Source organism: Synechococcus sp. PROS-7-1 (genome assembly GCF_014279795.1).
In the GTDB taxonomy this organism is placed as follows: domain Bacteria; phylum Cyanobacteriota; class Cyanobacteriia; order PCC-6307; family Cyanobiaceae; genus Synechococcus_C.
In genome coordinates this window covers 1375847-1430746 of the sequence record NZ_CP047945.1, presented here as the reverse complement: position 1 = coordinate 1430746, position 54900 = coordinate 1375847, and the positions used below count along the sequence as shown (strand labels likewise).

The following is a 54900-nucleotide window of genomic DNA, read 5'->3' as shown; positions in this document are numbered from 1 at the left end:
GCATCCCTTAAATAGGCGGATGGTTCCTGCGATGATCGATACGAACGCCAGCACCAGCAGCAGGGCGATCAGAATGATGGCCGCAAGCCCCAGCGCTGCTTCAACAAGCTGACTCAGACCCCGGATAAGGTCGGCGATCGCTTCGCTCACGACCACCATGGCGTCGAGTTTCTGGGGAAGCCAGCTCAGGAAGGTGAATGCACCCGCACCAAAGCCGAGCAGCAGAACGGACTCGAAGAGTTGCCTGCCGACGGACATCGGTCGGGAGGAGCGCCCTTTACTGAACACTTTTCTCGGTGATTTCCCCTTGCGCAGGGGGCGGATCTTGGGTGGGTTCATGACATTGCCTGGTGTCCGGCACCTCGCATCCAGCGCTCAAATTCTGTGAGCACGAGTTCGTTGGGACAGTCGATCAAGGTGAGATCGCCAACAGTGCAATCCCCATAACCACTGTGGTGAAGAGTGATGTGATATCCAGAACCACTGAGACCGCAAACTTCCGGATCGCTCCGGACGACGACATCAAGCGAAGCTCCAATGCGTGCAACCCGACGACGGAGATCTGACCAGCTTGATGCCATTCCCGCATTCATCCGATCTGATCATTCTGAGGATCTCTCTGCTCAGGTCAACGCTCTCAATCAGCTTGTGAAGGATTGCTAATCGGTGGCTCTGCTCGCCCCTCCTGCTTTTCGAGCTGGGGATTGGTCTGCGGGGTTTCGGGTGTGGGGATCGGCACAAGCAGACCGACCAGCCCAAGAATCAAAAACGTACCGGTGCCCAGTGCTGGTGCCGCCAAGCGTTGAAGCAAAGGTGTTCGCTCTTCCAGATCCCGTTTCGGCAGGGGAGCATGGGTGATCCGAGGCCACTGGATGCGAACCCTTTCGTCGTGACGCAGGGCATCGAGGCAGCGCACCAGGTCTGCAAGATCCGCATCATCAAGTTGAAGGGTCAGAGGAGGAACTCCACTGCGGCTGCTGATTAGTTCCAGTTGATGTCCTTGCTCGAGAGGGAGGATTCGCACGGGCCCCCCATCCTGGCCTTGAACTCTGGATACCCCCGACAGTTGAAGACGGGCATAGGGAATGACCGCAGCCATGAGGGCTTCCAGGTGCTCCCGTTTCCCTTCCATTTCAGGGCCGCCAATCATGGTGAGTCTCCAACTGGAGAGAATGCCGATCGCATTGCTGCCATGGTCGGCAGAAAAGTCTGGAAGACCTTCAACCTCCAAGCGTGCAGCGGTTTGGTCGTATCGGAAGGACTGTTTCAGCATCACCATCAGGGGGTCGGATCGAGAAGGCTGGCGCGGAGCCGATCGACTCCACCTGGACCGGCAGCCAGGGCCAGTGTGAGCACGAGTTGGCGCTGAAGGGGCATGGCCTGTTGACCATCAAGAAGGCGCTGAATGGCTCCCCTGCGGAGGTTCATGCGCTCTTCGATGAGGTCTCCAAGGCGCTGATCCAGGAGAGCCCAACGTTGTTCTGTGAGGTTTGCAGGTTCCCTGCTTGACAGCAATTGATGCAGCAGTGGGTAGAGACGATCCGCCATGGCGCAGAGAATGCGGATCAGGGCTTCAGTTTCAACCGCTGCAAGCGATCCACGGCGGGTTGATCGCCTCAGTGGGTTGTGGCACCGGCGCTTCCAGAGTTCGACACGATTGGGAAAGACCGTTTCAAACCCCAGTTGTCGGGTCGCCCAGAGCATGGCCTCCCCACCATTGAGATCCAATGACTCCACAGTCAGCAACAGAAGATCCAGGCGTTCGAGCGCCCGTCGGCCGAGAACGGCTTCGGGTTGAGACGGATCGGATACCGCCGGAACTGAAACATCGGTCATGGCTGCGATGATGCCAGGGTTCAGGCCTTTCCGTCACCACCTCGTGGATCTTCGTCAGTACGTTCGAGATATTCCCGACTTTCCCAAGCCCGGAATCCTGTTCCGTGACATCACCCCCTTACTCAGGGAACCCAGCGGTTGGGATGAGGTGATTCGGCGCCTGGTCGCTGTGTGTGATCGATGGCAACCGGATCTGATCGTGGGCATCGAATCCAGGGGGTTCATTGTTGGAACGGCGCTGGCAACCCAGCTGAAGAAGGGCTTTGTCCCCGTTCGCAAGCCAGGCAAATTGCCTGGTGAGGTGATCGGAATCGATTACACCCTGGAGTACGGCAGTGATCGTCTCGAGATTCACGCTGATGCTTTGTCTGATCATCCGAGAGTGATGCTTGTGGATGACCTGCTGGCCACTGGTGGTACTGCCTCGGCATCGGCTGAATTGGTCACCAAGGCTGGAGGAGTGCTTGTGGGATGCGGATTCGTGATCGAACTTGCGGATCTGGCTGGGCGCAGAAAACTTCCAGCTGGTGTACCAGTCGAATCACTGATTATTTACGACTGATCTCTCACTCCTGCTGGTTCTGCCAGTCGAGAACGTCTTGGTATTGGCTGAGATTCAGAAGACCGAAGCTCCAAAGCACGACAGGGAGCGGAGCCTGTTCCAAAGCGGCTTGTCGCAAACCCAGATTGATCGCGTTGTCACTGAGTCCCATTTTCTGCTGAAGAAAACTGAGCAGAGCGGGATTCGGCTGGGGTTGTGGATCGCTGCTTGTCACCATCGTGGGCAATCCTTTGACCACACTGTGGCAAGCGCGAGAGCAAGGTGCCAGGACCGTCGGTCATGGCCGAAAGACTGACGCGACGAACCCATCGGGCCTGCGCCAGAAGCTTGATGATTAGAAACCGTATCGGAAGAATGAGTGGTTGCCGATTGGAGAACAATCGGATCAGAAGGTCAGTGGAGAGCAGAACACTGATCAGATCGGAAAGCCGTCGCCAGGTGTAAAGGCGTCCCAGGTTTGATGGCAGGGAACCGTTGATGCCTCTCGATTGCGTGAGGTCAAGCAGGTCACTTACATCCCGCCAGCAGAGATTCAATCCTTGACCACCAACGGGATGACAGCGATGACCCGATTCTCCGACCAACAACAGGTTGGCGGCACTGAGTTGTGGGGCAAAGCTGAGTTCCAAAGGGAACGCCCCAGGTTGATCCAAAAGAGCTGTGGGACGAATTCCTATTGGAAGAACGTCTGTTAGTTGCTGAAGTAGTTGATGGTCCTGCAGGTTTGCGCGTTCACGACAGTGCTGAAGAGGAGCACTCCAAACCACTTGGTACAGCGCACCTCCAAGTGGCAGCACAGCCATCGGTCCCTCGGCTCGGAACAATTCATAGGCACAACGTTGCTCGGCGCCCTCGAGAGTCACTTTGGCTGTTAAGCAACCTTGTTTGTACGCGTGACTCCAGAACGGCATCGCTCGAGAGCGACGAAGTGTCGAGCGAGAACCATCAGCAGCAACAATCCAATCAGATTGCTGTTGGTGCTGCCGGGAAGAATGTTCGTCAACACTGAAGCGCATGTTGACCAATGCGTTGTTCTCAAGCTCGTCCAGGAGCTTCGTCATCAACGGCTTGTGATCCAGAATCCAGCCGATCGCTTCAGACCCTCTGTTTCCGGGTCTGAGATCACTGCGGCGAAACCATGCAGTTGATCCCAGAACCCGGTCGTCGAGACGAAGGGACTCAAACGGTGATAAAAAATTTTGAAGTTGATCCCAAACATCCAGGCGTTGGAGCAAGCGTCTGGATGAGTGGGTTAAGGCGTATGCACGGCTTCGTCCAATCAGCTCGGGTCGTGTCTGATGGTCAATTAACAGGACGTTAAATCCCTGCCGAGCAAGACCAAGAGCGAGAAGAGAACCTGTTGGACCGGCTCCAACAATCAGGAACCGGTCAGTTGCCGTTGCTTCTGGCAAGGAATCAGCCGATGCCCAGGAGACCGCGGGTGAAGGCCTCTCCACCCATGGCGAGTTCAGTCGCAAGCAGAGCAATGAAGCCAAGCATGGCCATGCGTCCGTTCAGCTTTTCAGCACGCTCATGGAAACCCCAACCACTTTCGGTGTCTACCACTTCCATTCTGGGTTCGGTCGCGAAGGCGTTCAAACGGCCGCCATCTTCTGTTGTCACCGTCGCTCCACGGATGACTGGTGCACTTGCAGGTACTTCGGACATTTGTCTCAGGCGTCTTTACATAGCGTAACGCATCTTTTCAGAACTTTTGATTCTGGGTGCTGCCACGCAGGCGCAGTCGGCAAAGATCTTCGAAAGCTGGCCTCAGCAGGAACGGGTAGTCCCCAACCCAGAGGCGGGCCTCCGGTAACCAGGCATCGGTCAGCGCTCCCAATCTGCTGAAGTCCTTGCGATCACTGAGCACGATGCAACGGACCACCATCCCCGGTCGGATTGATCCGTGGGCCTTGGTCATCGGGAAACTGATCCTGCCGAGGTAGCCATCCTCATCGGCAAGGTCGATCACCATCCAGGTTCGCCTGTTCTCGACCAGTTCGAGGCGACCGTTGGCATCAGCCTGTTCACGCTGATTCTCGACGCGTTCTTGGGTGAATGCTTCCGCAATCTCGCCTTCGAAGATGGCTGCTGCGGGATAGCGCCGAAGCTGGGCATTGCGACGACCCGCTTCAACGATCGGACCCCAAAGGATGTAGAGGAGCAGGACGACTCCTGCGATCAACCAAACCGACCCCCAGCGGTTGAACGACAAGCTCTGGCTGATGAGAAGCGTGATCACACCGCCGATTCCAGAAATCAGCAGGCGCTGAAGAATCTTGCGGGGATTGCCGAGGGTTGCTCTGAATTGAGTTCCCGTGGCGACTGCCGGAATCAGGCGCTGAAGTTCTCCCGGTCGCAGAGGCAGAAGCATCTTGAATCAGATCAGGCGTTCGAGGCCGTAGACCAGCCCCTCGAGTTGACGGACCCGGCGCACGCACAGCAGTACCCCTGGCATGTAGGCAGAGCGATCGATCGTGTCGTGGCGAAGGGTATATGTTTCGCCGGGCGCTCCGAACATCACTTCTTGGTGTGCGACCAAGCCCGGTAGTCGCAGTGAATGAAGGCGAAGTCCACTGGGACGGCGGCCACCCCGGCTCCCCTCGAGGGATTCATGTTCTTCGACTTCTTCAGGGTTGAAGGATTTGCCGAGCTCCTCCATGAGTTCAGCGGTTTTGATGCATGTCCCGCTGGGTGCATCAGCCTTGCGATTGTGATGGAGCTCCGTGAGTTCAGCATGGTCGTAAAAGCGCGCCGCTGCTGCTGCTGCCTGTTGAAGCAGAACCATTCCCACAGAGAAATTGGGGATTACAGCGCCACCGATGGATGCCTTGCGCGCAAATTCATTGAGATCGTTCAGCTGCTGCGGTGAAAGCCCTGTTGTGCCGATCACGGGATGCACGCCGTAAGCGATCGCGGCGCGGGTATTGCTGTAGACGACTGATGGATGGGTGAAATCCACCATCACAGCGCCGTGACCTCGACCGTTGTCGCGTACGGCTTGGCTGCAAGCACAGAGGCATCCCTCTAGGTCGGCGGTCACGGCGACCTCAAGGGGGCCTAGGCCGAGACAATCGCCGACGTCGTGTCCCTCCTTGCCAGGTGTGGTGTCAACGGCACCCACGAGATAGCAGTCCTCCGCTGCCTGAATGGCCCTGATCACCTCAGCACCCATCCTTCCGAGTGCTCCTGTGACCACCACAGGGATCGAACCACCCGCTGCTGAATTCATGGCACTGCTGTCACTCGCTAGAGCCTATGGGCTCGGGGGTCTTGTAACACCAGACCCCAAACACTCGCACCTTGAGCACGGCCCGCCGTAATGTTCTTCACATTGCTCAAAGAGTGCAGATGTTCACACAGGTCCGCTCCGCTGATCGTCGCGTTGCTCCTGTGGAGGGTCAAAACCACAAGTCCGTGATGAAGGCGGTTTACGTGGTTCTGGAACCTCAGTACCAAAACTCACTCACCCAGGCCGCCATTGCTCTCAACGCGGCTGAAGGAGACCTTGGAATTGATCTCTGCGGCTATTTGATCGAGGAACTGCGCGATCCCGATAATTACGAAAATTTCAAGCGTGATATCAGCGAGGCCGATGTCTTCATCGCTTCCCTCATTTTCATTGAGGATCTTGCTCAGAAGGTCGTTGAGGCTGTAACCCCCCACCGCGACCGTCTCAAGGCAGCTGTGGTGTTCCCCTCGATGCCCGAGGTGATGCGCCTGAACAAGCTCGGCTCCTTTTCAATGGCGCAGCTTGGGCAAAGCAAAAGTGCCATTGCCGGTTTCATGAAAAAGCGGAAGGAAGCCGGGGGGGCAGGCTTTCAGGACGCCATGCTCAAGCTTCTCAACACGCTTCCCACTGTTCTCAAGTACCTGCCGGTGGAGAAAGCGCAGGATGCCAGGAGCTTCATGCTCAGCTTCCAGTACTGGTTAGGGGGAACTCCCGACAATCTCAGGAATTTCTTGCTGATGCTGGCCGACAAGTATGTCTTTCCGCCTGCTGAAGGTGAGGAACGTTCAGCCATGGTGGTGGCGGAGCCAGAGGTCTTCCCTGACCTGGGGATTTGGCATCCCCTTGCGCCCAACATGTTTGAGGATCTCAAGGAATATCTGAATTGGACGTCAAGCCGAACCGATCTTTCCGATGAAGCCCGTCAAGGGCCAGTGATTGGTCTGGTGCTGCAGCGCAGCCACATCGTGACGGGTGATGACGCGCACTATGTAGCGGTCATTCAGGAGCTTGAGTTCCGTGGTGCTCGGGTGATCCCGATCTTCTGCGGCGGTCTCGACTTCTCCAAGCCCGTCAACGCCTTCTTCTTTGATCCGCTGAATCCAGAACAGCCATTGGTTGATGGCATCGTGTCGCTGACTGGTTTCGCACTGGTTGGTGGACCGGCTCGCCAAGACCACCCCAAGGCAATCGAGTCCCTTAAGAAGCTCAATCGCCCCTACATGGTGGCCTTGCCATTGGTCTTCCAGACCACCCAGGAATGGGAGGACAGCGATCTCGGCCTTCACCCCGTGCAAGTGGCACTGCAGATTGCGATTCCAGAGCTGGATGGTGCCATTGAACCCATTGTTCTGTCCGGCCGTGATGATGCAACTGGAAAAGCCCATACCCTTCAAGATCGGGTCGATGCCATTGCCGAACGGGCGATTCGCTGGTCATCCTTGCGAATCAAGCCGCGTCAGCAGAAAAAGTTAGCAATCACCGTTTTCAGCTTTCCTCCGGACAAGGGAAATGTGGGAACAGCGGCCTATCTCGATGTATTCGGATCCATTCATCGTGTTCTCGAAGAAATGAAGGCGAAGGGATACGACATTCAGGATCTTCCGCGTGATTCCAAAACTTTGATGGAAGCGGTGATCAATGACCCTGAAGCGATGCAGGGAGCACCGGAGCTTTCGATCGCCCATCGCATGAGTGTGGAGGAGTACGAGCGGCTGACCCCTTACTCCGAGCGTTTGGAGGAGAACTGGGGAAAACCTCCTGGAAATCTCAACAGCGATGGGCAAAACCTGCTGATTTACGGCCGTCATTTTGGCAATGTGTTTGTTGGTGTGCAGCCCACATTTGGTTACGAAGGCGATCCAATGCGCCTTCTCTATTCCCGTAGTGCGAGCCCTCACCATGGCTTCGCCGCTTATTACACCTACCTCGAGAAAGTGTGGGGGGCTGATGCCGTTCTCCACTTTGGTACCCACGGGTCACTTGAGTTCATGCCCGGCAAGCAGATGGGCATGAGTGAAACCTGTTATCCAGATTCATTGATTGGCTCTTTGCCGAATCTGTACTACTACGCAGCAAACAATCCTTCTGAGGCCACGATCGCCAAACGCCGCGGCTACGCGTCCACGATCAGCTACCTCACGCCACCAGCAGAGAATGCCGGCCTTTACAAGGGCCTCAAAGAGCTTGGTGAACTCGTCGGTTCTTATCAGCAATTGCGCGAGGGCGGTCGCGGCGTTCAGATCGTGAACACGATTGTTGAAACGGCCCGTCTGTGCAATTTGGATAAGGATGTTGACCTTCCTGAGGACGATGCTGCCTCTCTTGATCTCGAGGGTCGGGATGCTCTGGTTGGCGCTGTTTACCGCCAATTGATGGAGATTGAAAGTCGTCTTCTCCCCTGCGGTCTCCATACCATCGGCAAGCCCCCCACGGCTGAAGAGGCTGTCGCAACCTTGGTCAATATCGCAGCGCTGGAGCGTGAGGAGGAAGGTCTTCGCTCACTCCCAGGGCTTCTCGCTGAAGCGATGGGACGCACCATCGACGCTATTTATCGAGGGAATGATGAGGGCGTTCTTGCTGATGTTGAACTGAATCGGACGATCACTGAAACATCCCGGGCTGCCATCGGCTCCATGGTTCGTTCCCTGACCGGTCTTGATGGCAGGGTGAACATGCGCGGCAACTTCGGTTGGCTTCTTGACCTCCTCACCAAGTTTGGACTGAAGCTTCCTACTCCCTGGCTGAGGGCATGCTGTGGAGCTGGTTTCACCAGCATTGATTCCACCGAGCTCGACAAGCTTTTTGCGTACCTGCGTTTTTGCCTTGAGCAAATTTGCGCGGATATGGAGATGGAAAGTTTGTTGCGGGCGCTTGATGGTGAATATGTGCTTCCAGGGCCAGGCGGAGATCCCATCCGCAACCCCGGTGTTCTTCCTAGCGGCAAAAACATTCACGCCCTTGATCCCCAAGCTATTCCTACCCGAGCAGCAGTTGCTGCAGCGAAGGGTGTGGTCGATAAGTTGATTGAGCGTCAGCGTGAAGAGCAAGGCGCTTGGCCAGAAACCATTGCCTGTGTTCTTTGGGGTACAGACAATATCAAGACCTATGGTGAGTCTCTTGCTCAGATCCTCTGGTTTGTTGGCGTTAAGCCGATGGCTGATTCTGTCGGCCGCGTCAACAAGCTCGAGTTGATTCCCCTTGAAGAGTTGGGTCGTCCTCGGATTGATGTGGTGGTGAATTGCTCTGGTGTGTTCCGTGACCTGTTCATCAACCAGATGGCCTTAATTGACCAGGCTGTGAAAATGGCGGCTGAAGCTGATGAACCTCTAGAGCAGAATTTTGTGCGTCGCCATGCTCTTGAACAGGCCGAAAAAGAAGGTACAAGCCTTCGTGATGCGGCTTGCAGGGTGTTCTCGAACGCTAGTGGTAGCTACAGTTCAAACGTCAATCTCGCTGTAGAAAATAGCACCTGGGAGGAAGAAGGTGAGTTGCAGGAGATGTACCTCTCCCGCAAAACGTTTGCATTCAATGCGGACAATCCTGGTGAGATGAACCAGAAGCGTGATGTGTTTGAGAACGTCATGAAAACTGCTGACGTTACCTTCCAGAATCTTGATTCGGCAGAGATTTCGCTGACGGATGTGAGTCATTATTTCGACAGTGATCCCACCAAGCTCATTAAGGGCTTGCGGGATGATGGCAAAGCTCCAACCAGCTACATCGCTGACACCACAACAGCCAATGCTCAAGTGCGCTCCTTGAGTGAGACGATTCGTCTGGATTCTCGGACCAAGCTTCTTAATCCCAAGTGGTACGAAGGCATGCTCGATTCCGGTTATGAGGGCGTTCGCGAAGTGGCTAAGCGTCTCAACTTCACGCTCGGTTGGAGTGCTACCAGTGGCGCGGTTGACAACTTCGTATACGAGGAAGCCAACGAAACTTTCATCAATGATCCGGAGATGCGGAAACGTCTCTTGGAGTTAAATCCTCACAGTTTCCGACGCATTGTTGGAACATTGCTTGAGGTGAACGGTCGGGGATACTGGGAAACCTCTGATGAAAACATCCAGCAGCTCCAAGAGCTTTACCAGGAAGTAGAGGATCGGATTGAAGGTGTGACGACTCCAGCCTGAACGTCGTCAGCACGCGCTGGGATTCAAGTCCCAGCGCGTTCACATCGCTCAGTGCATAATTTGTCCAAGGATGGTCTTTTGGTGATCGGCAGTCGATAGCGTGCCCAAAGTGAATACAACCAATCCACGATCGGACTGACGAAAGGCCATGTTGTGGGTGCATAAATCCAGCCGAGACCAATCAAGCGGTAAGCAGCGCGAAACACAGCCACATCCTTAAGAACTTTCCCGTCGGCATCGATGGCATGAATCCTTGCCATGGCTTGGCGATAGGTGATTCCACCCCATGATTCAGGACAGTAATCCGTGGCATTGATATCCACAAATTGCATCACTTCCTTTTGATCCTTTCGGCGGAGAAAGTTCACTTCTCTGACACAGAGTGGGCAGCCGCCGTCGTAGAGAAGGGTTAGGGCATGCTCTGATGTCATGGACGTTCGTGACTTGAAAGGAGTCCTGTTCTAGCGAAACCAATCAGGTGTCTCGGGCTACGGCTTCCCCCATGGTCAGCATCTGATGGATCGGTCCAACATCGTGCACTCGCAAGACATGCACGCCTGCGGCCTGGGCACGTGCGCAGACTGCAGCAGTCCCCCAGATTCTTGCTTTGGGCTTGGGTTGATTCAAGACCGCGCCGATGAAGCGTTTTCGAGATGGGCCCAGCAACAAAGGAATGCCATCGTATTGGAGTTCTTCGAGCCGGCGGATTAGTTCCAGATTCTGTTCATTGTCTTTCGCAAATCCCAGCCCTGGATCCCAAATCAGTTGGGCATGCTTCACTCCTTGTTGGCAGGCCAGTTTGGTGGTTTCCCGCAGTTCTCGCTGGACTGCATTCACCACACCCTCCTTGCCGTAATTGGTGCAAGAGTCCATCGTTGCGCTGTTTCCCCGGCTGTGCATCAACACGTAAGGACAGCCTGCTTCAGCAATGAGCGGAAGCATGGCTGAATCGCGGCGGCCTCCGCTGACATCATTGATCCAGTCGGCACCCGCATCGAGTGCCGCTGAGGCCACAGCAGCCAGGAACGTGTCGACGGAAATGATGATATTTGGATGGGCGAGTCTGATCGCTTTGAGGCAGGGGATCAGACGTCTCAGTTCCTCTTCAGCACCCACCTCTTCGGCCCCAGGTCGGGTGCTTTGAGCACCAAGATCGAGCACATCGGCTCCATCACGGATCTGTCGGTCGGCTTCTCTTGTGGCCAGATCCTCACCGTTGAAACGGCCTCCATCACTGAAGGAGTCTGGGGTGAGGTTGATCACACCCATCACAGCTGGTCTGTGACCCCAGCAGGTGGGATGGCGCATCGCTCGCTCAGACTTTCTTGTAGTTCGCGATTCTTGCGAAGCCCTCGGGATCGAGCGATGCACCTCCGACTAACACACCATCAATTTCGCTCATGCCCATGAGCTCATCGATGTTTGCTGGCTTCACCGACCCTCCGTACTGAATGATCAGATCAGGTGAACCGACCCAGCTTCGGATCAGTCCACAGATTCGATTCGCCTCGGCGGACTCACAGGTTTTTCCTGTGCCGATGGCCCAGATTGGTTCGTAGGCCACGACCAACCGAGCCGGATCGAGACCTTCAAGGCCCTGTTCCACCTGTCGACGGATTACCCGTTCAGCCTCACCTCGGCTGCGCTGCTCGTCGCTCTCGCCCACGCAGACGATGGGGATCAGGTCGTGAGCTTGCGCTGAACGGGCTCTGTGGTTGATCTGTTCATCACTCTCGCTGAAGTATTTCCGGGGCTCGCTGTGGCCAACGATGGCGTAACGCACGCCATGCTCCTGAAGCATCGCTGGTGAGATCTCGCCCGTGTAAGCCCCGTGACCTTCCCAATGCACATTTTGGCTGGAGATTTCGACCCGACTCCCAGTCCCCACATCCGCCAGCGTGCTGATCGCGGTGAAGGGCGGAGCTACCACCAAATGACGGTCATCCGGGGTCTCAGCGATCAGGGGTAGGAACGTACCCATCCAGTCCCGGGTCTGGGCACAGGTCATGTGCATCTTCCAGTTGCCTGCGATCACCGGTTTGCGCACGCTTGCGTCCTCTGCAGCTCAGCAGCAGCCAACTTACGGCCCAGCCTGAGGGTCTTCGGGAACCGTGGCGCTTTCTCCACCGAGTTCAACATGATCTCCAGCCGTGAGTTGCCGTCCTCGGCGGGATTCCACACTGCCGTTGACCAGCACCTGGCCATCGCGGATGCGCAGTTTGGCCTCGCCTCCTGTGGAAACCCATCCCTGCCATTTGAGGAACTGATCGAGCTTCATCAGGGCAGTGCGTCTGGATGCCATTGATAGTGTGCACCGATGCTGACCCCTTCCGAAGCCGGATTCCGCAGACTTCTTCCCCTCCTGCGGCCGCATTCCGTCCAGCTGCTTTGGGGTGCGCTCAGCATGATCCTCTTTGTTGGCAGCTGGCCGCTGCTGATGGATCTGGTTGGACGGTTGATTCCTGCCCTTGGTTCAGGTGATCTGTCAGTCGTGCTCCCTGTGATCGGCCTCGTTCTTGTGGTGTTTCTGCTCCAGAAGCTGGCTCAGTTTGCTCAGGATTCGTTGTTGGCCGGTCCAGCACTGCAGGTGAGCCAGAGCTTGCGCAGGGATCTTTTCCGCCAACTGCAACAGGTGGAACTCGGTGCCCTGGAGAAGCTCTCAGCGGGGGACCTCACGTATCGGCTGACCGAAGACGCGGACCGTGTCAGTGAGGTGATCTACAAAACTCTCCACGACACGATCCCCAGTGCCCTTCAGCTCCTTGCTGTTCTGGGGTACATGCTCTGGCTCGACTGGAAACTCACCCTTGCGATCCTTCTGCTTGCGCCGTTGATCGTGTGGTTAATCAGTTTGTTTGGTGGAAGGGTCATGGCCGCCACTGAACGCAGTCAGAAAAAAGTCAGTGAGTTGGCAGGGCTTCTTGGCGAGGCGATTGAGGGTTTGCCTTTGGTTCGGGCTTTTGCCGCCGAACCCTGGTTGCAGGGGCGCTTCGAACAGGAGATCGATCAGCACAGGAAGGCCCGCTACAACACCTACCGGCTGGTGGCCTTGCAACATCCGGTTGTTGGCATCATCGAAGTTCTCGGCATTGCGGTGGTTCTCGTCCTCGCTGCTTACAGGCTGAGCAATGGAGATCTCGACAGCAAGGGACTCACCAGCTACGTGACCGGTCTTGTGGTGCTGATCGACCCCATTGCTCACCTCACCACGAACTACAACGAGTTTCAGCAGGGTCAGGCCTCGTTGCGCCGTCTGAGGGCGATCGAGAAGGAGCCCTCAGAGCCCGCCGACCCCGATCCGGCTCTTCCCCTGGATCGCCTTCGTGGTGATCTGGTCTTCGAGAACGTGCAGTTTGGTTATCGCCTAGATCAACCTGTTTTGCATGACCTCAACTTGGCCATTGAAGCTGGAAGCGTGGTGGCCCTGGTGGGTCCTTCGGGGGCCGGCAAGAGCACACTTTTTTCATTGGTGCTGCGTTTCAACACCGCGCAGAGTGGTCAGGTGCTGCTGGACGGCAAGAATCTGGCCCAAGTGAGGGCCCGTGATCTTCGCCAGCAGGTGGCCCTGGTTCCGCAGCGCAGCAGTGTGTTCTCAGGCACCATTGCCGAAGCGATTCGCTTCGGTCGCGCGGCCAGCCAAGAGCAAGTCGTGGAAGCGGCCCGTCTGGCCAATGCCCACGATTTCATCATCAACCTCCCGGAGGGATACGCGACCCATCTGGAAGAGAGGGGAACCAATGTGTCTGGCGGGCAGCTTCAGCGCATCGCCATCGCCCGTGCCGTTCTTGGGGACCCTGCTGTGATGCTTCTCGATGAAGCCACCAGCGCGCTGGATGCCGAAGCGGAATCTGCTGTGCAGGTAGGCCTTCGTCAGGCCATGCGCGGCCGGACAGTGCTGGTGATTGCGCATCGACTGGCAACTGTTCAGGAAGCAGACCGGATTGTTGTTCTCGAGAATGGCTCGATCATCGAACAGGGAACCCATGACGCCCTGATGCAGCACAACGGGCGTTATCGCGAACTGTGTGAACGGCAGATGATTCGTGATTTGCAGAGCTAAATTCGAAGTGAAGTGTTCAGACCTTGCTTCAGAGCCATGACAACCACTCCGACCGACAATCCAGTTCTGACCTTTGAAGGCAAGCGCTATGACCTCAATGCCTTGCCTGATGAGCTCAAGGAGCTTGTACGCGGGATGCAAGTGGCCGATGCACAGCTGAGGATGCATGAAGACACCCTCAAGGTGTTAGCTGTTGGACGTCAGACCATGGCAATGCAACTGAATGAACGCTTGAAGAACGTCACTCCTTTGCCTGAGAACGGTTGAAGTTGTAATCCCTGGTGATCTTGAAGATCACTGGGGAGAGAAGTAGCAAGGACAAGAGATTCGGGATTGCCATCAATCCGTTGAGGATGTCTGCGATTAACCAAACCACGTCGAAGCTGGCGGTGGCTCCAATGACGACCACCGCCACCCAGACCAGACGGAACCAGCGAATCGGACGAACACCAGCGAGAAATTCCAGGCAGCGTTCGCTGTAGAAACTCCAACCAAGGATGGTGGTAGCCGTGAACGTGACTGTTGCAAAACTCACAAGATGGCCGGCACCAGGCAAGGCCCAATCAAAAGCACTTTTGGTGAGCATCACACCCTGCTCGCTGTCCACGTAACGCCCACTGATCACGATCACGAGGGCCGTCATCGTGCAGATAATCAGCGTGTCAATCACCGTTCCCAGCATGGCGACGGCACCTTGAAGGACTGGATCTCCTGGACGAGCTGACGCCTGCGCGATCGGAGCCGTTCCCAGGCCGGCTTCGTTGGAGAACACTCCACGAGCGATTCCTTTTTGGATCACCACACCCACGGCCCCTCCAGCTGCTGCCCGACCTGTAAAAGCGTCCTGCACGATCAGCTGAAATGCCGCTGGGATCTCACCGACGTGAAGTAAAAGAATCACAAGCGCGCTGAGAACATAAATCCCAGCCATCACTGGAACCACCACACCTGCCACGCGACCGATTCGGCGGATTCCACCAATAATCACAACAAAGGTAATGAGAGCCATCCCGATGCCTGTTGCCAGGGGGGGGATGCCATAGCTGCTCAGAACGCTCGCTAATTCATGGGCCTGCACACCATTGCCGATTCCGAATCCAGCGAAGGTTCCGAACAAGGCAAACACGATGCCGAGCCAGGCCCAGCGGGGACCAAGACCATTGCGGATGGCGTACATCGGACCGCCAACATGGTCCCGAAGAGAATCAACCTCACGGAACTGAACGGCCACCATGCATTCGCCGTATTTGGTGGCGATGCCAAGAACAGCCGCAAGCCACATCCAGAACACGGCACCTGGTCCTCCAGCCCCAATCGCTGCAGCGACTCCGGCCACATTCCCTGTGCCGATTGTTGCAGCGAGGGCCGTCATCAAGCCTTGGAAGGCATTCACCTCGCCTTCACCGGACTGCTCGGAACTTTTGCCAGTTCGCATTGACGCCACCATCGCGTTCAGGGCGAAACCCAAGCGACGCAGCGGCATCCACTGCAGGCCCACCATCAGGTAGAGGCCTGTACCGGCAATGAGTACGAGTGTCGCTGGTCCCCAGACAACCGAACTGACCTCTTCGAGGCTCAGACTCCTCAGAGTCGCGATGGAGACGGACATCACAGGCTGGAACAATCGAGGAAGCGGAAAGACTGAGTGCTAGCCGGTGTTTGGCCGTGCGCTTCGGTGCTGATCACCCGTTGCTCAAGAACCCAGGGACCGTTGGATTCGAGTGGCATGAATGTGTCTTCAAAACGGCTGAGTCCGCCGCGAGCTTCGCCGGTTGATGGGTCCGCATACTGACTTGTGTAAGTACGGCTGAGGTATCCAGACCCCGTGTCGGTGGTACTGCCGGTGTGAATGGTGACCACAGTTCCGTGAATATGACGGTGAACCATGGTGACCACCCGATCTTTGATGCGGTAGCGGTCTCCCTCACCCTTGCCGCCGATCAGGACTTCCAGACCTTCATCGCTGGTGGTTCCCGCAGTGAACGTGTTGTCACCGTGCACCTGATCGAAAGACCTCCGAACCCGGTGGATCGCCACTTCCCAGAGCTGGGATGCCATGGCCTTCTCAACCTCTGCATCGTCAACGCCTGTCACCTTGGCCTTCAGGTCGGCACCAACTTCGAAGCGGCCCTCGACGCTGCGGTCGCCCTGTTGCCAGATGCAACGTCCGCGATAGCCGGAGAAGCCAGGATCCCAGGTGTAACGGTTCTCATAAGCAGCCCTAAAAGCCTCGCGGCAGTCGCTGCCTGGTGATGTTTGCGCGGGAGTGCTGACGGTCACTGGGCTTGATCAATCTTCTGTGACCTTACCGGGACTCAACCCCTGCATGAACATCCTGCAGCGCGTGAATGTCGATGCTCCGCGACTGAAGAGCCTCGATTCCTTCAACCGCGGAGCGGGCACCTGCCAGGGTGGTGAGCGTGGGTACGGAATAGTCGAGGGCCGCTCGCCTGAGGTAGCGATCATCGTGAGCAGCCTGGCGGCCGATGGGGGTGTTGATCACGAGCTGGACATCCCCTGAGCGGATCTGATCTTCGATGTTCGGTCTGCCTTCATGCACCTTGAGCACAGGGGTCACCGTCAGCCCTGCCTCAACAAGGGTTTGGGCGGTGCCAGCCGTCGCGATCAGATCAAATCCAAGAGCGATCAGGCGCTGCGCGACCGGAATCAAGGCCGGTTTGTCGCGGTCGTGCGTTGACAGGAACACCGTACCCTCCGTGGGCAGGGCTTCACCTGCAGCGATCTCGGCTTTGGCGTAGGCCATTCCGAAGTCTGGAGCCCATCCCATCACTTCTCCGGTGGAGCGCATCTCAGGACCGAGGAGCGAGTCTGCACCTGGAAAACGTCTGAATGGCAAAACAGCCTCTTTCACAGCTTGCAGGGGCGGCCGAGGTTCTTCCAACAACCCAATGGTCGCGAGGCTCTCTCCTGCCATCAGCCGTGTTGCAATGCGAGCGAGAGGCACACCCGTGGCCTTGGCGACGAAAGGGACGGTTCTTGATGCTCTTGGGTTGGCTTCGATGATGAACACCCTTTCTTCACCGGTTTCTGCTTTTTGTACAGCGAACTGAAGGTTGATCAGTCCACGCACGTTCAGACGAAGCGCTAATGCTTTTGTCCAGGTTTTGATGGTGTTGAGCGCTTCATCCCCCAGTGAAATCGAGGGAAGGCAGCAGGCCGAATCACCGGAATGAATGCCTGCAGGTTCGATGTGTTCCATCAGTCCACCGATCACGACTGTGCCCTCGTGATCGCAGAGGGCGTCAACGTCCACCTCAATGGCGTTTTGCAGGTACTGGTCGATGAGTACCGGATGATCAGGCTCAACCTGAACGGCTTCGTTCATGTAGCGGTTCAGTTCGTTCTCGTCATAGACAACTTCCATGGCGCGACCACCGAGGACGTACGAGGGGCGGACCACCACGGGATAGCCGACTGTTTCGGCGACTGCCCTGGCTTCCGCTTCACTGCGTGCAAGGCCATTGCGTGGCTGGCGAATGTCTAGCTGTCGAAGAATGGCTTCGAACTGTTCACGGTCCTCGGCAAGATCAATCGATTCAGGAGTTGTTCCCCAAATCTGCGTGCCGGTGGACTGCCCCTCCGGTGTTTCGAGCCATCGCAAAAGAGGAAGAGCGAGCTTGAGTGGCGTCTGACCACCGAATTGAACGATCACTCCTGCGGGACGCTCCACTTCAATCACATTCAGCACATCCTCAAAGGTGAGGGGCTCGAAGTACAGACGATCGCTGCTGTCGTAGTCGGTGGAGACTGTTTCTGGGTTGCTGTTCACCATCACCGTGCAGTACCCCTGGCTCTGTGCAGAGAAGGAGGCATGGCAGCAGCAGTAGTCGAACTCGATGCCCTGGCCTATCCGGTTCGGACCACCGCCCAGAATCATCAGCTTGGGCCGGGTGTCACTGGATACTTCGCTGGCTGGTTCCTGAAACTCAAGATCCCCGCTGGTGTTGATGCGAGCGACCGCCCTCTCATAAGTTGAGTAGTGGTAAGGCGTCGAGGAGGCGAACTCTGCTGCGCAGGTGTCAACAGTTTTAAAGACGGGTTGAACTGCGAGTGTTTTGCGATGGGCACGCACCGAAAGCTCATGGCTGTTGGTTTGCCAGGCAATTTGACGATCAGAGAACCCGAGCTGCTTCAGCTCAAGCATGGTGTCGCTTGAGAGCTGATCCAAACGTTTCCCGCACAGGAGCCGCTCTTCGACGTCAATCAGGTGGCGAAGTTTGGCCAGGAACCAGGGGTCGATGCTGCTGAGAGCATGGATCTCGGTATCGCTCCGGCCTGCAATCATCGCGGCACGAACGCTGAGAATGCGCTCGGGGGAAGGGGTCCGCAGGGACCGCTCCAGTTCGGCTGGTTCAAGCGTTGGTTCCGGCCGATCGCCTCCCCAGCCTGAGAGGCCTGTCTCGAGCGATCGCAGCGCTTTTTGGAACGATTCCTCGAAACATCGGCCCATCGCCATGGCTTCGCCAACGGATTTCATCGCCGTGGTCAGAACGGCTGGCGATCCGCGGAACTTCTCAAAGGCGAAGCGAGGGATTTTGGTAACGACGTAGTCGATCGTCGGTTCAAAGCAAGCAGGTGTCTTGCCTGTGATGTCGTTCAGGATTTCATCAAGGGTGTATCCAATGGCTAACTTCGCGGCAATCTTCGCGATCGGGAACCCTGTGGCCTTGCTGGCCAACGCCGATGATCGGCTCACTCGGGGGTTCATTTCGATGACCACCACCTCGCCGTTTTGAGGATTGATGGCGAACTGGATGTTGCTGCCGCCTGTCGCGACACCGATCTCGCGGATGATTGCGATCGACTGGTCCCTTAAACGCTGGTATTCCCGATCGGTGAGCGTCTGAGCGGGTGCCACTGTGATCGAGTCGCCCGTGTGCACTCCCATCGGATCGAGATTTTCAATGCTGCAGACGATCACGACGTTGTCGGCGAGATCGCGCATCACCTCCAGTTCGAACTCTTTCCAGCCGAGGAGTGACTTCTCGATGAGAATCTGCGAAACCGGACTTGCATCGAGCCCGCTCTTGCAAATCGCGTCGAACTCCTCAGGGTTGTAGGCGATGCCTCCCCCGCTGCCTCCCAGCGTGAAGGCCGGACGGATGATTCGAGGGTATGTGCCGATGGAGGCTCCGACGGCCTTCGCTTCGTCCATGGATGAAGCGATCCCAGAAGGACAGACCTGCACCCCGATCCGTTCCATCGCCTGCTTGAAGAGCTGCCGGTCCTCTGCTTTGCGGATTGCCTTGAGGTCAGCACCGATCAGTTCAATGCCGAAGCGATCCAGAGTGCCGTTCTCTGCCAGCGCAACAGCCAAGTTCAGAGCTGTCTGCCCTCCCATCGTTGGCAGGAGGGCATCCGGCTTCTCTCGTTCAATCACCCTTGTGACGACCTCAGGAGTAAGAGGTTCGACGTAGGTCCGATCCGCCATCTCCGGATCAGTCATGATCGAGGCCGGATTGGAATTAACTAAAACAACTTCGTAACCTTCGGCTTTGAGGGCTTTGCAGGCTTGCGTTCCTGAATAGTCGAACTCACAGGCCTGTCCAATCACGATCGGCCCAGAACCCAGCAGAAGGATGCGCTGCAGATCGTTCCGCCTGGGCATTGATGGTGGGTGGCCAAACCTTATGAGTCTCCCACGCAGCCCACTGGCTTAAGAACACTCCCAACGAAGTGAGCTGGTGAGTCGCTAACTTTGAGGGTCAGGTGAAACAGTGAAAATCATGAGCGAACTCCAGCGCCTGAAGGGGCTGCTGCCCCCCGAAATGCAGAGCTGGGTGTTCGTTGAGGCCGCAGCAGCAGTTGATCCTGCTCTGATCACCCTGGAGGAAATCGGTCGCGACGAAGTGGAGATTCAGGTTGACCTTGATGCCTGGGACAGCCTGGCTCTGGATTACCGCAACTTGCTCTTCTGGCATGAGGTTGGGCGGATTCAGAACGACACCATCCCGCGAGACGGTTGGGAGATGGCCGCACTAGCTATCGGTCTTGGAGGTGCCATCGGAGAGCTCTGGGTTCAGGACGGGCTGCTGCTGATCATGGCCTTGGGGCTCTCCGGGTTTGCGGGGTACCGGCTCTATCTCAAAAACAACGCCGAGAAGCGTTTGCGGGATGCCATCGCTGCTGATGAGCGTGCGATTGATCTCGCCTGCCGCTTCGGTTACAGCGTCCCGAATGCTTACAAGAGCCTTGGCGGTGCCCTCAAGGACCTCGTTGAGAAGACCAGAAAGAAGAAGAAGAGGGGGTTTTACGAGGATCGTCTGGAGGCTCTGCGCAAGAGTGCTGGTAAGGCCCGAGCTGAAATGGCTCAGCAACAGGGGTCCCGTCAATCCGTCACCAGTGAGAACGTCTATGGATAGTGAGCAGCTGGCTGAATTGGCCGCTGAAGCCTGTGACGACCGCAAGGCTGTGGATATCCAGCTCATACGCGTGGATGAAGTCTCAAGTCTGGCCGACTGGATGGTGATCGCCGGAGGGCAGAGCGATGTGCAGGTTCGCGCGATCGCCCGTTCCGTCGAAGACCGGTTGGAAGAGGAGGTTCAGCGCCTACCTCTACGCAAGGAAGGAATCAACGAAGGACGATGGGCCCTCTTGGATTACGGGGAACTGATCGTTCATGTGCTTCAGCCTGGTGAGCGCAGTTATTACGACCTTGAAGCGTTCTGGAGCCACGGCCAGCGTCGACCCCATCTAGCCTCAAAAACCACCGAGGACTGAGATCCCTCCATGGTCTCCAGCGTGTCCTGCCCTGTTCCGCCTGAGCAGCGTCCCCAGGAGGAGTTCGTTGAACTGAGCCGTTCTTGGTTTTTTACGTGGCCATGCCAGTCACAGATTGATCTCGATCGGGCTCTTCTGATCAGCTGGCTTCTCATTTCACCGGTCAGTGTTCTTGTGGCCAGTGGAAGCTGGACTCTTCGGCACGACCCAGTGCGACTGTGTTTAGCAGGAGGTGTTGCTGCACTCGTGCTGCCGATGTTGCTCCTGGTGCGCCAATGGCTTGGGTGGAGCTATGTGCACAAACGACTGCTTTCAGAGCAGGTTGAATATGAAGAGTCAGGCTGGTACGACGGCCAGGTTTGGGAAAAGCCACTGGCCTGGCGTGAGCGTGATCTCTTGCTCGCTCAACACGAAGTCCGCCCGATTCTCGGCCGCCTTGGTCGTGCGATGGCGCTCGTCACTGGCTTGATGCTCGGTGGTGCGAGCATCTGTCAAGCTCTCTGAATTCGAGGGATCTCCTCCTTTCATGTCGCTTCCATCTGGATACAGAGGTTCAGCGCGACCCACAGCGGTGCCGCCCTTGGAAGTGCAGCTGAGACGAGGCGCATCGGTTGAATCCAGCCATCGGGTTCATGTGGTGGTCTGCGATAGCCGCGGCCGTGTGTTGATGCGAGCCGGAGAGCCAGATCACGAAACGTTTGTGCGCTCGGCGCTCAAACCCTTTCAGGCGTTGCCCTTGTTGAGCAGTGGAGCATCGGAGGCTTACAGCTGCGGAGAGCGGGGCATTGCCATCAGCTGTGCCTCCCATGCCGGCACTCCGTCCCATGCTCGGGAGGCGTTCCGACTGTTGTGGAATGCCGAGTTGGAAAGCGATCATCTCCAATGCCCCATTCCTGCTGGGGCTCGCAGTCCTCTTGAACACAATTGTTCGGGCAAACATGCCGGGTTTTTAATCACAGCCAAGAAGATGGGCTGGCCTCTCGACTCTTACTTGCGTGGAGACCATCCCGTTCAGCAGGAGGTGAATCGTCGCGTCGCAGAGCTGCTCGGTCTGCCTGCGGAGGAGCTCGTGGCCGAACGGGACGACTGCGGAGCCCCCACCCTCAGACTTCAGTTGGCCCAAATCGGCCTCCTCTATGCCCACCTTGGTGCCTCAACCCACGCTGAGATGGAGCAAATTAGCCGCGCCATGCTGGCTCACCCCGAGCTTGTGGCTGGGGAAGGACGGTTTGACACCGAGCTGATGCGGCGCTCCCACAATCAGGTCATCAGCAAGGGAGGTGCCGAGGGAATTCAATGCCTTAGTCGAACTGGGGACGGCCTCGGAGTCGCGATCAAGGTTGTGGATGGTGCGCGTCGCGCCAAGCAGGCCGTTGCTTTGCATGTGTTGCGCCAGTTGGATTGGCTCACTCCAAGCGGTCTTCAGGAGCTGGAGGAGCAACTGTTGCTTCCCAATCCTGGCGTTCACCTCGTGGTGGAAGGAGAGCTGCGTTCATAAATCACATTCGTGGTGTCGTTCGACACCAAGTTGTATAGTGAATGAGTCACCGCGGGGTAGAGCAGTCTGGTAGCTCGTCGGGCTCATAACCCGAAGGTCGGGAGTTCAAATCTCCCCCCCGCCACCAACTTCAAAAAAACCCCGCAGTTGTGGGGTTTTTTTATTGATTTCTTGCGATTGTGGTGCAATTGTTTGCGCGAGCAAGATGTCGTTTGTATGGCTTGTTTTTTATCTCAACATCGCAACTCCGCTTGTTTCTCTGAGAATCAAGCGTCCTGAAATGGATCGCTTTTAACCGAATGCCGCACCAACCCTTCGATGCCATCGTGATTGGTTCCGGAGCCACTGGAGGTGTGGCTGCGATGACCCTTGCCGAAGCAGGAGTGCGCGTGCTGGTTGTCGAAGCAGGCCCTGATCAAACTCCTGAGCAAGCATTCGGGTCAGAACCGGCGAACAGTCTGCGGCGTGCTGAGGGTCTGCTGAGTGGTCGGCATCGACGGCAATCCCAGCATCCCGGTTACTGGAAGCAGAATCCTGCTTTGTATGCCGACGAATATCAATATCCCTACATCACACCAACGGACCAACCATTTCTTTGGACCCAGGGCCGTCAGGTGGGAGGTCGCAGCCTGACCTGGGGAGGTATCACGCTGCGTCTTTCGGACTACGACTTCAAGGCTGCTGATGCCGATGGCTACGGGCAAAGCTGGCCGATTGGTCACGACGATCTGGACCCGCACTACAGCGCTCTTGAGCGCTTTTTTCAGGTGAGAGGTAATCAAGATGGTCTTCAGCATCTTCCTGATGGCGTGTTGGCTCCGGCACTGCCTTTGCTCCCTGAGGAAGAGAGCTTCCGCACCGCCTTGCTGAAACATCGGGGCGTTTCCTTAATTCACTCCCGGGGTTTCTCTGCACGCCTTCCTGGCTCCCAATCGTCTTGGCCCAAGTCGAGCAGCAACGGATCGACGTTGCTCCATGCCAGGGCCTCGGGCCGGGTGGAGCTGCTCAGCGGCTTCATGGCCGTGAATTTGGTGATGCATTCCGGTCAGGACAAAGCCAAGGCCGTCGTTGTGGTGGATCGCTCAAGCGGTGAGCAGCGTCTTCTTGAAGCCGATCTGATTGTGCTGTGCGCTTCAACCATCGCCAGCCTTCGGTTGCTTCTGCAATCGGAGCAAAGGCACGACTCCCGCGGTTTCCGCGATTCATCCGGTTTGCTGGGTCAAGGCCTCATGGATCACGTGTCCAGTTGCCGCTTTTTCTCAGTGCCATCGCTAACCGGCAGGACGCCCATGCAGGAGCAGGATCCATCCAGCCTGCTCTCGGGTGCAGGAAGCTTTTTCCTCCCTTTTGGGAATGATCCTGCCCAGTGCAACGGGCGTTCGTTCCTACGGGGCTATGGGCTCTGGGGTGCGATCAATCGCTTTGATCCTCCTTGGTGGCTCAAGCGCCAACCGGATCAACGCCTCGGCTTTTTGATTGGCCATGGAGAGGTCTTGGCCTCTGAGGCCAATCGCGTCACCCTCTCGGATCGCTGTGATTCGCTCGGAGTGCCGATGCCCATGATCAGCTGCCGCTGGGGGGCCAATGAAAAGGCGATGGTGACACACATGCAAGACACCATTCGAGACTGCATCGACATTGCTGGTGGTACTCCAGCTTCACTCGCTGATTTGTTGCATCTTCCTTTCGTTGAACCCGTCGTTCGCGGAGCGATTGCTGTTCAAGAGGATGCCCCGCCTCCGGGGTATTACATCCATGAAGTGGGAGGGGCTCCCATGGGCCTCAGTGAAGAAACGAGCGTTGTCGACTCTTGCAATCGTTTGTGGCGCTGCCGGAATGTGCTGGTGGTGGATGGTGCCTGCTGGCCCTCATCTGGATGGCAAAGCCCAACACTCACGATGATGGCCATCACCCGTCGTGCCTGCCTGGAGGCTCTCAGGCCTGCAAGCGACTGCGGCTGAAGAGGTCATCAAGGTAGCGCTGCGTCACAGCCCTCTCGGCGCAGCCGTTCTGGAAGAGGAACTGGGCCAGCGCAGAACTCATCACCTGGTATTGATCCCAAGAGGGATTGGAGCCGATGAAGCTTTTCATGCCTTCGTAGAGCACTTCAGGAATCTCCGCTTCAAGACTCACAAAGGGCGACTCCGCTTCGCTGGTGGGTGTTTGTGCATTGATGCAGCGTTCAAGATGATTTCGATCCATCAGCCTCTCAGGCATTGTTCATTCACCAGTAAGGAAGCCACAGCCCACCCCTTGTCGTCAAAGGGCACCTGTGAATGCCATTGATTCCTGATCTCGCATGAGACTCATCTCACCGCGACAGTTCTTAGAGCGCTCTTGGGGCTTAGTGCGCTCGTAGTGCGGTAGCACTTCGGTTGTCAAGTGTTTGTGGCTGCCAATGGAGCTACCCACAGTCACGGGATGAATGCTGGGGCTTCTGCTGTTCAGCGGTGGAAAACGGCCCTAAAGCTGTGGAAAAAAGATCGTGCTCTCCACAGCTGCCGCCATTGATCAGTCACTCTGATGAGTGCGTTTCTCTCGTGACGCATTGAGACAGAGACGGATGAGCATCGAAATCCGTCTGAATTGCTTCAGCTTTCTGGCTCAGATGTGTCTACCTGTGACGAGGAGCTTCTCAACGTGTTGGGCCCGAGGGGGTGATCTGCATGGGGGTAGGGATGGTGGTGTCCATGACCATGGTCATGGTCATGGTCATGGCTGTGGTCATGGCTGTGGTGTTGGTTGCCCCCAAGTGGAATCGGCACTCCGTCGGGCTGGCAAGCGCCAGTGCACTCCCTCTCGCAGAGGTTGCAGGCCTCAGTGAGGCCCTCCACATGATGGTGGTGACTGGCTTGCTCGAGGCCCACTTCCTGCTCGAACCCCAGAACCTGGGCTCTGTACTTGCACAGTGAGCAGTTCATGGCCGCTTCTCCCCCCAGCACCTCGCTCACTCTCTCGAGGAACGTGTCCAGCACGAAGCTGTGATCTCCGAGATAGGGGGCATCAAGGAATTCGATGTTGGGATGATCTTCAGCAACGCCAAGGGTGTGTTGTCTGATTCGGCTCACCAACACTCCCGAAAACAGGAAATAAGGAAAGACGACGATTCGTTTGAATCCCAGCTTCACAACGTGCCGCAGCCCCGGATCCACCAAGGGAAACGTGACGCCTGAGTACACCGTTTCACCCCAGCCGAAGCCGAAGCCTTCCACCAGCATGCGGGTCACTTTGGACACGTTCGAGTTGGCATCGGGATCCGATGATCCACGCCCTACGACGACCAGCAGGGTGTCCTCAGCCGGGCAGGGATCCGCAGCCATGAGTGCCTCACGGATGCGTGCTCCTGCTGCAGCAATCATTAAGCGATCAACGCCCAGTTCCCGTCCGTAATCGATGTCCAGACCCGTTTCAGCGCTGTAGGTATTGAGGACCGATGGAATGTCGTTCTTGGCATGCCCGGCGGCAAATAGCATCGCCGGGATGGCCAGAACCTTCTCAACTCCCTGGGCTCGGAGGCGATCGAGTGCCTCACGGAGAATGGGCTGAGCAAATTCAAGAAAGCCATACTCCACAGGAAGGTCAGGAAGCCTGGCCTTTAATCCATGGGCGAGGCCTTCGAATTCCTCAACCGCCAAACGGTTCCGGCTCCCATGACCGCAGATCAGAACACCATGTTTCTGATCAGAAAGAGCATCGAGCGCCAGGGTCACACTGAGTGGGCATCTTTGCCAAACCTATTCGTACCTGTGAGCGCGATGTCATGAATGCTTTGGCGAAGGATGCACGATCGAAAGGACGGCTCATTCTTGGCCCTGAGCTCTTGGCCGCTGTTTTGGCTCACCCTCTGCACCCAACCCCATTGTTGGTGAGCTCTGGTGCAACGAGCAGTCGTTGTGCCGGTGATGGCCTTTGGACGCTCGATCTTAGACCGCGTTACCAGGAGCTTCGTTATCAGGGGGAGTCTTCTCAGGTCACGATCGGCACCGGACTCACCATGGCTGAAGTGCTCGAAGGCCTGCGTCCCCATCGACGCGCTCTGCCGATTGGGCTGTCGGGATTGCCTGGATCTGGATTTCTTCTCACCGGCGGTATGGGGCCGCTGAGTCGCTCCCAAGGTTTGGCCATGGACCATATCCAGCGGATCGAGGGGGTGTGGGGCAACGGTGAACGGTTCAATATCCACCGAGATGACGTCATCGGTGATGAGCGGGCTGTCGACTACTGGCGAGGCCTTCTGGGCGCCGCTCCTTTTCTGGCTGTCGTGACAGGCCTGGAGCTAAGTACACACCCCATCAAGCCCCTGGCCGTTCAGCAGACGCGCATCGCTGTTGAGGCATTGCCCCATTGGATCCGTTTGGCGGAGCAGTGGCCTTCTTCCGCGAGTCTCCAATGGTCATGGGGTGATCACGTCGAGATCTATGCCGTGCAATGTGTTTCCGATGGCTGCACACCAGATCTGCTTCCGGCTTGTGCAGGTGACGCCGCTGAGCTTTTTGCTGATCAGCTGTCACTTCCTGCTTTCGGCCGGCTCACGAGTGACCGCCAACCATTGCCGTCCCACTGTGAGGTGCTCGGCAGGCTTGGGCAGAGATGGGGGGAGGAGGCTGAGTTAGTGGTCGATCATCTTCGTGAGTTGATGATGCGCAGGCCGCATCCGTCCTGCCGAATCAGTGCTCAGCAATTGGGTGGGGAAACAGGCTCTGTTGAGCCCGCTTCGACATCCTTTATCCATCGCGATGCGGTGTGGAAACCCTGGATCACTGCGGCCTGGACACCTGGGGACCGTGCTGGACGGCAGCGTTCCCTGGATTGGATGGAGCGTGTGAGCGAGGCGTTGATGGCGCTGAACCCAGGGGTGCATCTCGCTCAACTTCATGACCATCTTCCCTGTCATGACCAGGAATTGGAAGATGCCTTTGGATCCTGGTTGCCATCACTCAAGCAATTGAAGGCCGAGCTTGATCCCGATCAACGTCTGTGCCGGCTTTGAGATACGGTCGCCACACGTACAGATTGATTTATGGCAACCGGACCCGGGGCGCTGCGGTTGGAGCCCCTCATCGGTAACCCCAGCAAGGAGCTTCTTTCCGGCTTGGTGGTGGCCTTCGCCATGATTCCCGAGGCCATTGCCTTTTCAGGAATTGCGGGCGTTGACCCCCAGGTGGGTTTATTTGGAGCCTTCTGCCTGTCGATCACCATCGCCTTCGTGGGTGGACGGTCGGCAATGATCACCTCCGCCACGGGCTCCACGGCTTTATTGATGACGGGGCTTGTGGCCACCGGTGAAGCCCGTGGACCTGGCCTTGGCCTGACTTATCTCCTGGTGGCCGGCGTTGTGACCGGCATCCTGCAGATTCTCTGGGGGTGGATGCGACTCGCTTATCAGATGCGCTTCGTGCCGCTAGCAGTGTTGAGCGGCTTCGTTAATGCTCTGGCCCTGCTGATTTTTCAAGCGCAGTTACCCCAACTAGGGATCAATCTCCATTTCGGAGAAACCAAAGCTGCTGGTCACGCCCATGAGGTGATGTTCAGCGGAGTGCAGCTGCCGATCATATGGGGACTTGTTTTGCTGGGGCTTGTGATCATCTACGGGCTGCCGCGTCTGACGCGGGTGTTGCCGTCTCAGCTGGTGGCGATTGTCGTGCTGACGGTCATCTCCATGGTCTTCAACCTGGCGGACAACTTCGGAATTCCCACAGTGAGCAGCCTTGGTGATCTGCCAACCGGACTTCCGATGCCGAGCTGGCCCTTCGGTTCACCAGAGAACATGAAAGTGCCCTTCAGCCTGGAAACCCTCGGAATCGTGTTGCCAACAGCCCTGGCCATTTCCCTGGTGGGACTGATGGAAACATTCCTGACGCAAGACATTCTCGACGACCGCACCGACAGCAACTCCAACAAGAATGTGGAAGCACGGGGGCAAGGCCTCGCCAACATTGTGTCGTCTTTGTTTGGCGGTATGGCGGGGTGCGCGCTGGTTGGCCAATCCGTGATGAATATCGATAACGGGGGCCGTACGCGCCTTTCCACGCTGTTCTCAGGCGTGAGCCTGCTAGCCATGATCCTGCTTGCCAGACCTTGGCTTCAGCAGATTCCCATGGCTGCACTGGTTGCTGTGATGATCAGCATCGCTGTCAGCACTGCGGATGTGGCTGGACTGCGAAGGATCCGCTCCATTCCGAAGAGCGATACAGCAGTGATGTTGATGACCTTTGCCGTCACCATGCTGACCACCCCCCACAATCTGGCGCTGGGTGTCTTAGCAGGAGTGGCGCTGGCCGGAATCCTGTTCAGCAGGAAGGTTGCGAAGGTTATTCGTGTTGAGCCAGTGGATGTTGCTCCAGATCTGCGTCGTTATGTCGTGACTGGCCAACTGTTTTTCGTGAGCAAGATTTATTTCCTCCAGGGCTTTGATGTCCATGATCACCCAGCAAAAATCATCATTGACATGTCTTCAGCTCACATCTGGGATCAAAGTGGTGCGGGAGCACTCAATCAGTTGGTCAGGAAACTGAAAAAGGGTGGATCAGAGGTTGAACTGGTCGGTCTCAACACCGAAAGCCTCGATCTGTTTGAGCGTATCGGCTCTCAGCCTGAAGGTTCTCACGGCTGACAGATCATCGGCGGTTGTAAAGCAGAGCCAGACATGCGGTGAGATCATTTCTCATGCCAGTGAGCCGCTTGTTGATCATTGCATCGTCAGCTCGAGCCCTTAAAAAGGTTTCGGTGACATCATTGCCGATGCTCATAATCAGGCACATTGTTTCAAGGTCATTCTCTGCAATGGCGCGTTCCCTGGCACCTTCCAACATGACCTTGAGGATGGCCATCTTATTGTTGTATGCCTGGCGATCTCCCAATTCCCAGGCGAAAGAAGGTGAGAAACTCAAGGAAGTTCCTACGATCAAAAAAGATATTGACCCCAGCAGGGATCGATGCATTTCGTCACATAGAATTAGCTTCAAGATTAATCCTCCGAGCACAGATCCTTGCGATCAGTCCAATCGTTGTGTGCAACCTCTGACACACTGGCTTTGCTTTGGTGATTCTGTATGCAGCAGCGTGGTGTGCTTCTTTCTCTCGGGGTCTTGCTGCTCAGTTTGCAAGCCTGCGCAACGCTCGGCGAGGGAGGAGCCTCTCGCTTGGATCTGATCCGTCAGCGAGGTCAGCTTCGCTGTGGGGTCAGCGGCAAGATTCCTGGTTTCAGTTTTCTGGATCGTGACGGCCGCTATGCAGGACTGGATGTGGACATGTGCAAAGCCTTTGCTGCGGCATTCCTAGGGGATTCCAGCAAGGTTGAGTACAGACCACTGACAGCTCCGGAGCGTTTTACGGCTCTGAGAACTGGTGAAATCGACCTTTTGTCTCGCAATACCACGTTCAATCTCAGTCGTGATGCGTCTGGTGGGAATGGCGTTTCTTTTGCACCGGTGGTGTTTCACGATGGTCAAGGTCTTCTTGTGCGCCGTGATTCCGGTATCAAGGGGCTCGAAGACCTCAGAAACAAAACAATCTGTGTTGGTTCCGGAACCACAACGGAACAGAACCTCAACGATGTTTTTCAGGCCAAGGGAATTCCATACAAACCGGTTAAATATCAAGACTTGAATCAGCTCGTGGCTGGGTATTTGCAGAAGCGTTGCGCAGCGATGACATCGGACCGATCTCAATTGGCCTCGGCTCGTTCCGGCTTTGAACAACCAAACAACCATCAAATCCTGCCCGAAGTGCTCAGCAAGGAACCCCTGGCCCCTCTATCGTCCGGAGGAGACCAACGCTTGGCCGATGCCATGCGATGGGTGGTTTTTGCTCTGGTGACCGCTGAGGAAATGGGGATCACGCAAGAGACTGTGGACGCCAAGCTTCAGGAGGCGATCAACGATCCCAGCAAAACAGCGTTGCGGCGTTTTTTGGGAGTTGAAGGAGAGCTTGGATCAAAACTGGGTCTTCCGAATGATTTCGTCGTCAGGGTGTTAAAGACCACCGGCAATTACGGCGAGATTTATGACCGCCACCTCGGCCCGCAGAGTGCTGTGCCCATCCCGAGAGCACTCAATCAGCTGTATCGGGATGGTGGTGTCTTGATTGCTCCACCATTCCAATGACGCGTCGACAACGCTGGTGGATCCAGGTTCTGCTGCTAGCGGCCGTGCTCACGCTGGCTGGAATCCTGATCAACAACCTCACCGTCAACTTGATTCGTACAGGGTTGGGGCTGAGTTTCCGTTGGCTGACCAGGCCAGCTGGGTTTGCGATTAGCGAGCATCTTTTGCCGTTTCAACCTGGCGACAGCATGGCCTGGGCCCTGTTGATGGGATGGTTGAACAGTCTTCGGGTGATCGCCTGCAGCATTGTCCTGGCCACAGTGTTGGGCGTGGTGGCAGGCGCTGCGTCTCGCAGCGATAACCCACTGCTCAGTGCGCTTGCAGGTCTTTATGTGGGGCTGATTCGTCAGACTCCTTTGCTTTTGCAACTGCTCTTCTGGTACTTCGTGGCCTTTCTGGGTCTGCCGTCCGAACCGCTCGCTCCGCTTGGGGCATTGATTCGAGTCTCCAACCAGGCCATCAGCGTGATGGGACTCAATCTCAGTGTTGAATTTGCGGCTGTCCTGGTTGGACTCAGTGTGTTCACAGGGGCTTCCATTGCCGAGGTGGTCCGTGGGGGGCTGGATGCCGTACCGCGGGGACAGTGGGAAGCCTTTCGCAGCCTGGGCATCGCTGAGGGGCTCGGGCTGAAACGTGTGGTTCTGCCCCAAGCTCTTCCAGCCATTCTCCCGGCCCTCAGCAGCCAATACCTCAACCTTGCCAAGAACAGCACGTTGTCAATCGCTGTTGGCTATGCCGATCTGTATGCCGTCAGTGATACCGCCATCACTCAGACGGGACGTGCCATCGAAGGCTTTCTGCTCCTCTTGTTGAGCTTTCTTCTGCTCAACCTGCTGATCAACGGCGGCATGCAGATCCTCAATCACTCTGTGCTCAACAAGGGGCAACGCATCTAACATTCGTCGACCGTTGTTGGACCCATGACCTCACGCCGTATTGCTGCCGTACTTCTCGTCATTGCGGCTATTGCTGCCATTCTTCTTCCCTTCGTTTCTGCCACGTTGCTGACGATTGGCATCGGAGGAATTGCTTTTGCTGCAGGGATCGGGCAATTTCTCCGCCTTGGTGCTGAGTCCTCCTCTCAGGGCAAAGTGTTTCGTGTGTTGTCTGCCCTTCTCTATATCGGTGGCGCCGTTTTCATTCTGCTCGATCCGATCGATAGTGAAATCAGTCTCACGTTGTTCGCTGGAGTTCTTCTTCTCATTGAAGGCGTGATGGAACTGGCCTCCGGTGCGACAACCCCTGGTGCCGCTGCTGGTTTGGCGGTCGTGGATGGAGTGGTCACCTCCATCTTGGGACTATTGCTCGTTCTTGAGTGGCCATCGGACAGTCTCTGGGCCCTGGGGACTCTTTTCGGTGTCGCCTTGTTCCTTTCAGCGCTCAATTTGTTTCAGGCTCCATCTGATCAGCCTGGCGCCTGAGCATTGCCAAGATCGTCGTCCCTTCGCACTGGCTTGCGACATTGTCGCCGCCATCCCCTGCAAGCCTGTTTCAGCATTGTTCTGCTGGGTTTCATTGCCTGGGCGTTTTGGTCAACAGCCTTTTGGATTCTCCAGCAAGCTGACTGGTCAGTGGTCTCGGGGAATCTGCCGCTCTTTGCGATCGGTGGCTATCCGGAGGCGTCCCGATGGAGGCCATTCCTGTGGCTTGGTTTGCTGCTGCTGCTCACGATCTTCACGTTGGCCCAGCCTCTCCTCCTGCGCCGAGGGTTGCACCTCAACAGCGTGATTCTGTCCTGGAGCTGGTTGTTGATGATGCCCCTCGGGTTGTGGCTTCTGGCGGGTGGTGGTGTGTTGGATCCAGTCCCCTCCCGTCTCTGGGGAGGACTTGTTCTGACGCTCTTGCTGACCTTGTTCAGTGGGTTGATTGCGCTTCCACTCGGTGTTCTTCTCGCCTTGGGGCGCTGTAGCGAGCTGACCACAGCACGCCAGCTTTCCAAGATCTACATCGATGGGATGCGTGCTGTTCCGTTGATCGCTGTTCTGTTCTTTGGCCAGCTTCTGCTGCCGCTGTTTCTTCCGGTTCAGATTGAAATCAACCGTGTGCTCCGTGCCGTTGTGGCCTTTGCTTTGTTTGCAGCTGCCTATGTGGCTGAGGATGTGAGAGGAGGATTGCAGGCAGTGCCCCCAACGCAACTCGAAGCGGCTGCAGCACTCGGACTCGGACCATGGCAGATCCAGCGTCTGGTCATTCTTCCGCAGGCTCTGCGCATCGCTGTTCCTGCGCTCACGAACCAGGCGGTGGGTTTACTTCAAAACACCAGTCTGATGGCCATTCTTGGTTTGGTGGAATTGCTTGGTATCAGCCAAAGCTTGTTGGCCAATCCGGCCTACATCGGGCGCCACCTCGAGGTTTATGTCTGGCTTGCCGTGTTGTATTGGTTGCTCTGCACCGCGATGGCTCTCATGGCGCGCCAGTTTGAGCGACAAGACTCGTCCAATCTCATTGCAGCCCGCCGTTCATGACCATTGCTGTTCGTGCTGAGTCAGTCAACAAGAGCTTCGCCGCTGGAAATCGCGCTCTTGACGATGTCAGCCTCAGTGTTCGTCATGGTGAGGTCCTTGTGGTGATGGGACCGTCCGGTTCCGGAAAGAGCACGCTCATTCGCACCTTCAACGGTTTGGAGTCGATCGATTCCGGTTCCCTTGAAGTGGTTGGCATTCCACTCGATTCCGACCACGACGAGCGTCAGATCCGCCGAATCCGACGTCGTGTGGGCATGGTGTTTCAGCAGTTCAATCTGTTTCCCCACCTCACGATTCTTCAGAACATCACCTTGGCGCCGATTCAGGTGAAGTCGATCCCAAGGCTTCAGGCTGAACGCCGGGCGTCTGCTCTGCTCGATCAGATGGGCATCGCTGATCAAGCATTGAAATATCCGGCTCAGCTCAGTGGTGGCCAGCAGCAACGGGTCGCCATCGCTAGGGCTTTGGCCCTGGATCCAGAGTTGATGCTGTTCGATGAGCCCACCAGTGCCCTTGATCCTGAGCGGGTGAAGGAGGTTCTCGATGCCATGCGCCAACTGGCTGCCGCTGGCATGACAATGGTGGTGGTCACCCATGAACTCGGTTTCGCCCGTGAGGTGGCGGACCGGGTGTTGTTCATGGACGGAGGACGGGTTGTTGAGTTAACCGATGCCGAGGAGTTCTTCACTCATGCCAAGGAAGAACGCTCGCAACGTTTTCTCAATCAGATGGCCCATTGAGACGCGTGATGAAGGCGATCCAGAGCTTGCTCAGCGGCGACCAGCTCACGTTCCGTTTGCAGCCAGCTTTCATTGCCGAGCGGAAGTTGGTCGATCTGCTCGGCCAGATGAAGTTGAAGCTGCTCGCAGCGCTCCATCAGTGCAGTGCTGAGTTGCAGAAGATGTTGCTGGATCAGACAGGACGGTGCAGCGAAGGCCATGCTGCCAGTCAGGCGAGGACGGTGGAAATTTTGGCACAAGGCCTGTCGCCTCAGTTGGCCCTTGCTGGCGGTGAAAGGTGCTGAGTCTGCTCTGGGAGATGGTTCCCTGTCTTTTGGCGGGGGCTCTGATCGGTCGATGCCGCCCGCAATGGATCAATCCCCTGGCCACGCCCTTGGTGCGTTTTGGAGTTCCCCTGAGCCTGATGGGGTTGCTTCTTCACGGCGGGCTTAACCGCTCTCTTGTGGTCATGGCTTTGCTGGCTGTGTCAGCGATCGTGCTCATGCTTGTTGCGTTGCGAAGCTCGCGGTTGATCACTGACGCTTTGGTGTTGCCTGATCGACAGCTGGCCAGTTGCATCGGTAATACGGCTTACTTCGGCATTCCCGCTGCGTTGGCATTGCTTCCACCCGAGGCGCTTCCAGTGAGTATCGGTTACGACTTTGGCGCCACGCTTCTGGCTTGGGGGCTGGGTCCACTCTGGCTGCATCAGACCAATCATCAAGGCCATGGCTACCGCTGGAGCGCGTTGGCAAGCCATCTCTGGGCGAGCCCTGCGACGCGGGGTCTGCTCGGCGCCCTGATTGTGATGGCCACTCCATGGCATGACGTCATCAGTGCAGGCCTGTGGTTGCCTTCGCGGGTGGTGATTGTGCTGGCACTTGCTGTTGTGGGAATGCGTTTGGGAACCATTGCTTCGCGTGCGCCCTCGCCTGTGGCCGGGGGATTGCTATCTCCCCTGGTCTGCAAGCTTCTGTTGTTCCCGATGCTGATGCTGGTGATCAGTCTTCCTCTCCCCCTTCCACTACTCGCGAAGAAAGCCCTCGTGCTTCAGGCAGCCGCTCCAACAGCGATCTCAGTGCTGTTGATGGCTGAATCCGAGCAATGCGATGCATCGGCTTCCGCACAGTTGATTCTGCGCAGCACGCTCATTGCCTTGGTCAGCGTGCCCCTTTGGAGTGTCGTTCTGAATCGTTGGTTTTGAACACACGGAAGGTGAGATTCAGTCGCGGCGTTGTGATCTTGCGCCGGGTCGGCAGTCCATGCATCCACAGACTTTGGCATTCAGGATCCATCAGCAACAAGTCGCCATCTGAGAGCGTGAGATCAAGCCGCTGCCCGGTTTCTCGGTGGCGAAACTGAAGGTCGCGTGTCGCCCCAAGTGAGAGTGAGGCGATCGGGAACGAAGCGTCGATTTCGGGTTCATCGTCGGCATGCCACCCCATCCGGTCTTCGCCGTTTCGATACAAATTGAACAAACAGCCGTTGAATGGAGCGTTGGACTGTTTCGAGACCTTTTCGAGAAGTGGTAGAAACCACTGCGGCCAACCTGTCCCACGGTGAAGAGCACCGCTGTAGCGATAGGTCACCGATCGATCGGCCAGGAATGCTGTGAGCCTCGGCACCTTGTGCCATCGCCCGTAGACCCTGACATCGGTGTGCTCCCACTTGATTTGCTGGCGACACCGCACCATCCACTCCTGGGTGGTGTCAGGGGAGAGCCATTGGGATTGAAGGGTCCAGTTCATGGTGTCGACGTAAAGACGAATAACAGCAGTGGAGCGCCGAATCCATTCGTCCATAGATTGCCGCCATGGCAGCACGGATTACCCTCGAACTCTTCCTGGAGCGGGCGAAGCAGCGCTTCGGTGATCGTTTCGATTACTCCGAGATTCAGTGGCGCAGTTACAAGAGTCCGGTGAAAATCCGTTGCCGCAAGCATCCTGTTCATCCCATCACCATTACCCCTGAAAAACACCTGCAAACCACAGGCGGGTGCCGTCATTGCCTGCGTGAGCGACGGGTGGAGTGTCTGGAACGGGAATTGAATCGTGCTGCGGCCAAGCCTGTGGAGGCCTTACACCCTGTCGAGGCAAAAGTCGCGCTTTAGAAACCGCGTCCGTCCTGTTCGCGCATCTGTAGACGCAGCTTTTGGTACTGCAGCACAGCGCGGTCTTTTGCAAGGTGAGGGAAGAGTCGACACGCTTCATCGGCATCGATGGGCTCCAACAACCAGTCTTCTGAGCCATGGGGCGCGACATCACCTGGGGTGCGGTCAAATGCCTGACGAACCGGTAACCAGCGAAGCAAGCGTCGCCGCCATTGGTCATAGAGATCAAGTGGGTGCATCTGAGGCTCGAGTGCTGTTTATCCCTGCAATGAAACCCGCTGATAGCAAAACCAGAGCCATTGCTGGAACAGCAAGTTGCGATGGGAACGCCAGAGGGTCCTGGGATGGTCGGCGTTGAAATTCTCCGGCGGTGGAACATCGCCACGGGCTTTGTCCCTCTCCATCTCGGCAATGATCCGGCCAACGTTGTATTCGGGATGGCCGAGATGCATCAGCTGCCTCTGATCCGGGGTTTCAAAAATGGTGTATCCGACGGATTCACCATGGGCGAGCAGGCGCAGCCGTCCCTGCCGTTGAGCTGATTCCATGGCCGCGTCCGGTAAACCGGCATGGCGACTCTGGGGACAGAGGAATTGATCATCCTGGGTGCCCATCAACGAGTGACCTGGAACGAGGCTGCGCAGGGGATAGACCCCGAACAGCTTGCGTTTGAATGCCGTCTTGTTCACACCGGCCAGATAGGCCAGAGCAAATCCGGCCCAGCAGAGTCCAAGGGTGCTGGCGCAGGTGTGGCGCGCTTCCTCGACCACGGCGACTAATTCTTTCCAGTAAGTGACATCTTCAAAGGCCAGATGTTCCACAGGTGCACCTGTGATGATCAAACCGTCGAGAGGTCCCTGGGAGAGGGCTTCCTCCCAGCTCACATACAGGTCGTTGAGATGGGACTGGTCCCAACTTTTGTAGGCATGGGTCTGCAGTCGTATCCAGATCGGTTCGATCTGGAGCACCGAGAGACCGAGGGGGTGCAACAGATTGAATTCATACTGTTTCCCCAGCGGCATGATGTTCAGGATGCCGATTCGCAAAGGACGGATGTCCTGTCGTTCAGCTTCCTTGGGCTCGATCCAGGAGATGCGGTTGCGTTCAACCGCAGTGATCTTGTGATAATTGGGCGGAAGGATCAGCGCCATTCAGCTACGCCTCCCCATCAAGCACCTGATGCAAGGGCCTGATCGAAGTCAGCCTTGATGTCATCAATATGTTCCAAGCCCACTGAGACCCTCACCATGGTGGGGGTGACACCAGCAGAAGCCTGTTCACTTTCACTCAGCTGTTGGTGGGTTGTTGATGCAGGATGAATCACTAGCGTTTTGGCATCGCCAACGTTGGCGAGGTGACTGGCCAGTTTGAGGCTGTTAATAAAGCGAACGGCATCGTCATAGCCACCCTTGAGCGAGAACATGAGCATGCAGCCCATGCCGCGGCCCGTGAGGTATTTCTTTGCCGCTGGGTGGTATGGATCACCGGGTAACCCCGGATAGCTGACATCCGAAACCTGGGGATGGGTTTGCAGCCAGCTAGCAAGGGCCATTGCGTTCTGTGCATGGCGTTCCACACGCAAACTCAGCGTCTCCAGTCCCTGGAGAAGCAGGAAGCTGTTGAAGGGGCTGACGGCCGGCCCCCAATCCCGAAGTCCCTCCACGCGTGCCCGTAGCGCAAAGGCGATGTTGCGGTCGTCAGGAAGACCGAGCATTTTGCAGATGTCACTGCCGAAACCAAAGGCGTCCCAGTGAATGAGTCCGTGGTAAGCAGCGCTCGGCTGGCTCATTAAAGGGAATTTGCCGTTGCCCCAGTTGAAGGTGCCGGCATCCACAATCACTCCGCCAAGGCTTGTGCCATGGCCACCGATCCATTTGGTGGCACTCTCCACCACAACGTCTGCACCATGCTCGATTGGCCTGAGCAGGGCACCGCACGCCCCGAGGGTGTTGTCCACGATCAGGGGGATGTTGTTTCGTCGTGCAAGGTCTGAAAGACCTTCGAAATCGGGGATGTTGAAGCGTGGATTGCCCATGGCCTCCACGTAGATCGCCTTTGTTCCTTCATCGATCTGAGCTGCAAAGCTGGCAACGTCATCCCCTTCGGCGAACTTCACATTGATTCCAAGCCGAGGGAACTGAACTTTGAACTGGTTGTAGGTGCCTCCGTAGAGGAATGATGTGGAGACGAAATTGTCGCCAGCTTGCATGCAGTTGGTGATCGCTAGAAACTGTGCGGACTGGCCGGAGGCGGTGGCCAGAGCGGCCACACCACCCTCTAGAGCTGCCACCCGCTTTTCGAACACGTCGGTGGTGGGATTCATCAGACGGGTGTAGATGTTCCCGAATTCCTTGAGTCCGAACAGATTGGCGCCGTGTTCGGCGTCGTTGAACACGTAGGAGCTGGTCTGATAAATCGGAACAGCCCTGGAGTTCGTGGTGGGATCAGGAACCTGGCCTGCGTGGAGCTGGAGGGTTTCGAAACGCTGATCCGTCACGGCGTTGCTGCTGTCTATCTCCAGTTCTAGCGACAGGCCGTTCAGCCCTGACTCAACCTTCGCTTGGTTCTGGCTTGTCGCTGTCCTTGAGCGACGGAAGGGTCTCACGCAGCAGGGGGGTGAACTGGCTGCGCACGTCGGCACGGAAGCTGTCGACAGCTCCCGGCAGGAGAACCGGATAGGGCTGCTCTCCGCTCTGCTCGCGCAGGTGGCGCCATTTGCTGTTCTCTGTCTCCTTGAGAACAATCAAGGCGTTCTGAAAGTCGTAACGACCCATCTGCAGGCTCCCCTCGGGCAGAGCCGCTGCCTGCTCGCCCATCAGCTCTCGGAATGCATCGAACGCCTTGGCTTTCAGCGTGTCGGGCAGGCCGAGCACCGGCTGATAGTGGTCAAGAAGGCGTAGCTCCTCTTCAAGAAGAATCGGCCACGCCCCTCGGGCTCCACTGGGAAGGGACATCTGGGCCTCGGATGCCGTCATGGCATCCAGATGAAACGTGAGCCAGCGGTAATACGACTTGTCTTTGGTGCTTTTTTTCGCCGCTGCTTTGCCAGAGACAATTTCCGGGAGTGCAGCCTCCGCCTTGCGCAGAAACAGGCGGTCTTCCCGCTCGAGGTTCATTGCACCCCAGCGTTGCCGGTAGTCCCACAGCTCGGCGTAGCGGTTCACGTCTTCCGCTGACCAGCCGAGAGCGGCCAGTTCATCGGCGCGATGGGTGAGTTCCTTGGCCACGCAGCTTGTTCAGTCCTGTCCCTGGAAGCGTAAATGCCGGGGGCCGGAGGACCAGGCCCAGAACGCTGGGATCGCCAGAATCAGCAGATAGAGAATCAGCCCGTTGGGCCAGCCCTTGAGATCCCTGAGCCAGGTGGACACCAATGGCGCGGTGCCTCCGACCACGGCCACCACGAGGCTGTAAGAGAAGGAAAAACTGGCACATCGCGAACCACCTGGAAAAAAAAGCGGGTGAAGCAGTGGGGTGACCCCGGAATAAAAAAAGATTGGAAGCAAGACCATGGCCTGCCCAATCGCAAAGCCAACAGGTCCCCCCTTGGAAATGATCTGCAGGCCCGGGACCATCAAGACCATGCTGATCAGAAGAGAACGCCTTACAAGCGGAAGGGGGGAGAAGCGATCGGCACAGCGGCCTGCCAGGAGCGCCATCCCAAGTCCGAAGAGCTGCACGAGCGTATTTATGCCGTTGTACAGCGACGCGTTGGCGGGATCAACTCGAGATGCCTCGTCGACGTAGTACACCCCAACGGCGTAAAACACAGCCGTGGCGACGCCCACGGTGCCCATCAGGCGCAGCATGGCTGGCCAGTCGGTCATCACTTGACGCCATTGACCGGTGATGGAACTCGATGCCCCTTCAGGACGGCTGTCCTGAATTGATCTGCGCAGCATCACTGCCAGCAGTGACAGCAGAGAGCCAATGACGAATGGAATTCTCCAGCCCCCTGCATTCATGGCGGTGATCGGAATGAAGTGATCAATCACGGTGGCTACGAGCGAGCCGGAGATGAAGCCCACGGTGGCCCCAGCAGCGGTCACGCTGGCAAGAAATCCACGCGCTTTTTGGGGAGATGTCTCCACACTCCAGGCGATTGAGCTCGAGTACTCCGCACCGACAGACAGACCTTGAATCATCCGCAGGAGCACCAACAGCACGGCTGCGAGAGGACCGATCTGGTCTGTCGTGGGCAGTACCGCGATCATGAGGCTGCAGCAGCCCATGATCGCCACGCTCAGAAGCAGCAAAATGCGCCGGCCGAACATGTCGCCGATGGGGCCGAGCACAAGACCCCCGATTGGGCGCATCAGGTAGCCGGCGGCAAACACCCCGAAGGCGCTCAGAAATTGCAGGGTTGGTGAATCCTGTGGGAAGAACGCTGCACCAATCGACTCAGCGAAGTAGCCATACACAGCGAAATCAAACCACTCCACCGTGTTGCCGATGGCGGCAGCGATCGGCGAATGGCTGCCAGTTGACTCAGACGAGAGGTTCAAGGGTGAGGGGCCGACCGCTTTACGGCGTCATTTTGAAGGGTTCAGTTGTGGCTTCCATGTGGAGGAGGGGCACTGTGGGGATAGCGCTTCAGATGCTCGGTCACGGGAATCGGTGACGCTGCTGCATACCCCTCATGCAGCCAGAGATCACCCGCTGAGGCGGCGTAATGGATCTGCCAGTTGTAGAGGCCTCGATAGGTGAGTGGTTCCCGTTGGAGCAACGCTGCGTAGTGCAATACAGCTTTGCCGTAATGGTCACTGTTGTTGTACCCCCAGAGACCGCGGCGGATGTCCTTGAGGCCGCCACGTCGCACGAGATATCGCGCAGCCGCATGGATGGCATCCCATGGATCGCGAATGTCTCCATCCCTGCCGATTCCAGGCTCGGCCCAGGTGGTGGGGAGGAACTGCATCGGCCCCTGCGCATTGGCGACGGACACACCATCGATCCGCCCCATCCCCGTTTCCACAAGATTCACAGCGGCCAGCACCTCCCATGCGATACCGGTGGCATCCGCGGCGCTGCGGTAGGCCTTGAGAAGATCATCCTGCGGGGCAGGCGCTTGGATGCGCCACGCCGGCAGCGTTGTGGACGCCGGTCCCCGGTGCATGGCCAGGAATGAGCGTCGTGCGGCGATGTGTTGATCGAACACCCATTGCAACTGCGAGGGCAGTTGATCCCTCACCGCTGCAGCACGAGCGGGGGTATGGGACAGCACCCGGTAAATGACCTGCTGTTGATGGGCGAGTTGCGCAATCTCCGCTGGATCGTGGTCCGGGTCTACCAAGGCGGTTTCGATGCTGATCAGCAGAGACGCTGTGTTGTCTGCCTCGGTCGGGACCAGGGGGTAGTGGCGTCCGTTCGGTGCCACCGGAAGGTCTGATCGGGTTGGCAGTGCAATTCCGGTGCCAGAAACCGTTGGCTTGTTGGCTTCAGGACGCTCTGAGGTCGGTGCGTTCAGCGGTTGGCAGGCAACGGTGAGAGGCGTGAACAGAAGCGGCAGACCGAGCAGCAGAGTCGCCCAGCGGTGACGACGGATCAGGAACCGGGTCATGGGGTGAGATAGCCACGCCTGTCGTGAAAGTCTGGCTCGTCTCCGTGGTGAGACAAAGCCCAGTAGCTGAGGTTGTTGTCACTGTCCTCGAGCACCATCGCGATCGCCAGATCAGGAAGTTGCACCGCAGTCCACCAGGGATCCAGACGCAACTCGATGGTGCAGCGGCAATCCTTCTGGGAGCTTTGCCAATGAATGCGTGGTTCTAACGTTTGTTCGCGTGCTCCCTGACTGCGGTAGCTCTCGAACCGATAGAGATTCCAGTCGCCGCTTGGTGAAACATTGAGTTCCCAATAACGATCCTGGTTTGGCAGGGCAAAAAATGCTTCAAAGCAGCTGTGTTCCCAGAGACCATCGAGACGCTGCCCGCTGCGCTCGCTCGAGCCGGGTGCTGCTGACGTGAACTTCAGCATGGGAAGAGGCTGCCCCGATTGGGATGGCCTCAGGCTGAAACTTAATTCGAGGGTGTTGTGTTCCTCCCATACGAACTCGGCACTGGCGAGAAGTTTCGGGGATGCGTCTGGAGAAAAAGGGACCAGCGGGCAAACCTGACGCACCATCACGGGATGGCGTGCCACGTCAGCGCACTCCGCGAAGGCTTTCGATCAGGGCAACCAGCTCGTCCCACTGCTGCTCAATCGAGCGGGTGAGCGCGAACTGAACCCAAGCCCGATCCAGATTGTGACCGGCTCGCTCGGTTTTGAAATACCTGTCGCCTGAAAGGTGATCAGTCAAAAAACGCAGCCCCAGTTCCAAGGGGATCAAGCGAATGCACGCAGGCAGGTGGCGCACATCGTCATCGCTGAGGAAGGATTGCCCAACCTTGAGGTACCCCTCCAGGATCGAGCGGCAGAGTTCCAGATCAAAAACAACATCCTCCGGGGTGGCGGTTTCCTCCCCGAGGCGGTTGCAGCAGGAGCGGAGACAATCGCCGATGTCGTAGTGAAGCAATCCGGGCTTGACCGTGTCGAGATCGATCAACCCCACCGCATGCCCGGTGCGCTCATCGATCATCACATTGTTGATTTTCGGGTCTCCATGAATGGGCCTGCGTTTGAGTTCCCCCCTGGCGCAGGCCTGCTCAAGCACATCGAGCCCGTTACGGCGCGCATCCACGAAGGCGAGAGCTTCATTCACCCTGCGGTCCGTGATGGGCGCTGTGCTCCCGATCACGGCATCGAGCTCAGCCAGATATGCCGGTGCAATGTGGAAATTTTCAAGGGTGTCCGCCAGCTCGTCTGTGGGCAGATCACTGATCAGATGGTGAAACATCCCGAGGCCGTAACCGAGCTCCCAGGCATGGGCTTCATCTTTGATGACATCGGTGGTTGTGGCCGCTCCGATATACGAGATCGAGCGCCAGAACTCACCCTCATGCTCAACCCAGTGCCCGTCGGCATCAAGGGTGGGGAGAACCCTGGGAATCTCCCAGCGTCTCCCTGAAAGCTCAGGGGGTTCCTGCGCTAATCGCCTCTCGACGTGATCGCCGAGGCGCAGGAGATTGCGCATCACCAGTTCCGGGCTTTCAAATACATCCGTGTTGAGCCTCTGCATCACGAAGGCTTGCCTCGCTGCGCTGGCCTCAAGGGTGACCAGGAAGGTGTCGTTGACATTTCCAGATCCCAGCTGATCGATGGCCTTGATCTGGTCTGGTGGATGGAACAGTCCGGCGATGGTCTCCAGGGACGCGTTGGAGCCGGAGGGAGCCTTGGTCACGGTGTATCGCCTGGGTCTCACGTCGAAACAATGCCGTCTTCCAGCTGTCTTGCCAGGGGAGAGTGTGCGGAAAAACAGCCGGGGAGGCGGCACCATGGGCTGTGACCGCATCAAGGGAGCGCGTGCCCCGCATTCTTCATACGGCTGACTGGCAGATCGGTAAGCCTTACCGGTGGATTGCTGATTCTCAGAAACAGGCTCGTCTGCAGCAAGAACGTGTTGAGGCCGTTCGTCGCATCGGTGAGGTTGCCCGCCGTGAATCGGTGGATGCCCTGCTTGTGGCTGGCGACCTTTTTGATTCCTCCACCGTTCCCCCCTCGGAGGTTTTGGAAGTGATGGAGCTGATCGGTGCGATGCCGTGCTCTGTTCTTGTGATCCCTGGCAATCATGACCATGGCGGGGCGGGTGGTATCTGGCGGCGTGAGGATCTTCTGCGTCGCATGCGGGAGCGGGCCCCGAATCTGGAGCTTCTCAGCCAACCCGAGCCCGTGAGCAGAGCGGGGTTGACCCTGTTGCCCTGCCCCCTGCTACGCCGGCACGACAGTGTCGGTCCGATGCGCTGGCTTGATCAGCTCAATTGGCAGGATCTTGATCCAGAGGCTCCACGCGTTCTGCTGGCCCATGGATCGGTGCAGGGCTTTGGCTCCGGGACTGATGTGAATACCTTGCATCTTGAGCAGCTGCCCAAAGGAGAGCTCGATTACATCGCTCTTGGCGACTGGCATGGATTGATGCAGGTTCAGAGCAATGCCTGGTACTGCGGTACACCGGAGCCTGATCGATTCCCAACGGGGCCAGACGATCAGCGATCGCAGGTGGTTCTTGCCGACCTCACAAGAGGCGAACATCCTCGGGTGCAGATAATCACGACTGGGCGGGTTGCGTGGCATCGGATCACCATGCAGCTCCAGGGAATGCCCGATCTGGAACGCCTGCACCATCAGCTCGATGGTTGCATCGGTAGCCGCGTGGGCCGTGATCTGCTGAGACTTGAACTCAACGGCCAGCTTGGCTTGGATGCCCATCGTCGTTTGCAGGCGCTTCTCAGCGAGCTTTCAGAGCAGCTTCTGCATCTGCGCTTGCGAGGTGAGCTTCGGCGACATCCAACCGATGGAGAACTCGATCAGTGTTTGAACCGGAGTGATGGTCCGCTCCTCAGCAGCATTGCTGCAGGTTTGAAACAGGAGCTCGAGGGTGGGGCTGACCCTCTCATCGAGCAGGCTTTGATCGAACTCCACCAGCTCTGCGCCGCCTCTCCATGCGCCTAATCCGCTGCCGGCTGGAAAGCGTGCGCCGCCATCGAGAACTGGAGGTGGCTTTCGCGCCGGGGTTGACGTTGATCGGCGGTGGCAACGAAACCGGGAAGAGCTCGCTGGTGGAGGCCATGCATCGCACGTTGTTCGTGCGTGCCACAGCAACCGGTGCCGCCGTTCGTGATCTGCGCTCCGCGATGCATGCCGGTCATCCCCAAATAGAACTCGACTTCGAAGCGGATGGACATCACTGGTCTCTGCAGAAATCTTTCAGTGGTGCCGGTGGTACCTGCCGCCTCAGTCGGATGGGCAATCCAGCGCTTCTGGGCGCAGAAGCGGAGGATCGCCTGGCTTCACTGCTCGGCGTCGAGGAGATCATCGGCAGTCGGCAAGTCAACCGGATCCTGCCCAGTCGCTGGGCGCATCTCTGGGTGATGCAAGGGCTAGCAGGCCGCAATCTTCTTGAGCTGGATGGCAGCCATTACGACCTCAACGGTCTCATTGCCGCATTGGAGAACCAGGCCTCGGAATCGCTGCAATCACCCTTGGATCAACACATTCACGATCAGCTTGAGGTGTTGGTCTCCTCCAGCTTCACCAGTCGAGGCGTCAAGCAGCAGAGCGAACTCTGGAAGCGCCGTCAGGAGTTGCAGCAGGCCGAGCAGCGCCATCAAGACGCGTGCCAACAGCTGGAGATCTATGAATCGGCCTGCGAAGAGCTCGATCGCAATGAGCAGGCTCTGCGAGATCTTGAGAGCGGCACCGTTCCTGAATTACGCCAGCAACGCCGCCGGCTGACCAGCCTGGTCGATCTGCAGCGCTCCCTTGTACCCCTCATTCAGGAAGAACAGCAGCTCAAACAGCAGCTCAACAACCTGAAGACTCTTGATGCCGAAACGGAGTCGACAGGTCGCTCCATTCAGGTCCATCGTCACGATCTGGAGAGAGCGGTGGTGCAGGCCACACAGCAGTCCGAACAGCTCAAAACGCGGCAGGCCTCTCTCAACACTCTCGAAGAACAGCGTCATGCGCTGGAAGAGCGCGGTCATGCATTGCGCCGTCAGCAGGAGCTCCGGACTCTCGAAACCAGGATTCGTGACCATCAACAACGGGATGATCTGCGAGCCCATCTTCAATCGCAACAGGCATCACTGCAAAACAAGCTTGATGCTGCACCGGCAAAAACCAAAGAGGCTCTGTCTGCCCTTCAGCGTTTGCAGGAGCGTCTTCGAGAACTGGAGATCCGACTGAACAGCATGGCGTCGTCGATTCATCTGGAAGCGGCTGATCAGGAGGTGGTGCTGGATGGTGATGCGTTGTTGCAGGGACAAACCCTGCAGCGTTCCGGGGCCTTCCGGCTGCAAGTTGGTGCGGGGGTGATGGTGCAGGTGATTCCTGGAGAGGGCACCGGTCTGGCCTCTCTGACCACCGAGCGCTCACACCTCCAGGCGGAGTTCGACGAAGGGCTTCGACAGTGGGGCGCGTCATCCCTCGATGAGGCCAGGGAGCAGCTGCTTCAGCAGCAACAACTCACCCAGGAGCTCGCTCTGCTGAAAGCGCGCCTCCAACAGTTGGATCAGCAACGTCCTGCCCAAGTTGACGGCAATGAATCCCTTGAAACCCTGCGGCAGAAGCTGTCAGCTCTCCAGCTGGACCTTGAATCGGAGGTCGTGATCACGGTTGACTCCACAGCTCTCGACCAGGAACTCCTCGACTGCAGGGCCACCTACAAATCCGTTCAGGAGCAAACCCGGGCGCTTCGCGCGGGCCTCGATGCACTGGAACGCAACCTGAGTGCTGTTCAGTCGGAACGCCAGGAACTACGGGTGACTGTGGAACGCCTGGAAGCCCAACAACTGCAGCGACGCCAACAACGCCAAGCGTTTGTGGAGACTCACGGTGAATCGGCTCAGATTCAGCGTCGGCTGGACGCTCTGAAGGAGACCAGCCGCGTTCAGCAAGCCAAGCTTCTCGCGCTGACCGCCGAGGCTGGTCTTGAGCGAATGGCCGATGCCGAGAGGCAGCTGGCCTCGCTTGAACAACAAGAACACAATCTTTCCCGTCGGCGGGAGGATCTCAATCGAGAACAGGGCGGCCTGCTTGAGCGTTGCGATCGTCTCGGCCGTAGCGACTTGCACGCGCTGGTCGAGGAAACCTCAGCCGCTATGGATCTGGCGATCCGGGCTGAACAACAGGAAACTCTGGTGGCAGAGGCGCGCCAGCTGCTGCTGAGGCGTTTCCAGGAGGCGCGACGGGATCTGTCCCGGCGCTATTCCATGCCTCTGAGGCAAAGCATCAATCGCTTCATGGCTCCCTTGCTCCTGGAGGCCTCGGATGACTGTGAGCTCAATGTCGACCCCACTGAAGGCTTGAATGCGTTGCGGCTGCAACGATCCGGGCGCTCATTTGATTTTGCCCAGCTGAGCGGAGGCATGAAAGAGCAGTTCAATGCCGCTCTGCGCTTGGCGATTGCCGATACTCTCCGCAGCAGTCATGACGGTTGCCTGCCGCTGGTGTTCGACGATGCTTTCACCAACACCGACCCCAAGCGGTTGGTGTCAGTGCTGGCCATGTTGCGCCAGGCTGTTGATCTTGGGCTTCAAGTGGTGGTGTTGAGCTGTGATCCAGATCCCTACCGCGAGATCGCTGATGCTTGTGTGACGTTGCCGGCTTTGTAGCCAATCGATCAGAGCGCATTTTCAATCACATTCATGGCCTTGAGATAGGCGGGAGGTTCTGCGTTCGCCTCCGACTCCTCGAGTCCAGAGTCGTCTCTGATCAAACGGCGGGCATTGTCAGCAATGACGGCATTCACCACTAAGTCCATTGCTTCGGGCTGATCAAGGTTTTGAAGCGCGTCCGCGTAGCGACGGCTGTGGGTGGGCCGGACAGATTCCTGGCAGTAATTCGACAGCTCCCGGCTTTCGGTCATCACCGAAAAGGCCACATCCTTAGTGCTGGATTGCCCATAGATGGCCATGTACAGCAGGTTGACCATGGAGGCGTCATGGACAGGGATCGCATATTTCCGGGCGATCTGAGGCCAGTAGCGCAGTGCTTTCAGTCCTTCGAGCCCTCCCTTGCGCAAGCCAGCGTCTTCACACCAGCTTTCCAGCTCCTCCATCGATTGTGGACAGCGCTGTTCCGCGCGCATGTGTTCGGCGAGCACTTGTCCAGCTTGGAAATTCCGGGTTGGTTTCCCCGAAACAGGGCGCATCATGCTGCCGCGCACATCGGCGACCATTGCCGTGAGTTGGGCAAAGGTGTGATCTCGCACCTTCTCCATATCCCCACCTCTCACGAGAGCGGCTTCGATTCTCTGAACCCCATAGCCGAGTTCGGTGAGGGGAAAGGGCTGCCGGTTGTAGAGACGTTGCCTGTTCCGGCGTGCCATCGACACGGTGGCTGCCTGATCGAGGCATTGATCCAGCAGCAGGGTGAGCAGGGTGGGGAGCACCCCGGGGTTGTCGTGGTGGTAGGTGTAGCCGAAGCCTGCGAACACAGAAGACATGTTCTTGGCGGCCTTGATGTATTGCCCCTCGATGTTGTGAACTCCAGGTGAGACCTGGATATTTGGGGAGAGTCGATCCAGCATCCGTGCTGCAAGCAGGGCCGTGAGGGCACTGGGATGGCAGAAGTTGGCTGTGAAGCTGTCGTGGGGGTTGCGCAGTGCCCCGTGCCGATGGAAACCGGAGAAGAATCCGAGATTCGGGACTTTCTCACAGAGCACATACGACTCGTTGGCGATGTGGTCGTGACTGAATGACCCGGCCAGGCATGCCAGAACCACATGTTCACGGCCGAGTTCCTGTCGCAAGCGGCAGGCTTCCTGCAGGTCTTCCTCTACGTGATTGCTGTTCGCACTCAGTACAACCAGCTCGCAACGCTGCAACAGATCCTTGAGGGTGTTGGGACAGCGCTGACCGTTCTGGAGATGGCTTCCCATTCGCTCCACGCTGGCAACGTGATCCGGGTCCATCCCTTCGAGGGCTTCCTGGGAGAAGGCCCCAAGGAGTTCCCGCCCAGGGCGGGCCGCCAGCAGCAGTGAGGCAGGTTCCTCTTGCTGCATGGCGCAGTTGTAGGCCAGTGAGGCGGGGTACAAGCCCACGCTGTAGAAGCCCACCTTCCCCGACTCAAGATCGCGGATGCGTTGCCGTACGAGATCGCCATCCAAGCTGCGAGTGAAGAAGCCGTTGCTGTTCAGGGCCGTGTCCATGCGTTCGGCGCAATCTCCTGTGATCAAGCCTTGATTTCTAAGCCTAAGCAGAGGCCACGATCGATCTCGAAAGGTCTGATGTGCTGGCTTTGGTGAGTGATTGGCTGGATGGCCTGCTCGTGGGATCGTGACGATCGGTTCAGCGATCGAGGTGTTTCGGATGGATCTTGACCAACTTCACCAAGAGCTGATGGCCAGCTCGGATCTATTGATCGTTCAGGACCTAGATGGTGTCTGCATGCCGCTGGTGAAAGACCCGCTCACCCGCAGGATGCCAGCGGATTATGTGCGTGCGGCCGCGCTGTTGAAGGGGCGCTTTCAGGTGCTCACCAACGGTGAGCATGAAGGCCGCCGTGGGGTGAACCGGCTTGTGGAGGCTGCCCTTGGTGATGCCGAGACGGCCGCACGGGAGGGCCTCTACCTTCCTGGTCTGGCCGCTGGTGGCGTGCAGCTGCAGGACTGTTACGGCCAGCTTTCCCATCCAGGGGTCAGTGATGCGGAAATGGCGTTTCTCGCCGATGTGCCAAGGCGAATGCAAGGTCTTCTTGCCGAGCGTCTGCCCTCCGTCATGCATGAGCTCGGAGTCGAGGCGATGGCCATGGAGATTCAGCGAGCGATTCTCGATACCCAGGTCTCGCCAACCATCAATCTCAACAGCCTGTTCAGCCTGATTCCCAATGACGTGGCCAGGCAACGGCAGCTGCAGGTGATGCTCCAGGAGCTCATGGATGCCTTGATGGCGATGGCTGCAGCGGAGGGACTGGGCCATTCCTTTTTCTTGCATGTCGCTCCGAACCTTGGCCGGGATCAGGAGGGGAATGAGCGCCTAAAACCTGCTGAAACCGGTGATGTGGGCAGTACCGATATTCAGTTCATGCTGCGGGGAGCGATCAAGGAAGTTGGCTTGCTGGTGTTGATCAATCGCCACATTGCCGCTCGAACTGGCATCGCACCCTTGGGAGAAGACTTCAACGTCCGCACAGCTCCACACGACCATGCGGCTTTGCTTGCGCTCTGTCATGAGCGCATTGCCAAGGACCAGATGCCTCACCTCGTCGGCGTTGGCGACACCGTCACGTCAACCCCTTGTCCGTCGGGCGATGGTTGGTTGCGGGGTGGCAGTGACCGTGGATTTCTCACCCTCCTCCAGGAGCTTGGCGAAAGCTATGGGCATCGCAACAGGGTTGTTCTGGTCGATAGCAGCGGCGGAGAAGTGGATCGACCTTCTTTGCTCGATGGATCTTTCGAGGGGATCAGTGACCCAAGCGACTCCCTGCGGCTCGATGTCTGTATCCCGGAAGGCCCGGAGCGCTATGTGGCCTGGTTCATCGCGCTTGCGGAAGCGCATCACGGGCGAGAACCCTCAGCATGAATGGCAGCTGGGTGATGGAGGGTTTGCCTCCACTTACCCAGACGGCCTGTTCCTCACTCCAAAGTCGGGTGCTCGGAACGATCAGCCTGGATTTCGATGCATGGTCGGGAAGAAAGGCTGCCTTGAAGTTGCGCTGTTCCACCAGCAGCTTGAGGTCATTGAAATGCACACCATCGGCGGTCTCAATCACTTCAAGTGCGCCATCAGACCGCAGCGCATAGATGATGCGAACGTCGGCCAGCCTCATCTCTCCGTAGACACCGCGATAGTCGGCTGGAGGGATGCGATCTTGATGACTAAAGGCATGCAAGCCACCAACAAACAAACGGTATCTCTCCTCTCGGGATGGAGTGAGATCGCCGTATCCAAAGACCAGATCGCCTTCCTTTGAAACAGCGATGTAAGCCCGTCCCTTCGCTGCTGCTCGGTTTCCAGCCCGCCAGGTTCCATTGCTGAGCATCAGATCGCCATGGAGAGCCATATCCAGTTCCCCGCGGCCAAACTGCTTCTCGAAGGTTGGGCCGGTGAAAAAGAGCAGGGCCTCTGGATCCTCATTGGCTTCGAATTCCCGGTTCCAACCTCCGAAAAATTCCAGATCGATCCAGCGCGGATCCAAAATCACGCTGCTGTATTCAACAGCGATCGGGTCTCCGTTCTCTCGAATGAGTTCGGCACGTTGATCAGGAACGAATTGAGCAATCTCATCCCGTGATGGGGGTTGGGGCGGTGGCTCCTTTCGAAGGGCCGAGATCAGTTCGGTGGAAGGCTCAGGCCAGCTCAAGGATCCGCCACTGAAGATGCGGGCACTGATTCCCCCGGTGATCCCGGCGATCACTCCGAGCGCAATCAGCGGCCAGATGCGCACAGCTGAAGCTCAAGTCGCCTGTCGATGATGGCTCAATTCGCTGATTTCTGCACACTGAGTTCGGTGGAGTTGTGAGCATGCGTGCGTTGTTCTGTGGGTCAGTGTTGTTGGCTGTTCTTGTGCCGGCATCAGTTCATGCCAATCAATCGGAATCGGGACCCAAGGAGTGTGCCGTTCCTCGACTTGGCAGTTATCTGGTAATCCGCCAAGGCCAGCGTGGCGATTCACCTCTTGGTGGTTTGCAGCTTGAAACCTGGTTGGAGGATGGATCGGTTCGAGGTCGACGCTTTCTGCGTGTGGGTCGTCGTTACAGCGAAACCAGGTATCAGGGACGTTGGCAAAAAGTTTCCGCCTGCGGTCTCACCGTGACCCGTGATCAGCAGGGAAGTGGGAGCAGTGTTCTTCTCTCCGATCAGGGAACCCCCCGTTTTGGCATCAGCACGAAGGTCGGTGATGTGGTGACGGAGCAGTGGTTGTCCCAGCCTGCCGGTGCCTGCAAACCCTCCGCAATGGATGGCACTGTGCTCAGTCGTCAAATGGGGATGACGTTCGCGAATGGAGCCTGGACTCCCAATGCCGTGATTCAACGAGAGACCTGGTCGGCGTGGCAAATGGCTGGACTGGCCGTGTCGTCGTATGACGGTGCCGGTGAGGTGGCGGCCTATCAAGGTCGCTTCCTTCAGGATGACAATTGCGTAGGGCGCATTCGTCAGCAGGATGCCCGGGGAGTGAATTATGTGTATGCAGCGATTCTTCGTTCCGACGGAACGGGGTATGCCTACCTTCAAACCCAAGGGGACGATATAACGGTGGCGCTCCTCGACCGAATGGCTGCAGAACCTTGATGGCCTGGTCCGTCAGAATCCAACCTGACGCCATGGATGCTCTGCCTTCGTCATTCCCATCACTCCGACGACGTCGCCTCGAAACACTTCAGGTCAACCTCGGCTACCGCTGCAACCAGAGCTGCAGTCATTGCCACGTGGATGCGGGGCCCTGGCGCACGGAAATGATGGAGCCTGATCAGGTGGAGCTCATTCCGCAGGTCCTGAGGCACTGCCAGTTGAAAACCCTCGATCTGACGGGGGGTGCCCCTGAACTTCATCCGCAGTTCAGGGACCTTGTCTGTGCTGCCCGCGCCCAGAACGTTGAGGTGATTGACCGATGCAACCTCACGATTCTCACGGAACCTGGGCAGGAATCACTCGCTGAATTCCTCGCTGATTCGGGTGTTCGCATCGTGGCATCGCTGCCTTGTTATGAACAGGAACGGGTTGATCAACAACGAGGCCGAGGTGTGTTCGAGCGCAGCCTCGATGCCTTGAAAGTGCTCAATCGGTTGGGATACGGAATTCCCGGGTCTTCACTGAAGCTCGATCTTGTGTACAACCCATCGGGTCCCACCTTGCCGCCACCTCAGCAATCACTGGAAGAGCAATACCGAAAGCAGCTGAAGGCATCCCATGGGATTTCTTTTCATCAATTGCTGACGCTCGCCAACATGCCGATCAAGCGTTTTGAGCGAGACCTGGAAGTCAGCGGAGAGCTGGAGTGTTACCAAACCCTTCTGCGAGAGGCGCATCGTTCCGCCAATCTTGATGAGGTGATGTGTCGGACCTTGATCAGCGTTAGCTGGACCGGCTCACTTCATGACTGCGATTTCAACCAACAACTCGGTTGTTCAGTCGGCGCGAAGCCTGCCGTGCTCGCTGATCTGTTGACAATTCAGGATGGCTTGGTCGATCAGCCCATTGCCGTTGCTGATCATTGCTTTGGTTGCACAGCTGGACAGGGATCCAGTTGTGGCGGTTCGCTCAGCTGAGATTCACGTCGACGTTGGCTGGCGCAAAAAGCAAAACCTGATCTCCAACGCGATGTTCCTGGCCATCGAGTGCTCTGACTCCTCCGGAGACGAAATCGGCAGTTCTTTGCGCCAAGGATGGCTCCATGGCCGTGAGATTCAGCACCACGGTGCATTGGTCGCGAACGGCCAAAACCGCTTCCGCACCCTGCTCGAATGTCAGGGGGGTGATCACGAGAACCTCGTGGAATCCTTGGAGCTGACCAATGTTCATCACATTCAGCTTGGCTCGGCGTAGGCGTGGTGGGGGCAAACGTCATCATGGGTGCATGAACGCGTCACAACCTTCTGATCAGGGGCCTGCCCACTGCGGCAGTAAACCCAAACGGCTGGCCATCGGTGTCGCTCCTCTGGGCACGGTGTCTATTGGAATCGTTCCGATGGGGGTCGTGTGTATCGGAATCGTTCCGATGGGTGTGGTCTCCATTGGCGTTGTGGCCATGGGTGTGATCAATCTCTCGATCGTGGGGATGGGGTTGCTTGCGGTCGGGGTGAACACCATGGGGGTGTGGACCGCAGGGCCAATGAGTATGGGCCTGGTGCGATTGGGAGACAAACCAGGTGATCATGATCACCACGCGCATCACGGCGGTGAAGGATCAGGGTCCCTGAATGGGGATGATCCCAGCACGCTTGCTTACCCAACCCGAGAGCTTGCCGAAGAACAGGCCAAGAGCCTTGGTTGCAAGGGGGCCCACCAAATGGGGGACTTCTGGATGCCTTGCCTGGAGCATCCGCAGGAGCATCACTGACTCCTCTTTATCGGCACTGAGGGCAAATCCCTCGCACCGTGAGGCTGGAGCCGATGAGGTCAAAGCCAAATCCCTTGCTGGCTAGTAAGCCCGCATTCAAAACGGCTTCACTTTCGAAGTCCTCAGTGCGCCCGCAGCGCACGCAAACCAGGTGGTGGTGACGGATGTGTTCGGCGTCAGCGAGTTCGAACTGGCTGCCGTTGCTTGTTTGCAATTCCTGAAGAAACCCCATCTCCACCAACAGCCTCAGGGTGCGATAGATGGTGGCCAGTGAGACCTTCAACTGACGATTCAGTAGTTGATGGTGCACGTCCTCCGCGCTGAGATGCCGTCCACCTCCAAGCGATTCGAACAACTCAAGGATCCGCCGGCGCTGGGGTGTCAGTCGACGTCCGTCTTGATGCAGCCCTTGCTTCAGAGATCCGCCAGTCTCGGGTTGCGTGGAGACAGATGGCATCCGAAACCTGCTTTTCATTCTCAATAGTAATGTTTATTGAGACTCGAGGCCAGGCTTGACCCTCACTCACCTGGCGGTGTCTGGTTATCGCTCCCTCAGGGATGTGGTGATTCCTCTGCATCGCCTGACTCTGATCACAGGGGCCAACGGAAGCGGTAAATCCAATCTTTTCCGTGCCCTCACGCTGATCGTGGCGGCTGCCCGCGGTGATCTGATGGCTTGTCTCGCCCGTGAAGGTGGATTGCCTGCAGTGATGTGGGCTGGTCCCGAGACCCTCGGCCGTGGGATGCGTTCGGGGGAAGCCCCCATTCAGGGTGGACCTCGCTCCAAACCGGTCCGTCTGCGTTTGGGATTCGCGGCAGATCCCTTTTCCTATGCCGTCGAACTCGGATATCCCCAGGAACGACGAACCGCATTTGCCCTTGATCCTGAACGCAAGGGGGAATGGATCTGGGCAGGGTCAACCTTTCATCCCCGTGCTTTGTTGTGCTCCGATGCGGGAGGGCGAGATCCAGACCGTGGACTGTTACAGCTGGGCGTTGATCCGCAGGAGCGACCTGAAGCCCTCCTTCTGCGCGAGGAAATTCTGAACTGGCGTTTTTATGACAGTTTCAGAACGGACCCTGGGGCTCCCGCCCGTCTCCCGGGCGTAGGCACCCGCTGCTTTGCCCTAGCGGCTGATGGCCACGACTTACCCGCTGCTGTGCAAACCATTCTTGAGAGCGGGGATGGTGAGGCTTTTCTGGCAGCGGTGGATGATGCTTTTCCTGGCGCCCATGTGTCTGTGAACCATGGCGATGGTCTGTTTCGGTTGCAGTTCCATCAACCTGGCCTTCTGCGTCCTCTCCAGTCTGCGGAGCTTTCCGATGGCACCCTGCGTTACCTCTTGCTAACCGCTGCGCTCTTCAGTCCAAGGCTGCCGCCTTTGATGGTTCTCAACGAGCCGGAAGGGAGCCTTCATCCCGACTTGCTGCTGCCTCTCGGTCGGTTGATTCGTTCCATCTCTCAACGCACGCAGGTGTGGGTGATCGCCCATTCCCCCCGCTTGATCGACGCCTTAACGGATGGTGACGGCTGTCACCGGGTGCACTTAGTGCGCGAGTTGGGATCCACAGAAATCCCAGAACAGACCATGCTGGAACGCGGCACCTGGCGCTGGCCTTCCTGACCCTGCTCATGCCAAGACTGATCCAACTCAGTGATCCCCATCTGTTAGCGCAAGCCAATGGCCGGGTTCGCGGACAATCAGCGTTACCCCTGTTCCGAAAGGCTCTCGATCAGGCCTTTCGTCAAGAGCCGGATCTGTTGCTGGTTAGCGGAGATTGCTGCCACGACGAGACCTGGTGCGGTTACGTGCGCCTGCGAGATGCGCTTGACGATGCGATCCAAA

General features: G+C 57.4%; 59 protein-coding genes, 1 tRNA gene and 1 pseudogene (2 of these 61 only partly in view). 27 read left to right on the top strand and 34 right to left on the bottom strand.

Going from position 1 to position 54900, the window contains the following annotated elements:
• The 4 genes in view from SynPROS71_RS07850 to SynPROS71_RS07840 are tightly spaced (at most 56 nt apart) and all read right to left on the bottom strand, a layout consistent with a single transcriptional unit that may run on beyond the window.
• Positions 1–339, bottom strand: the 5' portion of a protein-coding gene (locus SynPROS71_RS07850) for a hypothetical protein (protein WP_255442050.1). The gene continues 72 nt to the left of window position 1, outside the view; the window shows 339 of its 411 coding nt (coding positions 1–339); the start codon lies at positions 337–339; its stop codon lies off the left edge, out of view.
• A complete protein-coding gene (locus SynPROS71_RS13885; RefSeq protein ID WP_186471346.1) occupies positions 336–581 on the bottom strand; it encodes a hypothetical protein in 246 nt (81 codons plus the stop codon). The genes SynPROS71_RS07850 and SynPROS71_RS13885 overlap by 4 nt, the downstream gene beginning before the upstream one ends.
• A gap of 56 nt (positions 582–637) precedes the next feature.
• Positions 638–1273 (bottom strand): DUF4335 domain-containing protein, encoded by a 636-nt coding sequence (locus SynPROS71_RS07845; protein WP_186597966.1) that lies wholly within the window; start codon positions 1271–1273, stop codon positions 638–640.
• A gap of 5 nt (positions 1274–1278) precedes the next feature.
• Positions 1279–1836 (bottom strand): DUF3038 domain-containing protein, encoded by a 558-nt coding sequence (locus tag SynPROS71_RS07840; protein ID WP_186471344.1) that lies wholly within the window; start codon positions 1834–1836, stop codon positions 1279–1281.
• Here SynPROS71_RS07840 and SynPROS71_RS07835 point away from each other — a divergent pair.
• Entirely contained in the window at positions 1835–2398 is a 564-nt protein-coding gene (locus SynPROS71_RS07835) for an adenine phosphoribosyltransferase (protein ID WP_186594333.1), read from the top strand. The two genes, SynPROS71_RS07840 and SynPROS71_RS07835, sit on opposite strands and share 2 nt — an antisense overlap.
• A 4-nt stretch (positions 2399–2402) precedes the next feature.
• Here SynPROS71_RS07835 and SynPROS71_RS07830 read toward each other — a convergent pair whose 3' ends face one another.
• The 6 genes and pseudogenes from SynPROS71_RS07830 to dapB all read right to left on the bottom strand — a co-directional run bounded on the left by SynPROS71_RS07830 (position 2403) and on the right by dapB (position 5630).
• Entirely contained in the window at positions 2403–2615 is a 213-nt protein-coding gene (locus SynPROS71_RS07830) for a DUF2949 domain-containing protein (protein ID WP_186594332.1), read from the bottom strand.
• Positions 2536–3459 carry an FAD-dependent monooxygenase gene (locus SynPROS71_RS07825; RefSeq protein WP_370586870.1) on the bottom strand — a complete coding sequence of 308 codons (924 nt, stop codon included), beginning with the start codon at positions 3457–3459 and terminating at the stop codon, positions 2536–2538. The genes SynPROS71_RS07830 and SynPROS71_RS07825 overlap by 80 nt, the downstream gene beginning before the upstream one ends.
• A gap of 150 nt (positions 3460–3609) precedes the next feature.
• Positions 3610–3855 (bottom strand): annotated as a pseudogene (locus SynPROS71_RS14005) (FAD-dependent oxidoreductase); the annotation flags it as partial.
• Positions 3815–4066, bottom strand: a complete 252-nt coding sequence (locus tag SynPROS71_RS07820; RefSeq protein ID WP_186594328.1) for a high light inducible protein — start codon at positions 4064–4066, stop codon at positions 3815–3817. The gene SynPROS71_RS07820 and the pseudogene SynPROS71_RS14005, both read right to left, overlap by 41 nt.
• A gap of 37 nt (positions 4067–4103) precedes the next feature.
• Complete coding sequence (locus SynPROS71_RS07815) at positions 4104–4772, bottom strand: hypothetical protein (RefSeq protein WP_186594326.1); 669 nt, start codon at positions 4770–4772, stop codon at positions 4104–4106.
• A 6-nt stretch (positions 4773–4778) separates the two neighbouring features.
• Entirely contained in the window at positions 4779–5630 is an 852-nt protein-coding gene (gene dapB, locus SynPROS71_RS07810; protein ID WP_186594324.1) for a 4-hydroxy-tetrahydrodipicolinate reductase, read from the bottom strand.
• A 119-nt stretch (positions 5631–5749) separates the two neighbouring features.
• Here dapB and SynPROS71_RS07805 point away from each other — a divergent pair, with 119 nt between their 5' ends.
• Complete coding sequence (locus SynPROS71_RS07805) at positions 5750–9763, top strand: magnesium chelatase subunit H (RefSeq protein ID WP_186594322.1); 4014 nt, start codon at positions 5750–5752, stop codon at positions 9761–9763.
• A 23-nt stretch (positions 9764–9786) separates the two neighbouring features.
• Here the strand turns inward: SynPROS71_RS07805 and SynPROS71_RS07800 are convergent, their stop codons facing one another.
• The 4 genes from SynPROS71_RS07800 to SynPROS71_RS07785 are packed head-to-tail and all read right to left on the bottom strand — an operon-like array spanning position 9787 to position 12041.
• Complete coding sequence (locus tag SynPROS71_RS07800; protein WP_186594320.1) at positions 9787–10194, bottom strand: thiol-disulfide oxidoreductase DCC family protein; 408 nt, start codon at positions 10192–10194, stop codon at positions 9787–9789.
• A 43-nt stretch (positions 10195–10237) separates the two neighbouring features.
• The gene (gene folP, locus SynPROS71_RS07795; RefSeq protein WP_186594318.1) at positions 10238–11071 is read right to left on the bottom strand and encodes a dihydropteroate synthase; all 834 of its coding nucleotides are present in this window, start codon (positions 11069–11071) and stop codon (positions 10238–10240) included.
• Between the two features lie 7 nt (positions 11072–11078).
• Positions 11079–11810 carry a triose-phosphate isomerase gene (tpiA, locus tag SynPROS71_RS07790; protein WP_186594316.1) on the bottom strand — a complete coding sequence of 244 codons (732 nt, stop codon included), beginning with the start codon at positions 11808–11810 and terminating at the stop codon, positions 11079–11081.
• A 33-nt stretch (positions 11811–11843) separates the two neighbouring features.
• Positions 11844–12041, bottom strand: a complete 198-nt coding sequence (locus SynPROS71_RS07785) for an RNA-binding S4 domain-containing protein (protein ID WP_186594314.1) — start codon at positions 12039–12041, stop codon at positions 11844–11846.
• A 39-nt stretch (positions 12042–12080) separates the two neighbouring features.
• Between SynPROS71_RS07785 and SynPROS71_RS07780 the strand changes: the two genes are divergently transcribed.
• Positions 12081–13823 carry an ABC transporter ATP-binding protein gene (locus SynPROS71_RS07780; RefSeq protein WP_186594313.1) on the top strand — a complete coding sequence of 581 codons (1743 nt, stop codon included), beginning with the start codon at positions 12081–12083 and terminating at the stop codon, positions 13821–13823.
• 36 nt (positions 13824–13859) lie between these two features.
• Positions 13860–14090, top strand: a complete 231-nt coding sequence (locus tag SynPROS71_RS07775) for a DUF6447 family protein (RefSeq protein WP_186594312.1) — start codon at positions 13860–13862, stop codon at positions 14088–14090.
• Here the strand turns inward: SynPROS71_RS07775 and SynPROS71_RS07770 are convergent.
• Genes SynPROS71_RS07770 through carB form a run of 3 tightly spaced genes read right to left on the bottom strand, consistent with a single transcriptional unit; the run spans position 14065 to position 19452 of the window.
• Complete coding sequence (locus SynPROS71_RS07770) at positions 14065–15432, bottom strand: sodium:alanine symporter family protein (RefSeq protein WP_186594311.1); 1368 nt, start codon at positions 15430–15432, stop codon at positions 14065–14067. The genes SynPROS71_RS07775 and SynPROS71_RS07770 overlap by 26 nt on opposite strands.
• Positions 15432–16103 carry a DUF3386 domain-containing protein gene (locus tag SynPROS71_RS07765; RefSeq protein ID WP_186594310.1) on the bottom strand — a complete coding sequence of 224 codons (672 nt, stop codon included), beginning with the start codon at positions 16101–16103 and terminating at the stop codon, positions 15432–15434. The genes SynPROS71_RS07770 and SynPROS71_RS07765 overlap by 1 nt, the downstream gene beginning before the upstream one ends.
• Positions 16104–16128: 25 nt before the next feature.
• Positions 16129–19452 carry a carbamoyl-phosphate synthase large subunit gene (gene carB, locus SynPROS71_RS07760; protein ID WP_186594309.1) on the bottom strand — a complete coding sequence of 1108 codons (3324 nt, stop codon included), beginning with the start codon at positions 19450–19452 and terminating at the stop codon, positions 16129–16131.
• A 118-nt stretch (positions 19453–19570) separates the two neighbouring features.
• Here carB and SynPROS71_RS07755 point away from each other — a divergent pair, with 118 nt between their 5' ends.
• From SynPROS71_RS07755 to SynPROS71_RS07730, 6 genes are all read left to right on the top strand, one after another.
• A complete protein-coding gene (locus tag SynPROS71_RS07755; protein ID WP_006041593.1) occupies positions 19571–20206 on the top strand; it encodes a DUF3318 domain-containing protein in 636 nt (211 codons plus the stop codon).
• Positions 20199–20564 carry a ribosome silencing factor gene (rsfS, locus tag SynPROS71_RS07750; protein ID WP_186594308.1) on the top strand — a complete coding sequence of 122 codons (366 nt, stop codon included), beginning with the start codon at positions 20199–20201 and terminating at the stop codon, positions 20562–20564. Before SynPROS71_RS07755 ends, rsfS begins: the two co-directional genes overlap by 8 nt.
• Before the next feature lie 9 nt (positions 20565–20573).
• A complete protein-coding gene (locus tag SynPROS71_RS07745) occupies positions 20574–21068 on the top strand; it encodes a CGLD27 family protein (protein WP_186594306.1) in 495 nt (164 codons plus the stop codon).
• 22 nt (positions 21069–21090) lie between these two features.
• Positions 21091–22062: an asparaginase gene (locus tag SynPROS71_RS07740; protein ID WP_186594304.1), complete on the top strand. Its 972-nt coding sequence runs from the start codon at positions 21091–21093 to the stop codon at positions 22060–22062.
• Between the two features lie 50 nt (positions 22063–22112).
• Positions 22113–22189 (top strand) — tRNA-Met (locus SynPROS71_RS07735).
• Between the two features lie 172 nt (positions 22190–22361).
• The gene (locus SynPROS71_RS07730; RefSeq protein ID WP_186594302.1) at positions 22362–24023 is read left to right on the top strand and encodes a GMC oxidoreductase; all 1662 of its coding nucleotides are present in this window, start codon (positions 22362–22364) and stop codon (positions 24021–24023) included.
• Here the strand turns inward: SynPROS71_RS07730 and SynPROS71_RS07725 are convergent.
• Positions 23998–24264, bottom strand: coding sequence for a DUF2811 domain-containing protein (locus SynPROS71_RS07725; protein WP_186594300.1), 267 nt, complete (start codon positions 24262–24264; stop codon positions 23998–24000). The genes SynPROS71_RS07730 and SynPROS71_RS07725 overlap by 26 nt on opposite strands.
• 389 nt (positions 24265–24653) lie before the next feature.
• Positions 24654–25772, bottom strand: a complete 1119-nt coding sequence (locus SynPROS71_RS07720) for a sirohydrochlorin chelatase (protein WP_186594298.1) — start codon at positions 25770–25772, stop codon at positions 24654–24656.
• Positions 25773–25822: 50 nt separating this feature from the next.
• Between SynPROS71_RS07720 and SynPROS71_RS07715 the strand changes: the two genes are divergently transcribed.
• Together SynPROS71_RS07715 and SynPROS71_RS07710 are read left to right on the top strand one after the other, a co-directional pair.
• Positions 25823–27052 carry an FAD-binding oxidoreductase gene (locus SynPROS71_RS07715; protein ID WP_186594296.1) on the top strand — a complete coding sequence of 410 codons (1230 nt, stop codon included), beginning with the start codon at positions 25823–25825 and terminating at the stop codon, positions 27050–27052.
• A 30-nt stretch (positions 27053–27082) separates the two neighbouring features.
• The gene (locus SynPROS71_RS07710) at positions 27083–28675 is read left to right on the top strand and encodes a SulP family inorganic anion transporter (RefSeq protein ID WP_186594294.1); all 1593 of its coding nucleotides are present in this window, start codon (positions 27083–27085) and stop codon (positions 28673–28675) included.
• A gap of 4 nt (positions 28676–28679) precedes the next feature.
• Here SynPROS71_RS07710 and SynPROS71_RS07705 read toward each other — a convergent pair whose 3' ends face one another.
• The gene (locus SynPROS71_RS07705) at positions 28680–28952 is read right to left on the bottom strand and encodes a hypothetical protein (protein WP_255442049.1); all 273 of its coding nucleotides are present in this window, start codon (positions 28950–28952) and stop codon (positions 28680–28682) included.
• 162 nt (positions 28953–29114) lie between these two features.
• Here SynPROS71_RS07705 and SynPROS71_RS07700 point away from each other — a divergent pair, with 162 nt between their 5' ends.
• The 5 genes from SynPROS71_RS07700 to SynPROS71_RS07680 are packed head-to-tail and all read left to right on the top strand — an operon-like array spanning position 29115 to position 33372.
• Positions 29115–30167, top strand: a complete 1053-nt coding sequence (locus SynPROS71_RS07700; RefSeq protein WP_186594290.1) for an amino acid ABC transporter substrate-binding protein — start codon at positions 29115–29117, stop codon at positions 30165–30167.
• Complete coding sequence (locus SynPROS71_RS07695) at positions 30164–31063, top strand: ABC transporter permease subunit (protein WP_186594288.1); 900 nt, start codon at positions 30164–30166, stop codon at positions 31061–31063. The genes SynPROS71_RS07700 and SynPROS71_RS07695 overlap by 4 nt, the downstream gene beginning before the upstream one ends.
• 24 nt (positions 31064–31087) lie before the next feature.
• Positions 31088–31588 carry an HdeD family acid-resistance protein gene (locus tag SynPROS71_RS07690; RefSeq protein ID WP_186594286.1) on the top strand — a complete coding sequence of 167 codons (501 nt, stop codon included), beginning with the start codon at positions 31088–31090 and terminating at the stop codon, positions 31586–31588.
• Positions 31589–31621: 33 nt separating this feature from the next.
• Positions 31622–32632 (top strand): amino acid ABC transporter permease, encoded by a 1011-nt coding sequence (locus SynPROS71_RS07685; RefSeq protein WP_186594284.1) that lies wholly within the window; start codon positions 31622–31624, stop codon positions 32630–32632.
• Positions 32629–33372, top strand: coding sequence for an amino acid ABC transporter ATP-binding protein (locus SynPROS71_RS07680; protein WP_186594283.1), 744 nt, complete (start codon positions 32629–32631; stop codon positions 33370–33372). Before SynPROS71_RS07685 ends, SynPROS71_RS07680 begins: the two co-directional genes overlap by 4 nt.
• Here SynPROS71_RS07680 and SynPROS71_RS07675 read toward each other — a convergent pair.
• On the bottom strand, positions 33357–33572 hold the full coding sequence (locus SynPROS71_RS07675) for a hypothetical protein (protein ID WP_186582718.1): 216 nt from the start codon (positions 33570–33572) through the stop codon (positions 33357–33359). The genes SynPROS71_RS07680 and SynPROS71_RS07675 overlap by 16 nt on opposite strands.
• Positions 33573–33649: 77 nt before the next feature.
• On the opposite strand from SynPROS71_RS07675, the gene SynPROS71_RS07670 reads away from it, so the two are divergent.
• A complete protein-coding gene (locus SynPROS71_RS07670; protein WP_255442048.1) occupies positions 33650–34555 on the top strand; it encodes an AEC family transporter in 906 nt (301 codons plus the stop codon).
• On the opposite strand, the gene SynPROS71_RS07665 is transcribed toward SynPROS71_RS07670, so the two are convergent.
• Positions 34512–35099, bottom strand: coding sequence for an alpha-ketoglutarate-dependent dioxygenase AlkB (locus SynPROS71_RS07665; protein WP_255442047.1), 588 nt, complete (start codon positions 35097–35099; stop codon positions 34512–34514). The genes SynPROS71_RS07670 and SynPROS71_RS07665 overlap by 44 nt on opposite strands.
• A 65-nt stretch (positions 35100–35164) precedes the next feature.
• Here SynPROS71_RS07665 and SynPROS71_RS07660 point away from each other — a divergent pair, with 65 nt between their 5' ends.
• Positions 35165–35461: a hypothetical protein gene (locus tag SynPROS71_RS07660; RefSeq protein ID WP_186594279.1), complete on the top strand. Its 297-nt coding sequence runs from the start codon at positions 35165–35167 to the stop codon at positions 35459–35461.
• Here the strand turns inward: SynPROS71_RS07660 and SynPROS71_RS07655 are convergent.
• From SynPROS71_RS07655 to SynPROS71_RS07620, 8 genes are read right to left on the bottom strand one after another with little or no spacing between them, the layout of a single operon-like run.
• Positions 35458–35700 (bottom strand): hypothetical protein, encoded by a 243-nt coding sequence (locus tag SynPROS71_RS07655; RefSeq protein WP_186594278.1) that lies wholly within the window; start codon positions 35698–35700, stop codon positions 35458–35460. The two genes, SynPROS71_RS07660 and SynPROS71_RS07655, sit on opposite strands and share 4 nt — an antisense overlap.
• An 18-nt stretch (positions 35701–35718) precedes the next feature.
• Positions 35719–36612 (bottom strand): homoserine O-succinyltransferase, encoded by an 894-nt coding sequence (locus tag SynPROS71_RS07650; protein WP_186594277.1) that lies wholly within the window; start codon positions 36610–36612, stop codon positions 35719–35721.
• Positions 36613–36629: 17 nt separating this feature from the next.
• On the bottom strand, positions 36630–37958 hold the full coding sequence (locus tag SynPROS71_RS07645; RefSeq protein ID WP_186594276.1) for an O-acetylhomoserine aminocarboxypropyltransferase/cysteine synthase family protein: 1329 nt from the start codon (positions 37956–37958) through the stop codon (positions 36630–36632).
• 52 nt (positions 37959–38010) lie between these two features.
• Positions 38011–38688: a hypothetical protein gene (locus SynPROS71_RS07640; protein WP_186594275.1), complete on the bottom strand. Its 678-nt coding sequence runs from the start codon at positions 38686–38688 to the stop codon at positions 38011–38013.
• A 9-nt stretch (positions 38689–38697) separates the two neighbouring features.
• The gene (locus SynPROS71_RS07635) at positions 38698–39963 is read right to left on the bottom strand and encodes an MFS transporter (RefSeq protein ID WP_186594274.1); all 1266 of its coding nucleotides are present in this window, start codon (positions 39961–39963) and stop codon (positions 38698–38700) included.
• A 41-nt stretch (positions 39964–40004) separates the two neighbouring features.
• A complete protein-coding gene (locus tag SynPROS71_RS07630; RefSeq protein ID WP_186594273.1) occupies positions 40005–41018 on the bottom strand; it encodes a lytic transglycosylase domain-containing protein in 1014 nt (337 codons plus the stop codon).
• Positions 41015–41596, bottom strand: a complete 582-nt coding sequence (locus tag SynPROS71_RS07625) for a DOMON-like domain-containing protein (RefSeq protein ID WP_186594272.1) — start codon at positions 41594–41596, stop codon at positions 41015–41017. Before SynPROS71_RS07625 ends, SynPROS71_RS07630 begins: the two co-directional genes overlap by 4 nt.
• Position 41597: 1 nt before the next feature.
• A complete protein-coding gene (locus SynPROS71_RS07620; RefSeq protein ID WP_186594271.1) occupies positions 41598–42734 on the bottom strand; it encodes a phosphotransferase enzyme family protein in 1137 nt (378 codons plus the stop codon).
• Between the two features lie 122 nt (positions 42735–42856).
• Here SynPROS71_RS07620 and SynPROS71_RS07615 point away from each other — a divergent pair, with 122 nt between their 5' ends.
• Together SynPROS71_RS07615 and SynPROS71_RS07610 are read left to right on the top strand one after the other, a co-directional pair.
• Entirely contained in the window at positions 42857–44002 is a 1146-nt protein-coding gene (locus SynPROS71_RS07615; RefSeq protein WP_186594269.1) for a DNA repair exonuclease, read from the top strand.
• Positions 43993–46665, top strand: a complete 2673-nt coding sequence (locus SynPROS71_RS07610; protein ID WP_186594267.1) for an AAA family ATPase — start codon at positions 43993–43995, stop codon at positions 46663–46665. The genes SynPROS71_RS07615 and SynPROS71_RS07610 overlap by 10 nt, the downstream gene beginning before the upstream one ends.
• Positions 46666–46673: 8 nt before the next feature.
• Here the strand turns inward: SynPROS71_RS07610 and SynPROS71_RS07605 are convergent, their stop codons facing one another.
• Positions 46674–48203: a hypothetical protein gene (locus tag SynPROS71_RS07605; protein ID WP_186594265.1), complete on the bottom strand. Its 1530-nt coding sequence runs from the start codon at positions 48201–48203 to the stop codon at positions 46674–46676.
• Between the two features lie 151 nt (positions 48204–48354).
• Between SynPROS71_RS07605 and stpA the strand changes: the two genes are divergently transcribed.
• A complete protein-coding gene (gene stpA / locus SynPROS71_RS07600) occupies positions 48355–49575 on the top strand; it encodes a glucosylglycerol 3-phosphatase (RefSeq protein WP_186597962.1) in 1221 nt (406 codons plus the stop codon).
• Here the strand turns inward: stpA and SynPROS71_RS07595 are convergent.
• Positions 49529–50440 (bottom strand): hypothetical protein, encoded by a 912-nt coding sequence (locus tag SynPROS71_RS07595; protein WP_186594264.1) that lies wholly within the window; start codon positions 50438–50440, stop codon positions 49529–49531. The two genes, stpA and SynPROS71_RS07595, sit on opposite strands and share 47 nt — an antisense overlap.
• A gap of 77 nt (positions 50441–50517) precedes the next feature.
• On the opposite strand from SynPROS71_RS07595, the gene SynPROS71_RS07590 reads away from it, so the two are divergent.
• Together SynPROS71_RS07590 and arsS are read left to right on the top strand one after the other, a co-directional pair.
• A complete protein-coding gene (locus tag SynPROS71_RS07590) occupies positions 50518–51285 on the top strand; it encodes a hypothetical protein (protein ID WP_186597960.1) in 768 nt (255 codons plus the stop codon).
• 32 nt (positions 51286–51317) lie between these two features.
• Positions 51318–52262: an arsenosugar biosynthesis radical SAM (seleno)protein ArsS gene (gene arsS / locus SynPROS71_RS07585; protein WP_186594262.1), complete on the top strand. Its 945-nt coding sequence runs from the start codon at positions 51318–51320 to the stop codon at positions 52260–52262.
• Here arsS and SynPROS71_RS07580 read toward each other — a convergent pair.
• On the bottom strand, positions 52255–52515 hold the full coding sequence (locus SynPROS71_RS07580; RefSeq protein WP_186594260.1) for a cell division protein SepF: 261 nt from the start codon (positions 52513–52515) through the stop codon (positions 52255–52257). The two genes, arsS and SynPROS71_RS07580, sit on opposite strands and share 8 nt — an antisense overlap.
• A gap of 55 nt (positions 52516–52570) precedes the next feature.
• Between SynPROS71_RS07580 and SynPROS71_RS07575 the strand changes: the two genes are divergently transcribed.
• Complete coding sequence (locus SynPROS71_RS07575) at positions 52571–53053, top strand: hypothetical protein (RefSeq protein ID WP_186594258.1); 483 nt, start codon at positions 52571–52573, stop codon at positions 53051–53053.
• A gap of 7 nt (positions 53054–53060) precedes the next feature.
• On the opposite strand, the gene SynPROS71_RS07570 is transcribed toward SynPROS71_RS07575, so the two are convergent.
• Positions 53061–53510 carry a Fur family transcriptional regulator gene (locus tag SynPROS71_RS07570; RefSeq protein WP_186594256.1) on the bottom strand — a complete coding sequence of 150 codons (450 nt, stop codon included), beginning with the start codon at positions 53508–53510 and terminating at the stop codon, positions 53061–53063.
• A gap of 55 nt (positions 53511–53565) precedes the next feature.
• On the opposite strand from SynPROS71_RS07570, the gene SynPROS71_RS07565 reads away from it, so the two are divergent.
• Both SynPROS71_RS07565 and SynPROS71_RS07560 read left to right on the top strand, forming a co-directional pair.
• Positions 53566–54678: an AAA family ATPase gene (locus SynPROS71_RS07565; protein WP_186594254.1), complete on the top strand. Its 1113-nt coding sequence runs from the start codon at positions 53566–53568 to the stop codon at positions 54676–54678.
• Positions 54679–54686: 8 nt separating this feature from the next.
• A protein-coding gene (locus SynPROS71_RS07560) for a metallophosphoesterase (protein ID WP_186594252.1) crosses the window boundary here: on the top strand, positions 54687–54900 show its start. The gene runs 584 nt beyond the window's last position; 214 of the gene's 798 nt are visible here — the first part of the coding sequence; its start codon is at positions 54687–54689; its stop codon lies beyond the right edge, outside the window.

Excerpts from the sequence above, each read along its gene's own strand:
- SynPROS71_RS07680 (WP_186594283.1), top strand. The coding sequence starts at position 32,629 with ATGACCATTGCTGTTCGTGCTGAGTCAGTCAACAAGAGCTTCGCCGCT.
- arsS (WP_186594262.1), top strand. The coding sequence starts at position 51,318 with ATGGATGCTCTGCCTTCGTCATTCCCATCACTCCGACGACGTCGCCTC.
- SynPROS71_RS07820 (WP_186594328.1), bottom strand. The coding sequence starts at position 4,066 with ATGTCCGAAGTACCTGCAAGTGCACCAGTCATCCGTGGAGCGACGGTG.
- SynPROS71_RS13885 (WP_186471346.1), bottom strand. The coding sequence starts at position 581 with ATGGCATCAAGCTGGTCAGATCTCCGTCGTCGGGTTGCACGCATTGGA.
- SynPROS71_RS07610 (WP_186594267.1), top strand. The coding sequence starts at position 43,993 with ATGCGCCTAATCCGCTGCCGGCTGGAAAGCGTGCGCCGCCATCGAGAA.
- SynPROS71_RS07660 (WP_186594279.1), top strand. The coding sequence starts at position 35,165 with ATGGCAGCACGGATTACCCTCGAACTCTTCCTGGAGCGGGCGAAGCAG.
- SynPROS71_RS07830 (WP_186594332.1), bottom strand. The coding sequence starts at position 2,615 with ATGGTGACAAGCAGCGATCCACAACCCCAGCCGAATCCCGCTCTGCTC.
- SynPROS71_RS07780 (WP_186594313.1), top strand. The coding sequence starts at position 12,081 with ATGCTGACCCCTTCCGAAGCCGGATTCCGCAGACTTCTTCCCCTCCTG.
- SynPROS71_RS07570 (WP_186594256.1), bottom strand. The coding sequence starts at position 53,510 with ATGCCATCTGTCTCCACGCAACCCGAGACTGGCGGATCTCTGAAGCAA.
- SynPROS71_RS07740 (WP_186594304.1), top strand. The coding sequence starts at position 21,091 with ATGTCGCTTCCATCTGGATACAGAGGTTCAGCGCGACCCACAGCGGTG.
- SynPROS71_RS07695 (WP_186594288.1), top strand. The coding sequence starts at position 30,164 with ATGACGCGTCGACAACGCTGGTGGATCCAGGTTCTGCTGCTAGCGGCC.
- SynPROS71_RS07755 (WP_006041593.1), top strand. The coding sequence starts at position 19,571 with ATGAGCGAACTCCAGCGCCTGAAGGGGCTGCTGCCCCCCGAAATGCAG.
- SynPROS71_RS07725 (WP_186594300.1), bottom strand. The coding sequence starts at position 24,264 with ATGGATCGAAATCATCTTGAACGCTGCATCAATGCACAAACACCCACC.
- SynPROS71_RS07775 (WP_186594312.1), top strand. The coding sequence starts at position 13,860 with ATGACAACCACTCCGACCGACAATCCAGTTCTGACCTTTGAAGGCAAG.
- SynPROS71_RS07710 (WP_186594294.1), top strand. The coding sequence starts at position 27,083 with ATGGCAACCGGACCCGGGGCGCTGCGGTTGGAGCCCCTCATCGGTAAC.
- SynPROS71_RS07840 (WP_186471344.1), bottom strand. The coding sequence starts at position 1,836 with ATGACCGATGTTTCAGTTCCGGCGGTATCCGATCCGTCTCAACCCGAA.
- SynPROS71_RS07730 (WP_186594302.1), top strand. The coding sequence starts at position 22,362 with ATGCCGCACCAACCCTTCGATGCCATCGTGATTGGTTCCGGAGCCACT.
- SynPROS71_RS07665 (WP_255442047.1), bottom strand. The coding sequence starts at position 35,099 with ATGAACTGGACCCTTCAATCCCAATGGCTCTCCCCTGACACCACCCAG.
- SynPROS71_RS07690 (WP_186594286.1), top strand. The coding sequence starts at position 31,088 with ATGACCTCACGCCGTATTGCTGCCGTACTTCTCGTCATTGCGGCTATT.
- SynPROS71_RS07815 (WP_186594326.1), bottom strand. The coding sequence starts at position 4,772 with ATGCTTCTGCCTCTGCGACCGGGAGAACTTCAGCGCCTGATTCCGGCA.
- SynPROS71_RS07630 (WP_186594273.1), bottom strand. The coding sequence starts at position 41,018 with ATGACCCGGTTCCTGATCCGTCGTCACCGCTGGGCGACTCTGCTGCTC.
- SynPROS71_RS07650 (WP_186594277.1), bottom strand. The coding sequence starts at position 36,612 with ATGGCGCTGATCCTTCCGCCCAATTATCACAAGATCACTGCGGTTGAA.
- SynPROS71_RS07800 (WP_186594320.1), bottom strand. The coding sequence starts at position 10,194 with ATGACATCAGAGCATGCCCTAACCCTTCTCTACGACGGCGGCTGCCCA.
- SynPROS71_RS07745 (WP_186594306.1), top strand. The coding sequence starts at position 20,574 with ATGGTCTCCAGCGTGTCCTGCCCTGTTCCGCCTGAGCAGCGTCCCCAG.
- SynPROS71_RS07605 (WP_186594265.1), bottom strand. The coding sequence starts at position 48,203 with ATGGACACGGCCCTGAACAGCAACGGCTTCTTCACTCGCAGCTTGGAT.
- SynPROS71_RS07655 (WP_186594278.1), bottom strand. The coding sequence starts at position 35,700 with ATGCACCCACTTGATCTCTATGACCAATGGCGGCGACGCTTGCTTCGC.
- SynPROS71_RS07590 (WP_186597960.1), top strand. The coding sequence starts at position 50,518 with ATGCGTGCGTTGTTCTGTGGGTCAGTGTTGTTGGCTGTTCTTGTGCCG.
- SynPROS71_RS07805 (WP_186594322.1), top strand. The coding sequence starts at position 5,750 with ATGTTCACACAGGTCCGCTCCGCTGATCGTCGCGTTGCTCCTGTGGAG.
- rsfS (WP_186594308.1), top strand. The coding sequence starts at position 20,199 with ATGGATAGTGAGCAGCTGGCTGAATTGGCCGCTGAAGCCTGTGACGAC.
- SynPROS71_RS07770 (WP_186594311.1), bottom strand. The coding sequence starts at position 15,432 with ATGTCCGTCTCCATCGCGACTCTGAGGAGTCTGAGCCTCGAAGAGGTC.
- SynPROS71_RS07715 (WP_186594296.1), top strand. The coding sequence starts at position 25,823 with ATGAATGCTTTGGCGAAGGATGCACGATCGAAAGGACGGCTCATTCTT.
- SynPROS71_RS07845 (WP_186597966.1), bottom strand. The coding sequence starts at position 1,273 with ATGCTGAAACAGTCCTTCCGATACGACCAAACCGCTGCACGCTTGGAG.
- SynPROS71_RS07575 (WP_186594258.1), top strand. The coding sequence starts at position 52,571 with ATGAACGCGTCACAACCTTCTGATCAGGGGCCTGCCCACTGCGGCAGT.
- SynPROS71_RS07825 (WP_370586870.1), bottom strand. The coding sequence starts at position 3,459 with ATGACGAAGCTCCTGGACGAGCTTGAGAACAACGCATTGGTCAACATG.
- folP (WP_186594318.1), bottom strand. The coding sequence starts at position 11,071 with ATGCGCCATCCCACCTGCTGGGGTCACAGACCAGCTGTGATGGGTGTG.
- SynPROS71_RS07580 (WP_186594260.1), bottom strand. The coding sequence starts at position 52,515 with ATGAACATTGGTCAGCTCCAAGGATTCCACGAGGTTCTCGTGATCACC.
- SynPROS71_RS07835 (WP_186594333.1), top strand. The coding sequence starts at position 1,835 with ATGGCTGCGATGATGCCAGGGTTCAGGCCTTTCCGTCACCACCTCGTG.
- SynPROS71_RS07785 (WP_186594314.1), bottom strand. The coding sequence starts at position 12,041 with ATGAAGCTCGATCAGTTCCTCAAATGGCAGGGATGGGTTTCCACAGGA.
- SynPROS71_RS07700 (WP_186594290.1), top strand. The coding sequence starts at position 29,115 with ATGCAGCAGCGTGGTGTGCTTCTTTCTCTCGGGGTCTTGCTGCTCAGT.
- dapB (WP_186594324.1), bottom strand. The coding sequence starts at position 5,630 with ATGAATTCAGCAGCGGGTGGTTCGATCCCTGTGGTGGTCACAGGAGCA.
- carB (WP_186594309.1), bottom strand. The coding sequence starts at position 19,452 with ATGCCCAGGCGGAACGATCTGCAGCGCATCCTTCTGCTGGGTTCTGGG.
- SynPROS71_RS07675 (WP_186582718.1), bottom strand. The coding sequence starts at position 33,572 with ATGGCCTTCGCTGCACCGTCCTGTCTGATCCAGCAACATCTTCTGCAA.